62 protein-coding genes and 1 other RNA gene (1 of these 63 running past the window's edge) are annotated in these 56291 nt (G+C 49.8%); 45 read left to right on the top strand and 18 right to left on the bottom strand.

All coding sequences use genetic code 11. The features are described 5' to 3' along the window. Positions 1-247, bottom strand: the 5' end (the start) of a protein-coding gene (locus CWI84_RS10660; RefSeq protein ID WP_126842575.1) for a PilZ domain-containing protein. Its footprint begins 2225 nt before the window's first position; 247 of the gene's 2472 nt are visible here — the first part of the coding sequence; it begins with the start codon at positions 245-247; its stop codon lies off the left edge, out of view. An 81-nt stretch (positions 248-328) separates the two neighbouring features. On the opposite strand from CWI84_RS10660, the gene radA reads away from it, so the two are divergent. The 4 genes from radA to CWI84_RS10640 are packed head-to-tail and all read left to right on the top strand — an operon-like array spanning position 329 to position 4216. Continuing rightward, complete coding sequence (gene radA / locus CWI84_RS10655; protein WP_126842574.1) at positions 329-1693, top strand: DNA repair protein RadA; 1365 nt, start codon at positions 329-331, stop codon at positions 1691-1693. Continuing rightward, positions 1683-2456, top strand: coding sequence for an ABC transporter substrate-binding protein (locus CWI84_RS10650; protein WP_126842573.1), 774 nt, complete (start codon positions 1683-1685; stop codon positions 2454-2456). Before radA ends, CWI84_RS10650 begins: the two co-directional genes overlap by 11 nt. A 16-nt stretch (positions 2457-2472) precedes the next feature. Next, a complete protein-coding gene (locus tag CWI84_RS10645; protein WP_126842572.1) occupies positions 2473-3462 on the top strand; it encodes a FecCD family ABC transporter permease in 990 nt (329 codons plus the stop codon). Next, positions 3455-4216: an ABC transporter ATP-binding protein gene (locus CWI84_RS10640; protein WP_126842571.1), complete on the top strand. Its 762-nt coding sequence runs from the start codon at positions 3455-3457 to the stop codon at positions 4214-4216. The genes CWI84_RS10645 and CWI84_RS10640 overlap by 8 nt, the downstream gene beginning before the upstream one ends. Here the strand turns inward: CWI84_RS10640 and ettA are convergent. Then, positions 4213-5877 (bottom strand): energy-dependent translational throttle protein EttA, encoded by a 1665-nt coding sequence (gene ettA, locus CWI84_RS10635; protein ID WP_126842570.1) that lies wholly within the window; start codon positions 5875-5877, stop codon positions 4213-4215. The two genes, CWI84_RS10640 and ettA, sit on opposite strands and share 4 nt — an antisense overlap. 191 nt (positions 5878-6068) lie before the next feature. Between ettA and glyA the strand changes: the two genes are divergently transcribed. The 4 genes from glyA to ribBA are packed head-to-tail and all read left to right on the top strand — an operon-like array spanning position 6069 to position 10054. Continuing rightward, positions 6069-7325, top strand: a complete 1257-nt coding sequence (gene glyA / locus CWI84_RS10630; RefSeq protein ID WP_126842569.1) for a serine hydroxymethyltransferase — start codon at positions 6069-6071, stop codon at positions 7323-7325. A gap of 21 nt (positions 7326-7346) precedes the next feature. Beyond that, positions 7347-7796 (top strand): transcriptional regulator NrdR, encoded by a 450-nt coding sequence (gene nrdR, locus CWI84_RS10625; RefSeq protein ID WP_126842568.1) that lies wholly within the window; start codon positions 7347-7349, stop codon positions 7794-7796. Beyond that, positions 7789-8928 carry a bifunctional diaminohydroxyphosphoribosylaminopyrimidine deaminase/5-amino-6-(5-phosphoribosylamino)uracil reductase RibD gene (gene ribD / locus CWI84_RS10620; protein ID WP_126842567.1) on the top strand — a complete coding sequence of 380 codons (1140 nt, stop codon included), beginning with the start codon at positions 7789-7791 and terminating at the stop codon, positions 8926-8928. Before nrdR ends, ribD begins: the two co-directional genes overlap by 8 nt. Before the next feature lie 10 nt (positions 8929-8938). Further along, on the top strand, positions 8939-10054 hold the full coding sequence (gene ribBA, locus CWI84_RS10615) for a bifunctional 3,4-dihydroxy-2-butanone-4-phosphate synthase/GTP cyclohydrolase II (protein ID WP_126842566.1): 1116 nt from the start codon (positions 8939-8941) through the stop codon (positions 10052-10054). On the opposite strand, the gene CWI84_RS10610 is transcribed toward ribBA, so the two are convergent. Genes CWI84_RS10610 through CWI84_RS10595 form a run of 4 tightly spaced genes read right to left on the bottom strand, consistent with a single transcriptional unit; the run spans position 10007 to position 13387 of the window. Continuing rightward, on the bottom strand, positions 10007-10909 hold the full coding sequence (locus tag CWI84_RS10610; protein ID WP_126842565.1) for a ketopantoate reductase family protein: 903 nt from the start codon (positions 10907-10909) through the stop codon (positions 10007-10009). The two genes, ribBA and CWI84_RS10610, sit on opposite strands and share 48 nt — an antisense overlap. Beyond that, the gene (locus CWI84_RS10605) at positions 10906-12258 is read right to left on the bottom strand and encodes an AmpG family muropeptide MFS transporter (protein ID WP_126842564.1); all 1353 of its coding nucleotides are present in this window, start codon (positions 12256-12258) and stop codon (positions 10906-10908) included. Before CWI84_RS10605 ends, CWI84_RS10610 begins: the two co-directional genes overlap by 4 nt. Continuing rightward, positions 12258-12848 carry a peptidylprolyl isomerase gene (locus CWI84_RS10600; RefSeq protein ID WP_126842563.1) on the bottom strand — a complete coding sequence of 197 codons (591 nt, stop codon included), beginning with the start codon at positions 12846-12848 and terminating at the stop codon, positions 12258-12260. The genes CWI84_RS10605 and CWI84_RS10600 overlap by 1 nt, the downstream gene beginning before the upstream one ends. Further along, complete coding sequence (locus CWI84_RS10595; RefSeq protein WP_126842562.1) at positions 12848-13387, bottom strand: YajG family lipoprotein; 540 nt, start codon at positions 13385-13387, stop codon at positions 12848-12850. Before CWI84_RS10595 ends, CWI84_RS10600 begins: the two co-directional genes overlap by 1 nt. 170 nt (positions 13388-13557) lie before the next feature. On the opposite strand from CWI84_RS10595, the gene CWI84_RS10590 reads away from it, so the two are divergent. The 3 genes from CWI84_RS10590 (at position 13558) to ffs (ending at position 15631) form a co-directional block, all read left to right on the top strand. Next, positions 13558-14649 carry a ketoacyl-ACP synthase III gene (locus tag CWI84_RS10590; protein WP_126842561.1) on the top strand — a complete coding sequence of 364 codons (1092 nt, stop codon included), beginning with the start codon at positions 13558-13560 and terminating at the stop codon, positions 14647-14649. A gap of 59 nt (positions 14650-14708) precedes the next feature. Further along, positions 14709-15455, top strand: a complete 747-nt coding sequence (locus tag CWI84_RS10585) for an enoyl-CoA hydratase-related protein (RefSeq protein ID WP_126842560.1) — start codon at positions 14709-14711, stop codon at positions 15453-15455. Between the two features lie 79 nt (positions 15456-15534). After that, positions 15535-15631: signal recognition particle sRNA small type (gene ffs / locus CWI84_RS10580), an RNA gene on the top strand. A gap of 8 nt (positions 15632-15639) precedes the next feature. Here the strand turns inward: ffs and CWI84_RS10575 are convergent. Continuing rightward, complete coding sequence (locus CWI84_RS10575) at positions 15640-15918, bottom strand: late competence development ComFB family protein (protein ID WP_126842559.1); 279 nt, start codon at positions 15916-15918, stop codon at positions 15640-15642. 102 nt (positions 15919-16020) lie between these two features. Between CWI84_RS10575 and CWI84_RS10570 the strand changes: the two genes are divergently transcribed. After that, positions 16021-17115, top strand: coding sequence for a tryptophan 2,3-dioxygenase family protein (locus tag CWI84_RS10570; RefSeq protein WP_126842558.1), 1095 nt, complete (start codon positions 16021-16023; stop codon positions 17113-17115). Here CWI84_RS10570 and CWI84_RS10565 read toward each other — a convergent pair. Both CWI84_RS10565 and priC read right to left on the bottom strand, forming a co-directional pair. Then, a complete protein-coding gene (locus CWI84_RS10565) occupies positions 17101-18018 on the bottom strand; it encodes a histone deacetylase family protein (RefSeq protein WP_126842557.1) in 918 nt (305 codons plus the stop codon). The genes CWI84_RS10570 and CWI84_RS10565 overlap by 15 nt on opposite strands. After that, complete coding sequence (gene priC, locus CWI84_RS10560; protein ID WP_157981020.1) at positions 18005-18514, bottom strand: primosomal replication protein PriC; 510 nt, start codon at positions 18512-18514, stop codon at positions 18005-18007. The genes CWI84_RS10565 and priC overlap by 14 nt, the downstream gene beginning before the upstream one ends. 649 nt (positions 18515-19163) lie before the next feature. On the opposite strand from priC, the gene CWI84_RS10555 reads away from it, so the two are divergent. From CWI84_RS10555 to CWI84_RS10460, 20 genes are all read left to right on the top strand, one after another. Continuing rightward, positions 19164-19952: a DUF3450 domain-containing protein gene (locus CWI84_RS10555; RefSeq protein WP_126842555.1), complete on the top strand. Its 789-nt coding sequence runs from the start codon at positions 19164-19166 to the stop codon at positions 19950-19952. Beyond that, positions 19949-21325, top strand: coding sequence for a MotA/TolQ/ExbB proton channel family protein (locus CWI84_RS10550; RefSeq protein ID WP_126842554.1), 1377 nt, complete (start codon positions 19949-19951; stop codon positions 21323-21325). Before CWI84_RS10555 ends, CWI84_RS10550 begins: the two co-directional genes overlap by 4 nt. A 4-nt stretch (positions 21326-21329) precedes the next feature. After that, positions 21330-21854, top strand: coding sequence for a MotA/TolQ/ExbB proton channel family protein (locus tag CWI84_RS10545; RefSeq protein WP_126842553.1), 525 nt, complete (start codon positions 21330-21332; stop codon positions 21852-21854). A gap of 12 nt (positions 21855-21866) precedes the next feature. Further along, positions 21867-22268, top strand: a complete 402-nt coding sequence (locus tag CWI84_RS10540; RefSeq protein ID WP_126842552.1) for an ExbD/TolR family protein — start codon at positions 21867-21869, stop codon at positions 22266-22268. A gap of 1 nt (position 22269) precedes the next feature. After that, complete coding sequence (locus CWI84_RS10535; protein ID WP_126842551.1) at positions 22270-22884, top strand: energy transducer TonB; 615 nt, start codon at positions 22270-22272, stop codon at positions 22882-22884. 3 nt (positions 22885-22887) lie between these two features. Next, the gene (locus tag CWI84_RS10530; RefSeq protein ID WP_126842550.1) at positions 22888-24183 is read left to right on the top strand and encodes a tetratricopeptide repeat protein; all 1296 of its coding nucleotides are present in this window, start codon (positions 22888-22890) and stop codon (positions 24181-24183) included. 150 nt (positions 24184-24333) lie between these two features. Next, positions 24334-24738, top strand: coding sequence for an HvfA family oxazolone/thioamide-modified RiPP metallophore (locus CWI84_RS10525; RefSeq protein ID WP_126842549.1), 405 nt, complete (start codon positions 24334-24336; stop codon positions 24736-24738). Continuing rightward, entirely contained in the window at positions 24728-25561 is an 834-nt protein-coding gene (locus CWI84_RS10520; protein ID WP_126842589.1) for an HvfB family MNIO-type RiPP peptide maturase, read from the top strand. Before CWI84_RS10525 ends, CWI84_RS10520 begins: the two co-directional genes overlap by 11 nt. Continuing rightward, a complete protein-coding gene (locus CWI84_RS10515) occupies positions 25554-26288 on the top strand; it encodes an HvfC family RiPP maturation protein (protein ID WP_157981019.1) in 735 nt (244 codons plus the stop codon). Before CWI84_RS10520 ends, CWI84_RS10515 begins: the two co-directional genes overlap by 8 nt. Positions 26289-26438: 150 nt before the next feature. Next, the gene (locus CWI84_RS10510) at positions 26439-26816 is read left to right on the top strand and encodes a response regulator (RefSeq protein ID WP_126842547.1); all 378 of its coding nucleotides are present in this window, start codon (positions 26439-26441) and stop codon (positions 26814-26816) included. A 12-nt stretch (positions 26817-26828) separates the two neighbouring features. Next, the gene (locus CWI84_RS10505; RefSeq protein WP_126842546.1) at positions 26829-27365 is read left to right on the top strand and encodes an adenine phosphoribosyltransferase; all 537 of its coding nucleotides are present in this window, start codon (positions 26829-26831) and stop codon (positions 27363-27365) included. Between the two features lie 37 nt (positions 27366-27402). Then, entirely contained in the window at positions 27403-29334 is a 1932-nt protein-coding gene (gene dnaX / locus CWI84_RS10500) for a DNA polymerase III subunit gamma/tau (RefSeq protein WP_126842545.1), read from the top strand. Between the two features lie 33 nt (positions 29335-29367). After that, positions 29368-29697, top strand: a complete 330-nt coding sequence (locus tag CWI84_RS10495; protein WP_126842544.1) for a YbaB/EbfC family nucleoid-associated protein — start codon at positions 29368-29370, stop codon at positions 29695-29697. Between the two features lie 18 nt (positions 29698-29715). Beyond that, positions 29716-30309, top strand: a complete 594-nt coding sequence (gene recR / locus CWI84_RS10490) for a recombination mediator RecR (protein WP_126842543.1) — start codon at positions 29716-29718, stop codon at positions 30307-30309. Between the two features lie 72 nt (positions 30310-30381). Next, entirely contained in the window at positions 30382-32295 is a 1914-nt protein-coding gene (htpG, locus tag CWI84_RS10485) for a molecular chaperone HtpG (RefSeq protein ID WP_126842542.1), read from the top strand. A 136-nt stretch (positions 32296-32431) separates the two neighbouring features. Further along, positions 32432-33079 (top strand): adenylate kinase, encoded by a 648-nt coding sequence (adk, locus tag CWI84_RS10480; RefSeq protein WP_126842541.1) that lies wholly within the window; start codon positions 32432-32434, stop codon positions 33077-33079. A 2-nt stretch (positions 33080-33081) separates the two neighbouring features. After that, a complete protein-coding gene (locus CWI84_RS10475; protein WP_126842540.1) occupies positions 33082-33489 on the top strand; it encodes an MAPEG family protein in 408 nt (135 codons plus the stop codon). Between the two features lie 9 nt (positions 33490-33498). Further along, positions 33499-34290, top strand: a complete 792-nt coding sequence (locus CWI84_RS10470; protein ID WP_126842539.1) for an alpha/beta fold hydrolase — start codon at positions 33499-33501, stop codon at positions 34288-34290. Between the two features lie 55 nt (positions 34291-34345). After that, complete coding sequence (locus tag CWI84_RS10465; protein ID WP_126842538.1) at positions 34346-35521, top strand: aminotransferase class V-fold PLP-dependent enzyme; 1176 nt, start codon at positions 34346-34348, stop codon at positions 35519-35521. 3 nt (positions 35522-35524) lie between these two features. Beyond that, positions 35525-36916, top strand: a complete 1392-nt coding sequence (locus CWI84_RS10460; protein ID WP_241968779.1) for an MATE family efflux transporter — start codon at positions 35525-35527, stop codon at positions 36914-36916. A gap of 9 nt (positions 36917-36925) precedes the next feature. Here the strand turns inward: CWI84_RS10460 and hisIE are convergent, their stop codons facing one another. The 8 genes from hisIE to hisG are packed head-to-tail and all read right to left on the bottom strand — an operon-like array spanning position 36926 to position 44047. Next, complete coding sequence (gene hisIE, locus CWI84_RS10455) at positions 36926-37534, bottom strand: bifunctional phosphoribosyl-AMP cyclohydrolase/phosphoribosyl-ATP diphosphatase HisIE (RefSeq protein WP_126842537.1); 609 nt, start codon at positions 37532-37534, stop codon at positions 36926-36928. A 9-nt stretch (positions 37535-37543) separates the two neighbouring features. Next, entirely contained in the window at positions 37544-38317 is a 774-nt protein-coding gene (hisF, locus tag CWI84_RS10450; protein WP_126842536.1) for an imidazole glycerol phosphate synthase subunit HisF, read from the bottom strand. Then, a complete protein-coding gene (hisA, locus tag CWI84_RS10445; protein WP_126842535.1) occupies positions 38299-39030 on the bottom strand; it encodes a 1-(5-phosphoribosyl)-5-[(5-phosphoribosylamino)methylideneamino]imidazole-4-carboxamide isomerase in 732 nt (243 codons plus the stop codon). The genes hisF and hisA overlap by 19 nt, the downstream gene beginning before the upstream one ends. Continuing rightward, a complete protein-coding gene (gene hisH, locus CWI84_RS10440) occupies positions 39027-39623 on the bottom strand; it encodes an imidazole glycerol phosphate synthase subunit HisH (RefSeq protein WP_126842587.1) in 597 nt (198 codons plus the stop codon). The genes hisA and hisH overlap by 4 nt, the downstream gene beginning before the upstream one ends. Then, positions 39623-40699 carry a bifunctional histidinol-phosphatase/imidazoleglycerol-phosphate dehydratase HisB gene (gene hisB, locus CWI84_RS10435; protein WP_126842534.1) on the bottom strand — a complete coding sequence of 359 codons (1077 nt, stop codon included), beginning with the start codon at positions 40697-40699 and terminating at the stop codon, positions 39623-39625. Before hisB ends, hisH begins: the two co-directional genes overlap by 1 nt. Beyond that, positions 40696-41787: a histidinol-phosphate transaminase gene (hisC, locus tag CWI84_RS10430; protein WP_126842533.1), complete on the bottom strand. Its 1092-nt coding sequence runs from the start codon at positions 41785-41787 to the stop codon at positions 40696-40698. The genes hisB and hisC overlap by 4 nt, the downstream gene beginning before the upstream one ends. After that, positions 41784-43100 (bottom strand): histidinol dehydrogenase, encoded by a 1317-nt coding sequence (hisD, locus tag CWI84_RS10425; RefSeq protein WP_126842586.1) that lies wholly within the window; start codon positions 43098-43100, stop codon positions 41784-41786. The genes hisC and hisD overlap by 4 nt, the downstream gene beginning before the upstream one ends. A gap of 53 nt (positions 43101-43153) precedes the next feature. Further along, on the bottom strand, positions 43154-44047 hold the full coding sequence (hisG, locus tag CWI84_RS10420) for an ATP phosphoribosyltransferase (protein WP_126842532.1): 894 nt from the start codon (positions 44045-44047) through the stop codon (positions 43154-43156). 323 nt (positions 44048-44370) lie between these two features. On the opposite strand from hisG, the gene CWI84_RS10415 reads away from it, so the two are divergent. The 12 genes from CWI84_RS10415 (at position 44371) to CWI84_RS10360 (ending at position 54598) form a co-directional block, all read left to right on the top strand. After that, on the top strand, positions 44371-44670 hold the full coding sequence (locus CWI84_RS10415; RefSeq protein ID WP_126842531.1) for a hypothetical protein: 300 nt from the start codon (positions 44371-44373) through the stop codon (positions 44668-44670). A gap of 77 nt (positions 44671-44747) precedes the next feature. Next, a complete protein-coding gene (locus CWI84_RS10410) occupies positions 44748-46670 on the top strand; it encodes a DNA repair helicase YoaA (RefSeq protein ID WP_126842530.1) in 1923 nt (640 codons plus the stop codon). A gap of 4 nt (positions 46671-46674) precedes the next feature. Then, positions 46675-47370, top strand: a complete 696-nt coding sequence (gene tsaB / locus CWI84_RS10405; protein WP_126842529.1) for a tRNA (adenosine(37)-N6)-threonylcarbamoyltransferase complex dimerization subunit type 1 TsaB — start codon at positions 46675-46677, stop codon at positions 47368-47370. 68 nt (positions 47371-47438) lie between these two features. Further along, positions 47439-47726, top strand: a complete 288-nt coding sequence (locus tag CWI84_RS10400) for a hypothetical protein (protein ID WP_126842528.1) — start codon at positions 47439-47441, stop codon at positions 47724-47726. A gap of 20 nt (positions 47727-47746) precedes the next feature. Next, positions 47747-48322, top strand: coding sequence for a Slp family lipoprotein (locus CWI84_RS10395; RefSeq protein ID WP_126842527.1), 576 nt, complete (start codon positions 47747-47749; stop codon positions 48320-48322). 17 nt (positions 48323-48339) lie between these two features. After that, positions 48340-49221 carry an alpha/beta fold hydrolase gene (locus tag CWI84_RS10390; RefSeq protein ID WP_126842526.1) on the top strand — a complete coding sequence of 294 codons (882 nt, stop codon included), beginning with the start codon at positions 48340-48342 and terminating at the stop codon, positions 49219-49221. Positions 49222-49283: 62 nt separating this feature from the next. Beyond that, complete coding sequence (gene fadD, locus CWI84_RS10385; RefSeq protein WP_126842525.1) at positions 49284-50951, top strand: long-chain-fatty-acid--CoA ligase FadD; 1668 nt, start codon at positions 49284-49286, stop codon at positions 50949-50951. Beyond that, a complete protein-coding gene (gene rnd / locus CWI84_RS10380) occupies positions 50948-52111 on the top strand; it encodes a ribonuclease D (protein ID WP_198674516.1) in 1164 nt (387 codons plus the stop codon). Before fadD ends, rnd begins: the two co-directional genes overlap by 4 nt. 38 nt (positions 52112-52149) lie before the next feature. Beyond that, positions 52150-52434, top strand: a complete 285-nt coding sequence (locus tag CWI84_RS10375; protein ID WP_126842584.1) for a YcgL domain-containing protein — start codon at positions 52150-52152, stop codon at positions 52432-52434. Then, entirely contained in the window at positions 52431-53435 is a 1005-nt protein-coding gene (locus tag CWI84_RS10370; RefSeq protein ID WP_126842524.1) for a lytic murein transglycosylase, read from the top strand. The genes CWI84_RS10375 and CWI84_RS10370 overlap by 4 nt, the downstream gene beginning before the upstream one ends. Then, the gene (locus CWI84_RS10365) at positions 53432-54118 is read left to right on the top strand and encodes a fumarylacetoacetate hydrolase family protein (RefSeq protein ID WP_126842523.1); all 687 of its coding nucleotides are present in this window, start codon (positions 53432-53434) and stop codon (positions 54116-54118) included. The genes CWI84_RS10370 and CWI84_RS10365 overlap by 4 nt, the downstream gene beginning before the upstream one ends. A 21-nt stretch (positions 54119-54139) precedes the next feature. Beyond that, the gene (locus tag CWI84_RS10360; protein WP_126842522.1) at positions 54140-54598 is read left to right on the top strand and encodes a YcgN family cysteine cluster protein; all 459 of its coding nucleotides are present in this window, start codon (positions 54140-54142) and stop codon (positions 54596-54598) included. Here CWI84_RS10360 and dsbB read toward each other — a convergent pair. Continuing rightward, complete coding sequence (dsbB, locus tag CWI84_RS10355; protein WP_126842521.1) at positions 54595-55113, bottom strand: disulfide bond formation protein DsbB; 519 nt, start codon at positions 55111-55113, stop codon at positions 54595-54597. The genes CWI84_RS10360 and dsbB overlap by 4 nt on opposite strands. Before the next feature lie 158 nt (positions 55114-55271). On the opposite strand from dsbB, the gene fadR reads away from it, so the two are divergent. Further along, complete coding sequence (fadR, locus tag CWI84_RS10350) at positions 55272-55982, top strand: fatty acid metabolism transcriptional regulator FadR (RefSeq protein ID WP_126842520.1); 711 nt, start codon at positions 55272-55274, stop codon at positions 55980-55982. Positions 55983-56291 lie beyond the last annotated feature (309 nt).

The following is a 56291-nucleotide window of genomic DNA, read 5'->3' as shown; positions in this document are numbered from 1 at the left end:
TTGACACCGGATCGAGGTAATGCGTCCGACCATTATGCTCCACCGCTTTGCACTCGTTGGTTGTTTTGCTGCGCATATCGACCGTGCGATTACAAGGCGCCGCCAAACGTTGTAATTCGAGCTTGAGTTGCAGCCGCACAGCGCCCTCTTCACCGGTGGTTAGCTGGTTGAAGATAGCGTCAAAGTCTGGATCGTTTACAATGGGTTTTAATTGTTCGACCAGTTGTTGATAATGTGTAGTAGACATACGTTCCGCTGTTTGTGCCGCAATGGCCCATCCATAGTGTGGCAAACTTAACCTAGCTAGTGTAAAACGAGAATTCCTTTCATGGCAAAAACAAAAACCGCTTTTGTCTGCAGTGACTGCGGCGCAGACTTTCCACGTTGGCTCGGTCAGTGCAGTGAATGCAAGGCATGGAACACCATTACCGAGGTCAGACTGGGTGCTCGAGAGTCTTCCCATCGCGCCGCGCGAGAAGGGTTTGCGGGGGCTACACGGGCACAAGTACAAACCTTAAATGACGTTGACTTAGCCGAAGTACCACGTTTTAGTTCAGGCTTTAAAGAGTTTGACCGTGTACTTGGTGGCGGCGTGGTCCCAGGGTCGGCAATTTTAATCGGTGGTTCACCCGGCGCGGGCAAAAGTACCTTGCTGCTCCAGACACTCTGCCAGCTCGCGCAGCATATGCCCGCTTTATACGTGACCGGTGAGGAGTCGCTACAGCAAGTAGCGATGCGCGCCCAGCGTTTGCAGTTACCGATGGATAAACTGCGGATGTTATCGGAAACCTCGGTCGAAACGATTTGTCGCTTGGCTGATGAAGAAAGGCCACGAATTATGGTAATTGACTCAATTCAAGTCATGCACCTAGATGATGTTCAGTCGGCACCGGGCAGTGTCTCGCAAGTGCGGGAGACTGCAGCGTATCTGACTCGTTACGCCAAGCAACGCGGGGTTGCCATCATTATGGTGGGACACGTAACCAAAGAGGGCAGCTTAGCAGGACCTAAAGTGCTTGAACACTGCATTGACTGCTCGGTGATGTTAGATGGCTCCACCGACTCCCGTTATCGCACCCTAAGGGGCACAAAGAACCGTTTCGGTGCCGTTAATGAACTGGGCGTTTTTGCGATGACGGGGAGCGGTTTAAAAGAGGTGTCTAATCCCTCCGCAATCTTTTTGCAGCGTGGCGAGGAGCAAGGTAACGGCTCGGTGGTGATGGTGGTGTGGGAAGGCACGCGTCCTTTGCTAGTAGAAATTCAAGCCTTGGTGGATTATTCCGCGTTGGCTAATCCGCGACGTGTGGCAGTGGGTTTAGAAGCCACTCGGCTAGCATTGTTGCTGGCTGTGTTGCATCGTCACGGTGGCCTGCAAATCTCCGATCAAGATGTGTTTGTTAACGTGGTGGGCGGCGTTAAAGTCGCTGAAACGTCTGCCGATTTGGCATTACTATTGGCAATTGTCTCGAGCTTTAAAAATGCGCCATTGCCGCGCGAGTTAATCGTGTTCGGCGAAGTCGGGCTGGCGGGAGAAATTCGGCCGGTGCCAAATGGCTTAGAACGTTTAAATGAGGCCGCGAAACACGGTTTTACGCGCGCCATTGTTCCGCACGCCAATCGTCCGAAGAAAGCGCCTGAAGGAATGACCGTGATCGCGGTGAAGAATTTACAAGAGGCGCTTGATGCGCTCTAGCAGCCTGTTACTGGGCTTGCTGGTCATTTTGTATAGCGTTAACAGCGCTGCTGCAGAACGCATTGTGTCGCTAAATGCCTGTTATGACCAACTATTATACCAATGGGTACCCGACAAATTGGTCGGTGTGACGCGCTGGAGTGATACCTCGGTTGCGCCTCAGGTCAGTCGTCATCGCGGTGATGTGGAGAGTATTGTCGCGCTGAATCCCGACAAAGTCATTGCCAATCAGTTTACCCAACCGCAACTGCTGCAGGCGTTGCAACCTTTCACCGAGGTTGTGGTGGTGGAGCAACCGCAGCGTTGGCGCGATTATGCCGACTTCTTACAGGCTCTAGGCCAAGCTAGTGGTGCAGAGCGGCAAGCCAGCAAACAACTGCAGCAAAGTCAACGCTTACTCGAGCGTCTGCGCCAATTGCCAGCAAAATCGGTACTCAGTGTCATGGCGAACCAATACAGCTGGGGCAGAGAGACGTGGTTTGACAGCGTGATGACGGCGCTGGGTTGGAAAAATTTGGCGGCGGAAAAAGGCACCGGGCTGGTAAGTTTAAGGTTAGAGCAAGTGCTGCAGCTAGCGCCGGATATTGTACTTTGGGAAGGGACTACATCGCCCGCTTTTGCGTTAGCGAACCAATGGCTTTACCATCCTGTGATGCAGCGTTGGCGCGAGCAACAACATTGGCGAGCCGTGTCGAGCGAAATTGCCTCATGTCCAGCGGTGCGCTGGCCTGAGTATATTCGCGCAATCACCCAAAGCGACTGACTAGCGTGGGAAAACCATGATAACGATGAAGAAATTACTGGCGTTACTGATGTTGCTGGTGGTTGTAACGAGCTTGTTACACTTAAGTATAGGCGGCAGTTCATTGTCGCTGTGGCAGCTCATTTGGCAACCAAATCAGGTAAATGATACGGGATGGATGATATTTACCGAGATTCGCTTGCCGCGACTGATGTTAGCGCTGACTAACGGTTGCGCACTAGGGCTGGCTGGCGCAGCGATTCAGCTTCTGTTGCGTAATCCATTGGCGGAACCGGGATTGTTGGGCGTTTCTGGTGGAGCCGCGGTAGTAACGATAGCCGCGTTATATTTTGGCTGGTTGCCCGCCTGGCATCTGGGCTTGCCGGGGTTGGCATTTATTGGTGCCGCGACAACAATTAGCGGGGTACTATTGTTAGCCGGAAAAAGTATCCAACCATTACGCATCATTTTAGCCGGTATCGCGGTATCAACCTTCAGTGGCGCACTGATGGCGCTGTTACTTTATTTGGCACCGAATCCATTCGCCTTCCAGGAATGGTCGCAATGGTTATTGGGAAGTTTGAGTAACCGAGGTTGGCCACAATGGTATTTGGTATTGCCATGCGTTGTTATCGGCACGATTATTTTGCTGTTTTGTCAGCAATTTTTACAAGCGCTTACGCTCTCTGAGCGTACTGTCTCGGTGTTAGGTTTTTCGGTGCCTAAGTATCGTGCGTCGGTATTGATCGCGGTGGCATTGTTAACTGCTGGCAGTGTTGTCAGCGTCGGTATTATTAGCTTTATTGGCTTATTTGCTCCTCATGTGGCGCGCTTACTAGGCTTTCAACAGCCGCGCCAGATTCTGTGGTTGAGCGCTCCCATTGCGGCATTAATGTTGGTGCTGATGGATTGTCTAGTGCGCACATTAAGTACCGCTCGCGAACTCCCTATCGGCGTGGCCGTTGCCCTCATAGGAGGACCGTTACTGGTGGTCTTGCTATACCGGCGAGGACGGGTTGATGCTTAAACTACAGCATTTACACCTTCGTAGCGGCGCAATACAGCGTCTCGATAAGATTGCGCTTAATCTCGCTGGCGCTCAGTTGGTGGGAATCATTGGCCCCAATGGCGCGGGTAAAAGCTCGTTGCTTGATGTGATTGCCGGAGTGCAAGTTCCAGATGGCGGTGAGGTCAGTTGGGACGGCAAGGTTATATCCCAATTCTCGGCAAAACAACGCGCGGATTATCTCAGCTATTTACCGCAACAGGATTATCCAGCCTGGGATATCAGCGTAACCGAGCTTATTGCGATTGGTCTAGGTCGCATGCAAGGGCAACGCTCACAACGCCAGCAGTGGATAGCAGCTATCGCAAAGCGCTTACAGATCAGTGAGTTATTAAACCGCCAAGTGTCGACGCTTTCTGGCGGTGAATTGCGCCGGGTGATGTTGGCGCGCACGTTCGTGAAGCGCAGTCCACTGGTACTCTGTGATGAACCGACAGCAGCGCTGGATATTTCCCATCAATTGCAAGTGTGCGAGGACTTGCGTGGACAAGCGCGTGCCGGGGCACTGGTATTGGTGGCATTGCATGATTTGAGTTTGGCCGCGCGATATTGCGATAGCTTGGTGGTGATGGAGCAGGGCAAGGTTGTGGCGCAGGGGGAGCCAAATCAGGTGCTTTCAGCGCCGTTGTTGCAACGCGTCTTCGCGATTGAGGCGGAATGGTTCTGTAATGCAAAAGGGGTGGGCTGGTTGCCCACCCTTGCCAATACTGATTAGCCGATGGGCTTATAACGAATGCGATGAGGTTCCATGGCGTTCTCGCCATACTGACTCTTCATATAGCTTTCGTATTCGGTGTAGTTACCTTCAAAGAACTCTACCTGCCCCTCATCACGGTAATCGAGGATATGCGTCGCGATACGATCCAAGAACCAACGGTCGTGCGAGATAACCATCGCAGAGCCTGGGAATTCTAGAATAGCTTCTTCCAAAGCACGCAAGGTTTCAACGTCCAAATCGTTGGTCGGCTCATCCAGCAGCAAGAAGTTACCGCCAGCTTTCAGCAGTTTAGCTAGGTGGACGCGGTTACGCTCACCACCAGAAAGCTCGCCGATACGTTTTTGCTGGTCGGTTCCTTTAAAGTTAAAGCGACCCACATAGGCGCGGCCAGCGACTTCAAAGTTGCCGATCCGAAGGATATCGTTGCCGTCAGTGATTTCTTCAAATACCGTTTTGCTATCGTCCATGTTGCCACGGAACTGATCAACACTTGCCAGCTCTACTGTCTCACCAAGAGAAATTGTGCCGCTATCAGCTTGCTCTTGACCAGAAATCATTCGGAATAGGGTAGATTTACCTGCACCGTTTGGTCCAATGATACCGACAATCGCGCCTTTCGGAACTGAGAAGCTAAGGTCATCGATCAATACCCGGCCATCATAGGCTTTACTGATATGGTCGACTTCCAGCACTTTATCACCCAAACGCGGACCTGGCGGAATAAACAGCTCGTTGGTTTCGTTGCGTTTTTGGTAGTCACTGCTTTGCAATTCTTCAAACCGAGCCAAACGTGCCTTACTCTTCGCCTGACGACCTTTCGGATTAGTCCGTACCCATTCCAATTCTTGTTTGATAGAACGCTGACGCGCTTTCTCTTGTCGCTCTTCTTGCGCCAAGCGTTTCTCTTTTTGTTCCAACCAAGAAGAGTAATTGCCTTCCCATGGAATACCGTATCCACGGTCAAGCTCGAGGATCCAGCCGGCAACGTTATCGAGGAAGTAACGGTCGTGGGTAATGGCGACCACAGTACCGTTGTAATCGTGTAAGAACCGCTCTAACCAAGCAACCGATTCGGCATCCAAGTGGTTGGTGGGTTCGTCCAATAGCAACATGTCGGGTTTGGAGAGTAACAGCCGGCAAATCGCAACGCGGCGCCGCTCACCACCAGACAATTTATCAATTTTGGCATCCCACGCAGGCAAACGGAGGGCATCGGCGGCACGCTCAAGAATGTTGTCGATATTGTGTCCATCTTTCGCTTGCAGGAGGGCTTCGAGTTCTCCCTGCTCTTTTGATAAGGCATCAAAGTCGGCATTTTCATCGGCGTAAGCGGCATAAATTTCATCGAGCCGTTGCAATGCTTGTTTGACATCAGCAACCGCTTCTTCAACTGTTTCTTTCACGGTTTTTGCTTCGTCAAGTTGCGGTTCCTGTGGCAAGTAACCAATCTGGATGCCAGCTAGCGGCCGCGCTTCGCCTTCGTATTCTTTGTCAACGCCGGCCATGATGCGCAGCAACGTTGATTTACCCGCACCATTGAGGCCCAAGACACCAATTTTTGCGCCAGGGAAAAATGATAGGGAGATATCTTTCAAGATAGTCTTCTTTGGTGGCACAACTTTGCTCACCTGAGACATCGAGTAAATATATTGCGCCATAGCGACAATGATCCTTTCTTTCGATAGAGTGAATGCGCTCGTTTTTGTACGAGTCAACAACAATTGCCGATAGTGTAATAGGAAAGCGGCCTTGATGGTAGGCAGAAGCGCCATTTTCGGGTTAAAATAGTGGCGTTAAACTAACTGTTTTTAAGCACCCCGATGATGACGGGGCAGGACGAGGATAGCTGATGTTAAAGCGTGACATGACAATCGCCGATTTTGATAAAGACTTGTGGCAAGCGATGACGCAAGAAACCGAGCGTCAAGAGCAACACATTGAGTTGATTGCTTCGGAAAACTATACCAGCCCACGAGTCCTTGAGGCGCAGGGTTCGCAACTGACCAACAAGTATGCGGAAGGTTATCCTCATAAGCGTTATTACGGTGGCTGTGAATATGTCGACGTGGTTGAAGATTTAGCCATTGAACGAGCGAAGGAACTGTTTGGTGCGAAGTATGCGAATGTGCAACCGCACTCAGGTTCGCAAGCCAATGCTGCGGCATTTATGGCATTGCTCGAAGCGGGCGATACTGTCCTAGGAATGAGCTTGGCGCATGGCGGTCACCTGACTCACGGTTCGCATGTGAACTTCTCGGGTAAACTCTACAACGCCGTGCAATACGGTTTGGACGATGCGACGGGTGAAATTGACTACGCCGAGGTGGCTGAGTTAACAAAGGAACATAAACCCAAAGTCATTATCGCCGGATTTTCTGCCTACTCAGGCATTATTGATTGGCAACGTTTCCGCGACATCGCCGATGAAGTAGGCGCTTACTTATTAGTGGATATGGCGCACGTGGCAGGTCTTGTTGCTGCGGGAATCTACCCAAATCCAGTGCCTTTCGCTGACGTGGTAACAACCACCACACATAAAACCTTAGCAGGACCGCGCAGCGGACTGATTTTGTCGGGCAAAGACGACGAAGCATTGCATAAAAAATTAAACAGCGCGGTCTTCCCAGGTAACCAAGGTGGCCCGCTAATGCACGTGATCGCGGCAAAAGCAGTGGCCTTTAAAGAAGCCTTACAGCCAGAATTTAAAGCCTATCAGCAGCAAGTGCTAGACAATGCCAACGCTATGGTTAAGGTGATGCAGCAACGCGGTTACAAAATCGTCTCTAACGGCACCCAAAACCATTTATTCTTGGTTGACTTAATCGACAAGGATATCACTGGTAAAGACGCTGATGCGGCGCTTGGTGAAGCGTTTATCACGGTTAATAAGAACTCGGTGCCAAACGACCCACGTTCACCGTTCGTGACTTCTGGCCTGCGTTTGGGTACGCCAGCTATCACTCGGCGTGGTTTCAAACAAGCAGAAGCCGAACAAGTCGGTCATTGGATCTGCGATGTGTTAGATAACATCGAAGACAAAGCAGTGATCGAGAAAGTCCGTGAGCAAGTAAAAGCCTTGTGTAAACGCTTTCCGGTTTACGGCTAATCATTCACTAGGATAACAGCCATGCATTGCCCATTTTGTGGTGTACAAGATACTAAAGTGATCGATTCTCGGTTAGTAGCCGATGGTGCGTCAGTGCGCCGTCGGCGCGAGTGCAATCATTGCAAAGAACGCTTCACCACGTTTGAAACGGCCGAGTTAATGATGCCGCGTGTGATCAAGTCTGATGGTACGCGGGAACCATTCAACGAGGACAAATTACGAAGTGGGCTTTTGCGGGCGCTAGAAAAGCGACCAGTTAGTCTAGAAGTGATGGAACAAGCCATCAATAAAATCAAATCCAGCATCCGCGCGACGGGTGAACGGGAAGTCACCAGTCATGCGATTGGCCATTTTGTAATGGACAACTTGAAGCAAATCGACAAGGTCGCTTATGTGCGATTTGCTTCGGTCTATCGTTCGTTTGAAGATGTCCGTGAATTTGGCGAAGAAATCGCCCGCTTGAATGACTGAACTGAACCACGCCCAGCTGCAACGCGACACGCTATGGATGCATCAGGCTCTGGTGCTGGCGCGAAAAGGCTTACTAACCACCGCTCCCAATCCGGCAGTGGGTTGCCTATTGGTAAAAGACGAGCAGTGTATTGCTGAAGGCTGGCATCAACGCGCTGGGGAACCTCACGCAGAAGTGCATGCTTTGGCGGCGGCCGGTGACCGGGCTCGCGGCGCCACTGCTTACGTGACACTTGAACCATGTAGCCACCACGGGCGTACTCCTCCGTGCGCGGAAGCGCTAATTAGCGCGGGTATTGCGCGCGTGGTTGTGGCGATGGAGGATCCGAATCCACAAGTCGCTGGCTCTGGTATCACGCGGTTAAGGGAAGCAGGTATTGCGGTCACTGTAGGGGTTTTAAGCAGTGCAGCAGAACGCCTGAATCGTGGTTTTTGTGCGCGAATGCGCCGCAATCGTCCGTGGTTAACGGTTAAGCTAGCAGCCTCACTGGATGCCCGGGTAGCTCTTGAAAATGGCGAAAGCCAATGGATTACCGCCGCCGCTGCGCGCCGCGATGTGCAATATTTTCGAGCGCAAGCGGACGCCATTTTAACGGGCGCTGAAACAGTGCTCAGAGATAACCCAAGGCTCAATGTCAGAGCAGAGCAATGGCCACTTTCAAGGCCACAACCCGAGTTGCTCCGACAACCGATAAAAGTGGTCATCGATAGTCAGCGACGAGTGCCCAGTGACGCGCAAATATTTGCCGGTCAAAGCCCAGTATGGCTGGCGCAGACGGTTGCTGAGCGTAGCGACTTAGGCAAGCAGGCTGAAGTCATTGTTTGTCAAGCGCATGATGGTCGTGTGGATTTGCACGATTTGCTGGCACAGCTCGCAAAACGGGGCATTAACCAAATTTGGACGGAATGTGGGCCGCAACTCGCGGGCGCGTTACTTGCCGCTAAGCTTGTTGATGAGCTGATAATTTATCAGGCGGCCGCGGTCATCGGCGATCATGGTCAGCCACTGTTACGCTTGCCGAAACTCGGCGACCTTGCCAAACAACAACGTTTTGAGGTTGTCGACCAGCGCGCCGTCGGCGACGACTGGCGGACTATTTACCGTCCGCGTTATGACGCTGCAGATGTATAAGGATTACTTGATGTCATTGAATACCACTGAAGAGATTATTGAAGACATTCGCCAAGGTAAAATGGTCATTCTGATGGATGACGAAGACCGCGAAAACGAAGGCGATATAATCATCGCCGCCGACTGTATTACGCCTGAAGCGATCAATTTTATGGCGCGCTATGGTCGTGGTTTGATTTGTTTGACGTTGTCAGAAGAGCGCTGTCAGCAATTGCGCTTGCCGCTAATGGTGGACCAAAATAGTGCGCCCTACGCGACTAACTTTACCGTTTCTATCGAAGCGGCAGAGGGGGTCACAACTGGTATTTCCGCAGCGGATCGGGCAAAGACGGTCAAAGCCGCGGTGGCTAAAGAGGCAAAACCGTCAGACCTGGTCATGCCGGGACATATTTTTCCTTTAAAAGCAAAGTCCGGAGGGGTATTAAACCGTGCTGGACATACCGAAGCAGGTTGTGATTTGGCGCGCTTAGCTGGCTTTGAACCGGCTGCGGTTATCGTTGAAGTGTTGAATGAAGACGGAACCATGGCTCGTCGGCCCGATCTTGAAGCATTTGCTGCTGAGCATGATATTAAAATAGGCACTATAGCCGACTTGATCGAGTACCGTTCGTTACGGGAAAAAACCATTCGTCGCGTTGGGCAGTGCAAAATGCCGACCAGTGCGGGTGAGTTTGAGTTGATCACGTACCAAGATACCATCGATAAACAAGTGCATTTTGCCTTGGTCCACGGTGAAATTAACGAGCAAAAGCCGGTTAATGTGCGGGTTCATCTGCAAGATACTATCCACGATACCTTTCTCACCGAACGCGCGGCTAAGCGCAGTTGGCCCATTCAAAAGGCAATGAACTATATTGCAGAACATGACGGTGTCATGGTGATTATTGGTCGCCAGCAGTCACCCGACGATCTGATTGAACAAGTTCAAGCGTTTGAAGCCGAGGACCAAGGCCAACGCAAACCGACAGCATCGGCATCAAACGCTTCACGTAATGTCGGGTTAGGCTCACAAATCCTTGCTGACCTCGGCGTGCATCGGATGCACTTGTTGAGTTCGCCGAAACGCTATTCGGCTCTCTCAGGGTTTGGCCTGGAAGTGCTCGATTTTATTGAGGACAGTGACTAACTGTTGATGCGCGGGTAGCGCTATTTGGCGCTGTTCTGCTTGCTTGAGCAACCAGCCATTTAATGCGGCGATCTCGGTGGGGTTGCCGTTTTTTATGTCTTGTAGCATGGAAGAATAATTTGTTGCTGTGGCACGGGCTACCTGAACGACGGCTTGGTAAAGTTGAGCGGGATCTAGCGTAACCTGTTGCTGTAAGGCAACCATGACGAGTTCATCGAGTAGTTGTAGAATTTGCGATTGATAATGTGGCGCTAATAATTCGCCGTTGGGAATATCATGAATGGCGGTTAACGGATTGATAACGCAATTTACCGCAAACTTTTGCCAGCGCTTTTCGGTAATGTCCGTCACTATCTGACAGTTACCTAAGCTGTTCGCAAGGTTTTGTGCCGCAGTGTTGACCGGTGCCTCGCTCTGTATCGGCCCCAACCAGCTCTGGCCAATGCCGGCATGGCGGCTCGCTCGTCGTTGCCGAGTGACACCATCGGTTGTCACCAGCAACCAGGTTTGGCGTTGTTTGAGTGGTTGTTCAACGTCAGAAAAACCGTTAAAACTGAAAAACCAAGGCACATCTACAGCGCGCTCACGAAGCTCAGCATATTGTCGCAGCACGTCCGCTAACTGTGTGGTCTTAACACAGCATAGTACTGCATCGACCGCTTGCTTAGGTTGATACCTGGGATACTCCAAAGAGTGTTGCACACCGTTAATGTCGGTAAATTGCCAATCAAATGTTGGCGATTGTTGACTATCGCGTCCAGCAATCGATACCGGAAACCCACGCTGGCGCAGGCGAAAGGCGAATAAACTACCTAAAGCACCGTGACCTATCACTAGCCAACGTTGAGCTGTCATACAGAACCACCCTGAGAACGTTGTTCTAGTTCAAATAAATGGTGGCGAATGCGCCACAGTAATAGCAGGCTAGGAATAATCATTAATGCGGTAATCGCGAAAAATATTGCCCAGTTGCCACCAAGTGCGTCGACCAATACACCGCTATATGATGCTAAAATCGTTTTCCCAAGCGACCCCAAAGACGCCATCAAGGCATACTGGGTTGCGGTAAAGGTGCGATGGCAAAGTAAACTGATAAACGCGACGAAGGCTACCGTCGACCATGCGCTGGTAAAACCATCAATCAAAACTGCCGAGAGGAACAACGGCTCGCTCGGGCCGACCAATGCAATCCAAGAGAACATTAAATTGGAAGAGGCCATAGCGATACCGCCAATAATTAATCCCTTGATAATGCCAAGACGGAGATTCACCAAACTACCGAAAATGGCAAAAACAATGGTGACCCACCAAGTCACTAACTTAGAGTAAGTACCAATTTGGTCGTTGCTAAAACCGATCTCTTTATAAAATACAATCGACATTCGGCCTAAAAAGGCTTCCCCAAGCTTAAACAGAAAAATGAAGCACAGAATGCTGAGCGCCAGTTTGAATCCGCTGCGCTGAAAGAACTCGTTGATAGGGGATATCACCACCTCGTTAATTCTAGCGACAATTTGCTCGCTAACGGACTGTGGCGCCCCGTTGTCGTCGATTGGCGTTTGCTGGTATCTCGGCTCGCGAACAAACAGCACGACACTGCTTAACAGCAAAACCAGACAGCCCAATAAAATGTATGCGTCTTGCCAACTGAAACTAATGCCATCCACGAGGAAGAATGGAATAGCTCCGAGGCCGCTATAGCCCGTCCACCAGCCCGCGGTCGCCATTCCTGCACCGGCACTTTGCAAGCGATTTTCTTGCTCAGAAAACTGCTCAATACGAAATGCGTCGATGGCAATGTCTTGGGTCGCTGATGCTGTCGCAATTAATAGTGCCGTGACACCAATCGCGGTCAAGATTTGGCTGGTGTCTAAGCTTGCCATTGCAAAACAGCAGGCGGCAATGATTGCTTGGCAGAAAAGTATCCACGAACGACGGCGGCCAAAGCGGCGCCCAAAAAAGGGTAAATTGATGCGGTCAATCAGTGGCGACCAGAGAAAATTTACCGAATAGACGCCGATGACAGCACCAAAAAAACCGATGGTAGAGCGCGATAGGCCGGCATCTTGTAGCCATGCTGAGAGGACCGAACCGATCATGACCCAGGGGAAGCCACTGATCATACCTAATACAAAAATCAGCCAAATTCGTGGCTGTTTGAAAACTTGGCTATCGCTCCACCAGGTATGTTGCGCCTCAGCCATTACGGCGCGGGCTCCACAATGACTTGCTCCAGCAACGGTGGGTTCTTGGGTACGTCTTGCCAGCCGGTCACTTCATCAAACGGCATGGATTCTACCGCGGCTAATTTTTCTAGCACATCTTGGCCTTTGATAATGTGGCCAAAAACCGCGTAACCCCAGCGGCTATCACTCGGATCTAAACGCGGATTATCGTTAATATTGAAATAAAACTGACGCGTAGCGGTATGTGGTGCAGACTCGCGCGCCATGGCGATGGTGCCATACTCATTCTTTAAACCGTTGCCGGATTCATTGGGAATAGGGTCGAACTCAGCCCCAAGCTGAAAGTCTTTATCGTAGCCGCCACCCTGGACCACAAAACCCGGCACAATACGGTGGAAAATGGTTCCGGCATAAACGCCTTTGTCGACGTAACGAAGAAAATTAGCGACGGTGAGCGGTGCGCGGGTGCGATCGAGTTCCACCGTAATATTGCCCAGTGAGGTTACCAACGTCACTTTTGGATAGGGGTTATTTGGTTGAATGTCTGCATGAGCGCTAAAGCTCAGGACAACAACCAATGTGGCTAGCAAGCTATAGATACGAGACATTAATCATTTCCTTGTTGCATACGGAGTTTGGGGTCGTTTGCTAAGTCAGACAGTAAGCTGCCTAATAATTCACTGAATTCACGCTCTAACACTGCCTCATCGGCTTGAAATGCCCCTTCTGATTGCGCACTGCCGTGGAAATCTCGGGTAAAGAATTGGTGGCCGTTAGACGCCGTAACAGTCAGCGTGATTTCGTGATGTGCACGATATTTGACCGGGCCTTGTGAGACCGTAATCAATGCTTCATCAATAATCACTTTCCACGTTACCGGACTTTGCGAGCTAATGGGAATTACAGCTTCCAATGCTTGCTTGATGGTTTGTTCAAGAGGTTCACGGCTACTACTAAACTGCGCAGTATCTTGGCTTCGTTCAACCCGCAATAAATAGGAATGGGCTCTGGCATCGACTACCGCAATGCCATTCACGTCACCGGAACTGGACAGTTCTGACAACGGCGGATCGATGGTCAAGGGTTGCGGAGCAGACTGACAACCTGCCAGTATAAGAAGACTAAGTAGGGTTAACCAACGGCGCATGCGAAACTCCTCGGTTGTAGTTTTAAGTAATCCGATCTGTGGTACAACATTATGCACAGACGTTCACCCGATTAACAATCGTGATATGATAGCGGAAAGGCACCACTTTGCCGACTGCCAAGTAAGGTAGCAGAAGTGGATATGCGAATGGATTGAAAAAGGTTTTAGTTGTGACAACGTATGCTGAAATTACCGGCTGGGGTAAATGTTTACCACCAGCTGTATTAACGAATGATGACCTTGCAACATTTTTAGATACCTCTGATGAGTGGATTACGTCTCGAACCGGAATCTCGGAGCGTCGTATTAGTCACGTCGGAACCTCAGAAATGGCCACAGTTGCGGCAAAAAATGCGCTAGCAGCAGCGGGTTTGGAAGCCGACGATCTTGATTTAATTATCGTTGGCACCTGTACAGCGGATGAAATTATTCCCAACGTTGCCTCTGCGGTACAACAGAAGCTAGGGGCAAAAACCGCCGCTGCATTTGATCTTAATGCTGCCTGTAGTAGTTTCTTATATGCCATGCATATGGCAACCCAAGCCATCCGAACAGGTGCGCAAAAGCGGGTACTGATTATCGGTGCGGAACGATTGTCGCGGATTCTGGATTGGACCAAACGGGAAAGTGCAGTGTTGTTTGGCGACGGCGCCGGAGCAATGATTTTAGAAGCCTCAGACCAACCTGTAGGGCTGTTATCAAGCCACATTAGTTGCGATGCAGATGCTCGTGACGTGTTGAGTGTCGATTTCGGCTTGAGCTTTGACCGGTTTAACTTCGACGGTATCATGCAATTCGACTTCGTTGGCCAAGAAATTTTCAAACGCGCGGTGAAGGGCATGAATGCGGCGGTAGCCAAAGTGTTTGAAGAAACCGGAATGACCACCGATGACGTGGATGCACTCATTCCTCACCAAGCCAATAAGCGCCTCATCGATCACCTCGCTAAGCTGTGTAAGGTGCCGTCAGATAAAACCGTTATCAATATTCAGAACTATGGTAATACTTCGTCGGCAACACTGCCGATTGCCTTCGCCGAGGCTGTTGAGCAAGGCCTTGTAAAGCCAGGAGATAGTATTATCTCAGCAGTATTCGGTGGCGGTTTAACCTGTGGCGCCGGACTGATTCGTTGGGGGCAACGGGTAGAGCCAAAACAGCCGAATAATATGACCCTGGACGATCCAGGAATTTCCGCATTAGAGATGATTTTGCCAATGCATGAAAAAACCGCAGCGGCATGGAAAAAGCGTCAACAAGGATGACAGTCGTCAGTTGACGGTGCTAAGCTGTCTCAAGTGGTACAACCAGTTTGAGGCAGCGAATGGCACAATCTCACATCATTACTGCAGTTGAACAGGGCATCATGACCCTGACCTTCAACCGCGCAGAAAAGAAAAACGCGATCACCCAAGATATGTATCGGCAACTCACTGCTGCGTTGCAACAAGCAGAGCAGGACGGGGCGATTCATGCGATCGTCATAACCGGCTCGGGAGATAGTTTTACCGCCGGTAACGATCTTGCCGATTTTATTGGCATGGGCGAAATTGATGCGTCTGCACCAGTGTTCGAATTTTTACACTGTGTTGCGCGATTATCCGTTCCGATGATTGCTGCAGTGAATGGCTTGGCGATCGGTATAGGTACAACCTTGCTGCTGCATTGCGATATTGTGATTGCGGCACGTTCTGCTCAGTTTGCACTTCCGTTCGCCAAGTTAGGGTTGGTGCCAGAAGCGGGTTCGAGTCAATTACTACCGTTACTGACAGGGCATTTACGAGCGTCTGAATGGCTCTTGCTGGGTGATAATTTTGCTGCCGACGACGCTGAGCAAGCAGGTATTGTATCGAAAGTGGTCGACGATCAAGCGCTTGCGGAAACCATAGACGCCTACTGCCAGCGTTTCCGGCAGATACCGGTTTCCTCACTGCGTGCGTCTAAAGCGCTCATCAATGCGCCGTTAGAGCCCGTGCCAGATCGGATCAACCGTGAAGTGAAGAGCTTTGCCAAAGCGTTACAGCATGCCGATACCCAGGCGACTATTCAGGCTAAATTGCAGAAAAAGTAAACGAACGCGCGGGAATTGCCTCGACAGCGCTTGCTAGCGCTGCAGGTTTACGAGATAATCCGCGCCGTTATGGTGACTCTGCGGGTCCCCCCGCAACGTTAACCAGCGAACCCGGTCAGGCCCGGAAGGGAGCAGCCGTAGTTGGGGATACGTGTGCCGGGGTGTGGCTGGTAGAGTCGCCACCCTATTTTTTATTCTGGCTTTTATTTCTTTCCGTTAAAAATTCCAGTGCCTCATTGACCGCCTTGTGCACCTGCATTTCCATATCTAAGCGTTTGGATGGTGGCAGAAAAAATGCCATATCAACTTCATGCCGAATATAACGCGGCGGTAGTTGGTTCAGTACCAAGCAACAAAGGTCGGCGAGAAAATCTTGATCATAGCGTCGTTGTAATTCTAACTCTTCAATACGGTCGCCAACGAGACGCTCGTAGTAATTGTGAATATCGTCGCTGTAATTCATATCAGCCTCCTCAGGCGTGTGCGATACAAAATAGTTGTATAGTCCACTTTACTTGACCGATTGCAGTTGGTCTAATTTGATGTCCACTGACAAGGAGTGCTTATGCCAAAGAATATCGTCCCTGTGTACTATGGTGACTACCTAAAACTTGACCAACTGCTTTCAGCGCAAGAGCCTCATAGCCCTCGCTATGGCGATGAAGCGCACGATGAAACACTGTTTATCATTGTACACCAGGTATACGAATTGTGGTTTAAGCAGGTGTTGCACGAATTACGGTCGGTACATGACATTTTTAATGCCCAACACGTAGCGGACAACGCGTTAATTACCGTCGTGCATCGGCTACAGCGAATACTCACTATTCAGGAACTGATGAATCAACAGGTCGGGGTGATTGAAACCATGACGCCGCAAGAGTTTCTATCATTCCGCGACTACTTGGTGCCGGCATCAGGGTTCCAAAGCATCCAATTCAAAGAGTTAGAGATTCGGTTAGGGCTGACCCGAGCACGCCGCGTCGCCTTTGATCAGTCCTCGTTCTATAACCGTTTAAATGATGCAGACCGAGAATATTTAGAGATGCTTGAACAACAACCGAGTTTATTTGATCGGGTGGATGCTTGGTTGGCGCGGATGCCGTTCCTCGAGTTCGAAGATTTTAGCTTCTGGCAGATGTACCGTGACGCTGTTGAGCGGATGCTCGACCAAGAAGCGGAGATCGTGACAAGCAACAATACCCTAACCGATAAAGAGAAGACCACGGAATTAGAGGGGATTGCTGCCACTCGAGAGCGCTTTGAAGCACTGTTTGACGAACAACGCTATGAGGCACTGAGGGCTGCGGGTGAGGTTCGACTATCGCAAAAAGCCATGTTAAGCGCGCTGTTTATTTCACTGTATCGTGAAGAACCGGTATTCAATTTGCCATTCCAGGTGATCACGCAGTGCACCGAAATGGATGAGAAATTTACGATTTGGCGTTATAAGCATGCGATGATGGTGCAACGTATGCTGGGAAGTAAAATTGGTACGGGTGGTTCATCGGGACACGATTATTTGAAAAAAACCACTGAGTCGAATCGTATTTTTAATGACTTCTTCGCTATGGCGACCTATTTGCTGCCAAAATCTGAATTACCGGTGTTGCCGGAAAGGGTGAAAAAGGCCTTGGGCTTTTGGCTACGCACTGAATAAATGGTGGGCGGCGCGCAGTAATTGACCGTGCGCCGTAACTAGCCGATCTAATTGGCGCTGGTAACCACCACCAATAACTACCGCGGTAGCGATTTGACGCTGCTGCAGTAGTCCTAAAACCTGTAAATCGCGTTGGTAAATGCCAGCTAATGAAATACCTAACTTTCCGAGATCATCACGCTGATAAATATCGACCCCAGCATCGTAAAGCACTAATTGTGGCTGGAACCTATTAATAGCGCTTTCTAGTGTGTCAAAAACCGTCTGCAAATAATCCGCTTCGCTAATATCGTCTGCCACGCCAACGTCAATATCGGACTGCGCTTTATTGAAAGGAAAGTTTTTTTGCGAGTGAATAGAACAGGTGATGATGCGTGACTCGTTGCTAAAAAGCGTGGCTGTACCATCGCCTTGGTGAACGTCGGTGTCAAATATGAGCACACTTGATAGGCCGAGGTTATCAACAGCATGCCGAGCCGCTATTGCTAAATCATTGATTAAGCAAAAACCAGACCCCCAGTCATAGTGAGCGTGATGATAGCCGCCGGAGAAGTGAATCGCCAGTTGCTGTTGAAGTGCCACCTCTACTGTTTGCAACGTTCCGCCCGCCGACGTCAGGGTTCGTGTCAATAACTGCTGTGACCAGGGAAAGCCAATTCGACGCCATTCTGCTTTCGTAAAATCATTGTTCTGCAAGCGTCTGATGTAGTTGCGGCAATGCACCGTAGCAACCTTGTCCCAGTTCAGCGGTTGCGCTGTTAGCCACTGCTCAGGTTTGGCACCGTGACGCACTGCCCATTGCTGCAGCGCTCGATATTTTCCAATTGGGTAACGGTGCCGCGGAGGGAGTACTAGGTCACTATAAATGGGATGATAGATAAACGGTGTACTATTTCTCTTCATAGCGTCGAAGCTTTGCTTGAATATCGTTAATGGCTTGCTGGCAGCGGTTTAGCCGTTGTTCGGTTTGTTGTTTGGCGGAAATCGTAGTGGCAGTTGCCAACATGTTGTCGAGTCGCCGTTCATATTGGTGATACTGCTGGAGAGTGTCGCGCAACCTTTGCAGTGTTTGTTCCCGCGTCATGGACTGCTGAGCCGGCTTTCTCGGTTTCGGCGCTAAGCGCCAGGCCAACGTGCGGCTAAGTGCCTCTAACTGCTGGGTTAGCCTTTGCTCTAGGAGTGCGGTTCGCTGTGGGCTAGGGTCTTGTATCCACTGTTGCTTGGTTTGCTCGAGTTCTTCTACATAAGGGCTCGCAAATTGCGCTCGGGTGCGAAAAATGTGTGGGTCAAACCATTGTTCACTGGTTTCTTGGCGCTGATCAAGCAATTGTTTATCCAGTGCGGCTGCTTGTTCACGAAGCCGAGAGATTTGTTGGTTAAGTTTATTAATTAACGACACACGTCTTAGCCTGAGTGACAAATCAAAGAGTAGAATAACGGGATAATTGCTAAAAATCACCCCATTGTTGTCCTAATCTTGTTAGGAACGTGTGATCGTGGGAATATGTAATGTCATGACAACACTGTTATGTAACTCACGGATTTTACTAAATTAATTTTACATTTTAATGCTCAGAGATAAAACCGACTTTGAATAGTTCGTTGATCATTGATATATACAGTGAAAAAAGTTGTTTGAAAAACGTTGAAATATGTAACTGGCTGTTGTTTGCGGATCGAAAAGTGATACTATGCGAGTAGGCGTTAATTTTGTGAGGTGTCGATTTTTTTCGGCTAACAGCACTCAATTTGCGCTGTGAGAGTAAAAAGATGTTACGCGACGATTTTTTTGCAATAGTTTAGGTTGTTGCAAAAACACCGTCGTTTGATGTACTTGCAGTTTGTCGCAGTGCATTAGAAGTTAGCGGGGCTACGCTCTATGGCCGATTGCACTCGGTTGACAGGGTTGTGGTGTCGTGGGAGTATTGTTGGTTATTGCCCTTGTTGGCAATTGCAGCATGGTTAATAAATCTTTTCGTCACTCAATAACTGGTGTTTCTCGCGTTTTTCGCGATGAAGCGGAAGTTAAGTCAAATTGGTTGGGAACTATGACCAAAGTAATCAATAGAACCAAAATCGCAACAGCCCTAGTGGGCATAATGGCGATGGCCGGTAGCGGTATTGCTGCTGCCCAGCAAGTAAACGTCGCTAAACTTCAAAGCGAAGATGCTAAAACGATCGCTGCGTCTGAACAGTCGCAGAAGAAAATCGACTCACTGTTCGAGCAAAGTCAAGATCTTTTGATCGATTACCGCTCGACTATCGCTGAGTACGAGAACCTTAAAATATACAATGATCACGTTGCACGCTTGGTAGCAGACCAAGAGGCATCTTTGGCGTCATTGCAAAAACAAATCAATGGTATCGAAGACACTAAGAAAGGTGTGATTCCACTGATGTATGAAATGATCGATGCATTAGAGAACTTCATCAAGTTGGACATGCCGATAAGTCGTGAAAAGCGGTTAGCGCGCGTTGCGACCTTACGCGAAATCATGGAAGACTCAGACGTTTCTACGTCAGAGCGTTTCCGTCAGGTGATTGAAGCGTACCAAGCAGAACTTGAATATGGTTCTGGTTTGATGTCTTATGAAGGCACTTTAGACATCAATGGCGAACAAGTTGCAGTTGACTTTTTCCATATGGGTCGCGTGACTTTCTTAGCACAATCGTTGGACCTGAAAAACGCGTGGATCTACAACAACGAAACTGACGAATGGTCAGCTTTGGAAGATGAATTTATTCGTCCTTTGACAACGGCTATTCGTATGTCTCGTAAGCAAACAGCTTATGATCTGGTTAAACTTCCAGTGTTCGCAGCGGAGAGTGCAGAATGAAACAGCTATTGAAAAATGTGCTGGTCGCAGCAACCGTTACCTTAACTGCTGGTACGACAATCGCTGCAAACGCCCAGCAACAAACGCAGCCAGAAGCAAAATCACTTGATCAACTGCTTCAATTGGTCAAAGAAAATCGAGTATCCTCACGTAAGCTTGATCAGCAACGCGAGCAAGCCTTCTTGGCGGAAAAAGCCGACAAGCAGGCAATGTTAAATAAAGCCAAGCAACAGCTAAAAGACGAGGAAGCTCGCAGTCAGCGTTTGCAGAAAGCCTTCTCTGAAAACGAGATCAAGCTGGCAAACAAAGAAACTGAATTGGAAAACGCGAAAGGTACATTAGGTGAAATGTTCGGTGTCGTTCGTGGCGCTGCGACAGATACCATTGGCCGTATCGCTACTTCAATTATTAGCGCGCAGTATCCAGGTCGTGAAGACGTGTTGGAAAGTCTTTCTGAAGCGAAAGAACTTCCTACGTTGAAAGAGCTGGAAGAGCTTTGGTTAGCGTTGCTTACTGAGATGACTGAGTCAGGTAAAGTTGTGACGTTCCCTACCACCGTAACCTTGTTGGACGGCGGAACTGAGCAAATGGACGTTACCCGTGTCGGCGTATTCAACTTGATCGCGCCAAATGGTGATTACCTAATCTATAGCGATGCAACTGAGCAAGTTCAGCCTCTTGGTCGTCAACCAGATGGTTATGTCACTGATGAAGCGGATGAGTTTACTGATACAACAAGCGGTTATGCCGGTGTTTATCTGGATCCGTCAAAAGGTCAAATCCTGAGCTTGTTAACGCAGAAAGCGACACTTGAAGAGCGTTATCACCAAGGTGGCACAGTCGGTTATGTTATTACCGCAGTACTGATTCTTGGCTTATTAATCTCTATTTACAAGCTGGTTACCTTGGCAAGTGTTAATGCAAAAATTCGCTCACAGCTGAAAAACATCTCTAACCCTTCAGAGAAGAACCCTTTGGGTCGCATTTTGAAGGTTTATCACGAGAACAAATCAGCTGACGCTGAAAACCTAGAGTTGAAACTGGACGAAGCTATCATGCGTGAGACGCCAAGCATCGATGCCGGGGTTAACGTTATTAAGATTTTTGCTGCTATCGCTCCATTATTGGGTCTATTGGGTACGGTTGTTGGTATGATTGGTACGTTCCAATCAATCACCTTGTTTGGTACTGGTGATCCGAAGATCATGGCAGGTGATATTTCAATGGCATTGGTAACCACCGCTGAAGGTTTGATTGCCGCGATTCCATTGATTCTAGCGCACAGTGTTGTGGCTGCTCGCAGCAAGCATATCGTTCACGTGTTGGACGAGCAGGCTGCAGGCATCATCGCAGCGCATTCGGAGAAGGAGTAATCCTATGCTTTACCTGATAGAACTTTGGGAATCTGTCAGGGATTTTATTGCGACCGGTGGCAACGTTTTATACGTTGTCATGGGGGTGCTCTTTCTAATGTGGGTACTGATGATCGAGCGCTACTGGTATCTAGTGAATTCGTTTCCAAAACTACGTGATACGATCATCGCACGCTGGAACGAACGGAAAGATACGACCTCGTGGTACGCCCATAGAATCCGTGAAGCATGGATTTCCGAAGCGAATGATAAACTGAATGCACGAATTCTGTTGATCAAAACCTGTGTAGCATTATGTCCGCTGGTTGGACTGCTAGGCACGGTAACTGGGATGATTGCAGTGTTTGAAATTATGGCGGTACAAGGAACGGGTAACCCTCGTTTGATGGCGTCTGGTATTTCAATGGCGACTATCCCAACAATGGCAGGTATGGTTGCGGCCCTATCTGGCATGTTCTTCGCCACTCGCCTTGAAAGTAAGGTGAAACGTGCGAAAGAGAATTTGGTCGACAGTTTGCCACATCACTAAGAGAGTATAATTATGGCACGTAAACGTATTCGAGAAGAGGAAGACGCGTCGATTGATATGACGCCGATGCTCGATATCGTATTTATCATGTTGATCTTCTTCATTGTTACGACCTCGTTCGTAAAAGAAGCAGGTATCGATGTGAATAAACCGGAAGCCAGCCAGGCACAGAAAAAGCCGTCGGCGAATATCTTTATTGCTATTCGTGCAAATGGTGAAGTCTGGATGGATAAACGCATGGTCGATGTCGAACGTGTTGCCGCAAACGTCGAGCGTATGGTCGCCGAACAGCCTACTGATTTGGTGGTCATTCAAGCTGATAAAAAAGCTGAGCACGGTGTTGTGGTTCAAGTCATGGATCAAGTGAAGGAAGCGGGTATCGATAAGATATCCATAGCCGCGGAGACTAACTAATATGGTGCGCTTTTTAGTATCTTTACTATTAGGTGCCGCCGTTACGTTTGGTTTGTTTGTCTTTATGGCTTACTTGATTGGAGGTGGCGCTAAGCGTAATGAAGCGCCACCACCAACACCAGTGATTGATATCGTAACGTCGCCACCTGAATCGGATGTGCAGCAACGTCGGCGGACACCGCCGCCACCACCGCCGCCACCTAGTCGACCACCTCAGACACCAGACTCTACGCCTGATACGTCTGATGCTGGTGGTCTGAATATGGACCTAGGCTTTGATGTTAACGTTGGCGGTGCTGATACAGGTCTTGCAGGGCCAGGTTCATTTATGAACCAAGATGGTGACGCAACCCCAATCGTTCGTATCGAGCCACGGTATCCTCAGGAAGCAGCTCGCGGGGGCATCGAAGGGTGGGTACAGCTCAGCTTTACGATTGATGAAGCGGGTAATGTAACCGACGTCGAAATTCTTGATTCGCAGCCTCGTCGGGTGTTTGACAGGGAAGCACGCCGTGCTTTGCTTCGCTGGAAATATAAACCCAAAGTGATCGATGGTAAGCCTGTTCGTCAAGAAGGGATGACCGTTCAGCTAGACTTTAACCTACAGGAGAATTAAGACATGAAGAATATTCGTAATATTACTTCGATCAGTCTACTTCTTGTGGGTTTACTAGTTTCTCCTTTGACGAATGCGCAAGAACAAGACTTAGGTTTTAAGCTACCAAGTAAAGAAGACGTTCAAACCATGAAAGATAGCCGTAAAAATAAAGCGGCGTCACAGAGCGTTGGTCGCTCGATCATGGAAGCGTTCAAACTCTATGAAGAAGATGACCTTCAGGGTGCGATCGCAATGCTTGAACAGGTTGAAACGAATTCAGAATACGATAAAGCGTATTTGGAACGTTTCCTTGGTAACTTATATGCGGCAAATGAGAAATCTGCTATAGCACTTTCGATGTTGAAAGAAGCTGCTGATGCAAATGTTCTCGGTTGGAACGATCAAGCTGCAGTGCTCAAGTTAGTTGGCCAATTAAGCCTGCAAGAAGAGAAGTACGAGCAGTCGATTGACTATTTGAAAAAATGGTTGATGTTTACCGGCGAAAAAGATCCGAGCGTACTGAACTATCTTGCTAATGCTTATTATCAAACTAAACAGTACGCAAAGATTATTCCACCTGCGCGCATGGCGTTAGCAGCGTCGGACAAGCCCAATAAAGATCTCTATACGTTGATGATGGCGTCTTACTATGAACGCAAGATGTATGATGAGGCCATTGACGTGTTGATCGAAGGCTTAAACAAAATGCCAGAAGTCACTAAGTGGTGGCCTCAGTTGGCGCAGATGTATCTGTCTAATGAACAGTATGAGAAAGCATTGGAAACAATGGAAATTGCAGACATTGCTGGCTATCTAACATCTGAATCGCATTACCGTATTTTGTCGCAGTTGTACGATAACAACGGCGTTCCTTATAAAGCGGCCAAAGTTTTAGAGGAACATGTGGCGAAGGGCGATGTGAAAGCTACTGAGAACGTGCTAAGCAGTATCGCATCAAGTTATCACCGAGCGAAAGAGTGGAAAGAGGCTGCGCATTGGTACGGTAAAGCTGCAGATAAAGCCGAAGAGGCTGAAGATAAGGCGGAGTACCTACGTAAGCAAGGTTCAGTGTTAGTGTTGAATGAGCAATACGTTGCTGCAACAACACCTTATTTGAAAGCACTGGACTATGCTGAAGGCAAAGATAAAGGAAAAGTCCTAATGTCTTTAGCAGAAGCCTATTTCTACGGTGGCGATTATCGCAAAGCATTGAGCTATGTTAACCAAGCGAAAGACTACAGCAACCAGAGCAGAAATGCGCGTAGCTGGGAAGGTTACATTCGTTCAACCGCTAAGCGTAAAGGCGTAGACCTTTAGTAAAGTAAAACTGAAGAAAAAAGCTCGCTACTTAGCGGGCTTTTTTTATGTCTGTTGCACAATGTAATTTTTTTGTAAGTTATTTGCCTTTCTCGGGTCTTGTCCTATGTTATTCATAGACAATTTCTCACAACAATGAAGGGTACGACGATGAACAAATCAATGTCTATTTCTGCTGCTGCGCTGCTGTCGTTAGCTGCAGGGGCTGCAATGGAAGCACAAGCAACAACGGTTCACGCGATGGATTTAGGTAGTGGTTACGAGCGTGCAAACCTTAACGGTGCTTGCGGTGGTAAAAAAGACGAGATGAAACAAGACGGTCAAGAGAAAGGCAAAGAAATGAAAGAACAAGCGCATGACAAGGCTGATATGATGAAAGAGAAGGCCATGGAAAAGCGCGATATGATGAAAGAAAAGAGCATGGAAAAGCGTGAGATGATGCAGAAAGAGCACATGGACAAACGCGAAATGATGAAGGACAAAATGGAAGAGGGTAAGTGCGGCGAAGGTAAATGTGGTTCTGAGGATTCATCAGACGATTCAGATGACGAATAACACGTTACCACGTCAAGCTGTAGGAATTGGTCTACGGCGACCCCTTATTGAAGCGGCGCAACAGCGCCGCTTAGTATGTGATTTTTTGGAATTGGCGCCAGAAAACTGGATGACCCAACCACGCAAGCTGGAGCTATTGGACCAAATTGCTGCGAACTATCCGCTCCGGTGCCATGGCTTGTCGTTATCTATCGGCGGACCCGAACCGTTAGACAAGACCTTCCTGCTCGAAATTAAAACGTTTTTGCAACGCTATCAAATCCCTTGGTATAGCGAGCACCTCAGTTTTAGTAGCTTTCAAGGCCATTTGTACGACTTGATGCCGATGCCGTTTACCGCCGACGCAGCGAGTTATGTTGCTGAAAGGGTGCGGCAAGTGCAGGACATTATAGAGCGGCCGTTAGTGCTGGAAAATATTTCCTATTACACGCCGTTAGCACGAGATATCCGTGAAATAGATTTTATCCTACAAGTATTAACCGAGTCCGCTTGCGAACTGCTACTCGATGTCAATAACGTATACGTTAATAGTTTTAATCACGGTTATGATGCACGCGAGTTTATCCGCGCCATTCCAAGCCATGCGATTCGCTATTACCACATCGCTGGACATAGCGAAGAATCTGCTGAGCTTTTAGTTGATACTCATGCGAGCGCAATCAAGCAGGAGGTTTATGAATTATTAGCTTATAGCTATCGACACCATGGCCAACGGCCAACATTACTCGAACGCGACAGCAACGTTCCCAGTCTCACCGCACTCACGGGTGAATTGGAAACCATCAAACAGTTGCAGTACGAGGCGGCTTCCGTATATGCATGACTTTCAGCGCATTCAACAACGTTTCGTTGAAGCGGTGACGGCGCCAGAACAAAAGGACTTAGTGGATGTTGAGCCACAGCGGCTCGCGGTTTATCGGCGTTTGCTGAAAAACAACATCGTCCAATTTGTCGAGCGGGCATTCCCAGTGTTGTTGTCACTGCTATCCAAGCCACGTAAAGCGGCATTGCTACAGCAGTTCTATAGTCAATTTCGCGGGCATTCACCGTACTTTCACCACATAGCCCAGAGCTTTGCTGAATTTTGTCAAAAGCAACCAGAGCTACCGGCTTTTGCCGCTGACTTGGCGTATTATGAGTGGCTTGAGGTTGCTGTGGCAAACGCGCCAGAACAGGTTGCAGAGCGCGCAACGCTATGGCGTTGGAATTCGACCCTGCAATCGATTGTGAGTTTTTATCCGCTGGATAAAATATCTCCAGCATTTCAGCCTCAACAACCGCTGCCACAAGCGCAGTGCTTTGTGGTGTATCGACAACCCCATGGAGCGATTCGGTTTAGTAAGTTATCGCCGCTTACGGCACTATGGTTACACCAATCTGGTTGGCCTGAGGAGGGCTTTTCGCAACGTCAAATCATCCAATTCTCGCAATCGGTACTGAGTCAGCAGCCTCCTTCCGAGGTGGCTGAAACGGTCCAACAGGCGTTAATGAATTTAGCGGAAGTGAAAGTACTGATTCCTCCTTTTAACCGGTCCAAGGATCCAGTATGATCAGCGACCGGTAAAAAGAGAGGTAAGCCGCATGTCTGATGTAGCATTTCGTGAAAGCACAAAAAAACGTTTTATCCCACTGGCTGTCGTTGTATTTTTCTGCACAGTGAGTTTGCCCGCAGTACTCGGATTGATTAAATTTTTGTCGTCATGAGCTTTCGTATTCTGCTGGTAGAGGACAACCCTCGTACCCGCGCTCAACTCGTTCAAGCGCTACGTACTGTCAATGCCGAAATAACTGAAGCAGTCGATGGTCTAGACGGCTTAAGCCAGGCTAAACAAGGGCAATTTGACTTGGTGTTATTAGACCACAAGATGCCAGTCATGGACGGCCTTAGCTTGTTGCGTAATTTACGCGAGTTGGTGGACTATGAGGATACGCCACTGTTGCTGATGACCACGCAGGAAATCAATCAGATAGAACCACAGGCGCTGAAATCTGGGGCGAACGATTGCCTCGCAAAACCGATCGCGGATGACGCACTGGCGGAAGCAGTGAAAGGGTTCATGATGCGTGATGTCGCGTAATAGGAAATAAGCATGACGGAACAGTCGCTGGCAATCATTAAACAAGCGATCGGAACTATCGAAAACTACCCTAAAGCTGGGGTGACTTTCCGTGATATTACGCCGCTACTCGCTAATGCAGAAGCGCTGCATGTCACCATCGATCTGTTCAAACAGCGCTATCAACAGCAAGGTATAACCCAAATTGTTGGGATTGAAGCGCGCGGATTCATCTTCGGCTCAGCACTGGCTTATGCCTTGGGCGTAGGCTTCACGTTGTTGCGTAAGCCCGGGAAATTACCTCGTGAGGTGTATTCGCAACGCTACGCCTTGGAGTACGGCGAAGATGAGCTACAGATTCATCAAGATGGTTTAAGCGCCGACGATAAGGTGGTGTTGATTGATGATTTGTTAGCGACTGGTGGTACCGTTCTTGCCGCGGCAGAGCTACTCAAGCAAACGGGCGCAACGTTGCACGAAGCCGCATTTGTGATCGGATTGCAGGACCTAGCGGGAATCGACCGTCTCGACGATAAGGCGATTCCTTACTATACCCTCTGTACTTTTTAGGTTAAGTTAGTCTCTCAAAGTCGGAGGCAATAAAGCAATGAGTTACCAAGTTCTAGCGCGTAAATGGCGACCCAAGCAGTTTGACCAAGTTGTGGGCCAGCGACATGTCTTGCAGCCACTTCACAACGCGTTGGAACAACAGCGTTTACACCATGCGTACTTATTTACCGGAACCCGTGGGGTCGGTAAAACCACGATTGCGCGCATTCTTGCCAAGGCGCTGAACTGTGAGCAAGGGGTTAGTGCGCAGCCCTGCGGACAATGCCAAGCATGTTTAGCTATCGATAATGGTCGGTTTGTCGACCTGCTCGAAATTGACGCGGCGTCACGCACCAAAGTCGAGGACACTCGTGAGCTCCTAGATAACGTTCAATACCGGCCAACGCAAGGGCGTTATAAAGTTTATCTGATCGATGAAGTGCACATGTTGTCGCGCCACAGTTTTAATGCGCTGCTGAAAACCTTAGAAGAACCGCCTGAGCACGTTAAGTTCCTGCTTGCTACCACTGACCCGCAAAAACTTCCCGTTACTATTCTTTCGCGTTGTTTGCAGTTTAACTTGCGAGCGATGGAACCGGCGATCATTCAAGGGCATCTGCAACAGGTCTTGCAACAAGAACAGGTGCCATTTGCGGAGGCGGCACTGATGTCATTGGCACGCGCCGCAAGAGGCAGTATTCGGGACGCGCTAAGCCTAACGGATCAAGCCATCGCGCAAGGAGAGGGATCAGTATCAGAGGCGGCCGTTGAGCAGATGTTAGGCAGCATCCCTGTGGCTAGATTGGTGCCATTGCTGCAAGCTGTTGAACAGCAAGATAGTGCAGCAGTTTTTGCGCAACTGGATGATATGGTGGCATTGTTGCCCGATGTTGGGGCGTTACTGGATCAACTGCAAAGTTTGCTCCATCGCTTAGCCATTTTTCAGGCGGTGCCGAGCAGTGCCAGCGTGAGCGAGCTGGACGCCGCTGCGCAACAGTTGTCGCAACGGTTACCCGCGGAATTGCTACAAGTATTTTACCGGATTGTGATCGAGGGCAAACGCGAACTGCCTTACGCCAATTCTGCGCGTGATGCGGTGGAGATGACGTTGTTGCGGTTGTTAAGTTTGGTCCCTCACTATGATGTCGTAGAACCTTCCCAAGCGCCGTCAACTGCGATAGATGACAGCGAGGAACAGACGGTAGAAGATGATTTAACGGCACAGCAGCAAAAGCTGATGGCCGATGCCGAGCAATTGCGTCAGGCACAACCCAACGAAGCGGAAAAGCCGCCAGCAGAGCCTGTGTTGCAACCTCAACCAGCGCCGCCAGAAGCACCAGAACCAGAATCAGAACCAGAACCAGATGCCAGTGGCGATGACGCATTATCAGCGCTGTTAGCCACCCGGTCTTCGTTGACCGAAAAAAAAAATGAAAAAGTCGTAGAGGTCAGTGAGCCTCTATCAACACCACAGTTTCAACCGCCAGAGCCCGACCCGCAAGCGAATGAACTCGAGTCTGCAACGCTTGAGGATGAACCGGTAGCAACGTTGGCGCCATCGCGTTCGTCCCAAGCATTGCCTGAAATCACTCCTGCTCACAAGGCGGCAAGTGATATTGACCGCTGGAGTGCCATCGTTGAATCGCTTGAAGTGAGTGGCTTGGCGCGGCAAGTGCTATTACACACCGAATTTGTTAAACACGCCGATAATCAATTTCAAATAAATCTTGCTCCACAGCAACAAGCATTGCTCAACGATGCCATCGCCGAGCAGATTACTCAGGCGCTGCAACAGGTATTTGGTGACGCTGCTCAGTTTCAGTGGCAGATTATTGAGCCGCAGCAGCCCACACCCTTTGTGTTGCAGCAGGAAATCGATCAAACCCGTCTGCAACATGCTGCGCATGTGTTAGAATCCGACCCAATTGTGCAGGCACTATCACAACAATTTGGCGCGCAACTGGATCAAAAGTCCGTTAAAGCGCGTTAACTGAATATGATGTAGAGAATTGGAGAAGCCAATATGTTTAAAGGTGGAATGGGTAACATGATGAAGCAGGCGCAACAAATGCAAGAGCGCATGCAAAAAGCCCAACAAGAAATTGCAGAAATGGAAGTGACTGGAGAAGCCGGAGCGGGCTTGGTCAAGGTCACAATGCTGGGCAATCACAACGTCCGCCGTGTAGCCATCGACCCGAGTTTGCTGGAAGATGATGACCAAGAGATGGTAGAAGATTTGGTGGCAGCAGCCGTTAATGATGCGGTGCGTCGAGTTGAACAAACCAGCAAAGAGAAGATGTCTGAATTGACCGGTGGTATGGGATTACCGCCAGGCTTTAAGATGCCATTCTAATTTTGCTGCAGGGCAGTTATGTCAGCTATTGATGATCTAATAAAGGCACTCTGTTGCTTACCTGGCGTCGGCCAGAAATCGGCGCAACGGATGACCTTTCAATTACTGGAACGGCGTCGAGAGGAAGCCAAAGTGCTGGCTCAGGCGCTGTTGACTGCCGCCGATAATGTAGGCCATTGTCAACGCTGCCGGACGCTGACCGAAAATACCCTCTGTAGTATCTGTGAGAGCCCTAAACGGCAAAGCTCAGGTCTGATTTGTGTAGTCGAGACACCGGCCGATGTGATGGCCATTGAGCAGACTTCGCAGTATCAAGGTCGCTATTTTGTTTTAATGGGACATCTATCACCGTTAGATGGCATTGGTCCGGATGATATTGGCCTGGATGTGTTAGAGCAGCAGTTACAGCAGGGCGGTATTGAAGAAGTGATTTTAGCAACCAACCCTACGGTAGAGGGAGAAGCCACCGCCCACTTCATCGCTGACTTAGCGCGACAACATCGCATCACCACTTCGCGCATTGCACATGGGGTACCGGTCGGTGGCGAACTAGGCTATGTCGACCAAACAACGCTAGGGCACGCTTTCAGCGGTCGTAAAAGGCTCGACTGATTGGCTTGAAATTTGTAAAACCATCCCCACTTCTACTGAAGGTGTATTAACAACTCAGTAGGAGAACCCGTTATGGCGGAAGCCCGTCACATTGAAAAGCATGGATTTCAGACTGAAGTGAAGCAACTGCTGCACTTGATGATCCACTCGCTCTATTCCAACAAAGAAATTTTTCTTCGTGAACTGGTTTCTAACGCATCCGATGCGGCTGATAAGCTGCGCTTTAAAGCGCTAAGCGATAACACGCTGTATGGCGATGACGCAGAGTTGCGTGTCCGTTTGCTGATCGATAAAGATGCCAACACCCTGACCATCAGTGATAATGGCATCGGTATGAGCTACGATGAGGTGATGAATAACCTCGGTACAATCGCTAAGTCTGGTACCGCCGAGTTCTTCAGTCAGCTCTCTGGTGATCAAGCGAAAGATAGCCAGTTAATCGGCCAGTTTGGGGTTGGCTTCTATTCCGCCTTTATTGTCGCTGATCAGGTGACTGTGCGCACCCGTGCAGCCGGAGCAGCAACCGATGAGGCGGTTGAATGGCAGTCTGCAGGTGATGGTGAATTCACCATTAAATCGTGTGAAAAAGCGCAACGTGGTACTGATATCATCGTCAAATTGCGCGATGACTCGCTTGAGTTTCTTGATGATTTCCGTTTGCGCGGAATTATCAACAAATATTCTGAACACATCAGTATTCCGGTTCAGCTATGGAAAGATCCAGAACCTGAAAGCAGCGAAGAAGATGGTAAGAAAACGGAAGCCAAACCGGGTGAGTGGGAAACCGTTAACTCGGGTAAGGCTTTGTGGACGCGCGATAAGTCTGATATTAGCGATGAAGAATACAAAGATTTCTACCAATCAATAGCGCATGATTTTGATGAGCCGTTGCTGTGGAGCCACAACAAAGTAGAAGGAACAACGGAATATACCAGCTTACTATACATTCCTAAGCGCGCGCCTTGGGATTTATGGAACCGCGATCAACAGCATGGCGTGAAGCTTTATGTGAAGCGGGTGTTCATTATGGACGACGCCGAGCAACTAATGCCAACTTACTTGCGCTTCGTGAAAGGCTTGATCGACTCCAATGACCTGCCGCTGAACGTTTCTCGCGAGATTCTGCAAGACAATAAAATCACTCGGGCGATGCGTAACGGTAGCACCAAAAAAGTGCTGCAAATGCTGACGAAGTTGGCAAAAGACGATGCTGAACAGTATCAACAATTCTGGGATACCTTTGGGGCAGTATTAAAAGAAGGGCCGGCTGAGGATAACGCAAACCGTGAACGGATTGCCGAACTGCTTCGCTTTGCCTCAACCCATAACGACGATAGCAAACAGTCGGTTAGCTTGGATGACTACAAGGAACGGATGAAAGATGGCCAAAAAGCGATCTACTATATCGTTGCTGACAGTTATGAAGCGGCTAAACACAATCCCGCGTTAGAAATCTTCCGCAAGAAAGGCGTTGAAGTGTTGTTGCTATCAGACCGCATCGATGAGTGGTTAATGAGCCATTTGCCGGAGTTCAAAGAGCTACCTATCCAATCAGTGACGCGCGGTGATTTGGACTTGGGTGAACTGGACGATGCCGAAGAGAAGCAGGCGCAAGAGAAAGCTGAAGCCGATTTCGCTGACCAGTTGAAGCGTTTTAAAGACGCGTTAGGGGATAAAGTTAAGAAAGTGCGGGTCACCCACCGTTTAACCGAGTCACCCGCGTGTATCATTACCGACGAACACGATATGTCGACGCAAATGGTCAAGCTAATGGAGGCAGCAGGGCAGAAAGTTCCAGATACGAAGTATATTTTGGAAGTCAACCCGGAGCACGCGCTGGTGAAGCAAATGGTTGCGGTAGAAGACGCCGAGCAATTTGGCGAATGGGCTGAGTTGTTACTCGACCAAGCAACCCTCGCTGAACGAGGCAGTTTAAAAGATCCTGCCGGCTTCGTGAGTCGTTTGAATAAGCTCATTTTGCGCTAGCCTTAATAGCGCTGTAAAAAAGCCCTGAGAGCGGCATGATACGCGCTCTCAAGGCTTTTCTGTCTTGTAATAAATCAGCTCACCATGTAAAGTTCCCCTCAGACATTTACTTTTGCAGAAAACAACGAGGTTGTTCATGCGCATTATTTTGCTCGGCGCACCAGGAGCGGGTAAAGGCACCCAAGCGCAATTTTTAATGAAGACGTTTGGGATCCCTCAAATTTCTACTGGCGATATGCTGCGCGCAGCCATTCAGTCAGGTTCTGAATTAGGCCAAAAGGCGAAGAAAGTGATGGATGCAGGACAGCTTGTCTCTGACGACATCATTATCGCGTTGGTGAAAGAACGTATTGCCGAACCCGACTGTCAAAACGGCTTTCTTTTAGACGGTTTCCCTCGCACCATTCCACAAGCTGATGCGATGCATGAAGCAGGCATTGATGTGGATCATGTGATTGAATTCAATGTGCCGGATGAAGTGATTGTAAAACGTATGAGTGGTCGTCGTGTTCATCCAGGTTCAGGTCGGGTTTATCATGTTGAACATAATCCGCCGCAACAAGACGGTAAAGACGATGTGACTGGCGAGGAGCTGGTTATTCGTCCCGATGATCAAGAGCAAACGGTACGTAAGCGTTTGGCGGTTTATCATGAACAAACTGAACCTTTGTTAGCGTATTATCGTGACAAAGCGGAAACGACAGCGACTGAGTACCACCAAATTGATGGTACCCAAAATGTTGAGGCGATCAGCCGTGAACTGGGCGAGCGCTTAGGAGCCTAATTATGCCATTACCGCTTACCACTGTCGGCCTATACGCCAGCTTACTGGTTGTTATTTATCTTATTTTGGCTGCCCGCATTATTCGTTTGCGATGGCGCTACCGGGTTGGCATTGGTGAAGGTGATGCGTTGCCGCTGAAAGTTGCGATCAGAGTGCATGGCAACTTTGCTGAATATGTTCCTTTAGCGCTACTGCTGCTGGGTTTTATGGAAATTCAGATGGCCAGCACGGCGTTACTGCATGTGCTCGGTGCGGCGCTAGTGATTGCGCGTATCAGCCATGCTATGGGGTTGACTCGAAGCATCGGAAGTTCGTGGATGCGAATGTTAGGCATGATCCTAACTTTCTCAGTGCTGCTGGTGTCTGCGGGATTTTTACTCGGCCAATACATTTCGTTTCATTGGATGTAATTGCGCACCATGACTGCTGCAACGCAACCAGGTATTTATCGCTGGGGTCCTGAACAGCCGGCGCCAACGGTGGTGTTATTACACAGTTCACAAAGCGCAAGCAGTCAGTGGCGAGCACTGGTTCAGCAATTGGCAAATGACTACCAAGTGATTGCCGTGGATTTATTGGGTTATGGCCAAGCGCCGCAACCTCAATCGCGAGTGCGTTTTCGCTTAGCCGACGAAATACCCAGAGTCGCGGAGGCAGTTGCACAATTTGCGGGTGAACAACCGGTGATCTTGGTGGGCCATTCGTATGGTGGTGCGTTAGCCTTGAAGATTGCCAAGGAACAACCTTTTGCTGTGGCTAAAGTTGCGGTGTATGAGCCAGTTGCTTTCCATGTGCTACCAACAGATTCACCGGGGCTTGAGGAAATTTTAGCCATCAGCGAGGCGATGCGTGGACGCAGCGCTGAAGATTGCACCCGAACCTTCGTCGATTATTGGAATGCATCAGGTTACTTTGATGCCTTACCCAGTAAAATTCAGCAGTTGATGATTGCGCAGGCAGAAAAGGTCTCGCTAGATTTTGATGCCTTGTTAAATGAACCTGCTGCTTTAGAAGATTATGCGGCGGTTCAACAGCCGCTATTATTGTTGCGTGGCGCAGCTACGCGGCGCAGTGCAAAGGCGGTAGCGGCGGCGTTAGAAACGGTGTTACCCAACTACACTGAGAAAATGGTTGAAGCGGGGCACATGGGACCATTGACCCATCCTGCTGAAGTGAATCATTGGCTAAGCGAATTTATTGCCGCAGCGTAATCTCTAGCTGCAGGTCGAAGTACTGCTTTGGCAGGCACAATGCCTGAGGGTTAGCATGAGTTTTCCATTCCAAACCAATCACCCCACAATTAAGTACTTTGATACCGCGGCGACGTGTCAATTACCGGAATCTGTGATCGCTGCTCAGCACGCCTATTGGGAGCATGCACATGCGAATGCTCACCGCGGTTCTCACCAGTTAGCGAGCGCTGCCACCGATGTATGGGAAGGCTGTCGACAACAGGTTGCAACACACCTGCAGGTCGAAATGGAGAATATCAGCCTACAAACCTCGTCAACGCAAGCACTTAATCTTCTGGCGTTAGGTTTGGAAGGTACTGTCAGTGCCGGCCAGAATGTTGTGGTTAGCGCTGCAGAGCATCACGCTAACTGGTTGCCGTGGCAGCGCTTATGTCAGCGTCGTGGCGCTGAGTTTCGTGTTATTCCAGTTGCTGCAGATACGGGCGAATTGCGCAATCCTACAGCCTATATTGATAGCAATACCGCGCTCGTGGCGGTATCGGCTGCATCGAATGTGAGTGGCGTGGTGTTTGACCTAGCGCCATTGTTATCCAGAGCTAGTGCAGCGGGTGCTGTGACTATTGTTGATGGTGCGCAATTGGCCGCCCACCTTGATAACGGTATAGCGACCGAGAATGTCGATGCCTGGGTGTTTTCTGGGCATAAATGTTATGGCCCGACAGGAATTGCGGGACTCTATCTTTCGGCGCGAATGCAGCGACGGTTAGTGCCAGTGATTCTAGGTGGGGGGATGGTAGAAAGCGTTACCACAGATAGCTTCCAGGCCGTTTCTGATATTCGTCGGTTTGAAGCGGGAACGCCTAATGTTGTGGCTGCTGCGGGATTGACGGCAGCGCTTCAGTGGTTGGCAAAACAACCTAAACAACAGCAACGGTTGCACGGCTTTCGGCAGCAGCTCTATGACGCCATTAATAATATTGCGGGAAGCCACATTTTAGCGCCAACGGCACAACATACGCTGCCGTTATTGAGTGCAACCTTCGCCGGGGTGCACCCTCAGGAACTCGCTTGGGCACTGGATCAACAGGGCTTTGCGGTTCGCGCGGGTAGCCATTGTGCACAACCACTAATGCAGCATTGGCAGCTATCGGGGTGCATCCGCATTGCGCCGGGGTTGCATAACAGCGCCGATGAAGTCAGTGCTTTGGCGGCTGCACTCAGCGTTGTAGTCGATATATTACGAGGATAATGAATGAGTAGTTGGTGGCGCCGCAGTACGCCGGAAATGAAAAAGTTGGCCCGGTTGACCGGACCCATCCTAATCGCGCAGTTAACCCAGACCTTAATGAGCGTGGTTGATACGGTGATGGCCGGACAAAAAGGCGCAATAGACCTCGCTGCAGTGTCGGTTGGTTCGAGCATTTGGATTCCGGTGACACTGTTGGTATTTGGTTTAGCGATGGGATTGGCGCCGGTGGTCTCTAATCTGCATGGTGCGAAAAAGTATCACCAACTCGCCAATATGTTGCAGCAAGGCTTTTATACCTGTGTCCTTGGCGGCGTGGTGAGTTTAGCGGGACTGATGTTGTCGCCATGGTTATTGGATGTGATGCAGGTAGAGCCGGAGTTCCGGCAAGTGACTTTGGCCTATATAGGGTACGTGGCTTGGGGGGTGCCCGGGTTTGTGCTGTACGTGGTACTAAGAAACTTTTGTGAGGGGTTATCGCACACCATGCCATCGCTAGTGATTGGCTTTGTCGGTTTGTTGATCAACATTCCTGCAAACTATGCGTTTATTTATGGTCATTGGGGTATGCCCGCATTGGGCGGTGCCGGTTGTGGCCTAGCGACAGCCCTGGTGTTCTGGGGAATGGCATTGTCGCTGTTGGGTTATGTGGTAGTGGCTCGGCGCTTTCAGTCGCTGCAATTATTTGCGACATTTTACTGGCCTAGCTGGGACGACGTGGTGTACCTCATTCGAATTGGTTTTCCGATAGCGATGTCGCTATTTTTTGAGGTGAGTTTGTTTGCTGCCGCCGCCCTAGTTATTGCCCCGTTAGGACCTACGGTGGTTTCCAGCCATCAAATTGCGTTAAATATCTCGTCTTTGGTGTATATGGTGCCGCTAAGCCTGTCCATGGCGGTTACTTTGCGGGTCGGCTTCGCGTTAGGCGCGGGCAATCCCGATAATGCTAAAGTCAGCCATCAGGTCGCATTATTGTTTGGCATGACTTTCGCGACGGTTAACGGCTTAGCCATGTGGTTACTGGGAAGTTGGTTAGCGGGCTTCTATACTGACGACATGGCAATCATTCATTTGGCGGCACAATTGATGGGACTCGCCGCAATTTTCACTATTTCTGACACCTTCCAAGCCATCTCTATGGGGACGTTGCGCGGTTATAAAGACACCAAAGCGGCGATGCTGATTACCTTTGTATCCTATTGGCCGTTTGGTTTGGTGGTTGGCATTATACTGGCACGCAGTGATTGGCTCGTATCGGCGTTGGGAGCCGCCGGCATGTGGATTGGCTTTATCGCCGGACTCAGTTGTGCAGCAGTATTGCTAAGCTGGCGTCTGAAACGGGTGATACGCGACTACCAAACCGCCGCATTTCGACACCAGCTTAATGAAGAAGGCTAGTAGAACAGGTCAACGACGGCGTTCGGCAAGAACCGCCAACACGTCCTTTAACTCGCAGTCGCGGGCTCGCAAAGCCAGTAGCAAGTGAAACAATAGATCGGCACTTTCATTGAGCAAGGCGTCGCGATCTTCCGCTACCGCAGCTAATGCGACTTCGACGCCTTCTTCGCCGACCTTTTGCGCCACCTTGTTAATGCCTTGCTGCAACAGCTTGGCGGTATAGCTCGCGCTGCTGGCTTGTTGCTGGCGCTGGACGATGGTTTGTTCTAACTGTTGCAGCAGCGGCGCACTAGCCTCGGCAAAGCAACTGTTAGTGCCTAAATGGCAGGTAGGTCCTAAGGGCTCGACTAAGGCCAGTAAACTGTCGTTATCACAGTCACTGTGCAGTGACACCAGTTGCAGTCGGTTGCCCGATTGCTCTCCTTTGGTCCATAACCGTTGTTTGCTACGACTGAAAAATGTTACCCAGCCGCTCTGTAGGGTCTCAGCGACCGCTTCGGGGGTCACATACCCCTGCATTAGCACAGTCCCAGTTAAGCTATCCTGAACAATGCAGGGCAGTTGTTGTTGCATCTTTTGCCAAGCCAACTCGGCGTAATTATCTAGCGTTACTTGCATCGTTTGTCCTTACCAGCGCACTGGGATACTGTGGGTTTGCATCGCTTGCTTGACCTCAGCTACGGTGCATTGTTGGCGGTGAAAAATGGACGCGGCTAGCGCACCATCGACATTGCACTGCTTAAACACCTCAACAATATCGTTAGCGCTACCTGCACCGCCAGACGCTATCAATGGGACTGCACAACGCTGCCGAATATCTGCTAATTGTTGAATATCGTAGCCGCGCCGTACACCGTCTTGATTCATGCAATTTAACACGATTTCACCGGCTCCTCGGTCGACCACTTCAGCCACCCAGTCTGCGGTTGCCCACGTGGTCGCTTGCGTGCGTTTCTCATCGCCAGTAAATTGGTACACCACGTAGCGTTGTTGCTCAGCATCGTAATAGCTATCAATGCCGACAACCACGCACTGTTGGCCAAACTCATCGACGAGTTGATTGACCAATTCAGGATTGCTGAGTGCTGGCGAATTAATGGATATTTTATCGGCGCCCATGGCTAGCAATTGTTGGGCCTGAGCAAGGCTGCGAATACCGCCGGCGACGGTAAAAGGAATGTTAATTTCACGGGCAACCCGTTCGACCCAGCTTTTATCAACAACGCGGCCATCGGCAGACGCCGTAATATCGTAAAATACCAGTTCATCGGCACCTTGGTCGCGGTAGCGCTGAGCCAATTCAACGATACCCCCAACATCTTGGTGATCACGAAATTGCACACCTTTAACGACTCTCCCCGCACGAACATCCAAACACGGGATTACGCGTTTTGCCAACATGAAACTGCCTCCTTCACTGTGAATGCACCCGTTAACAGTGATTTACCCAAAATCGCACCGCTGCAGCCAATCCCTTTAAGTTGCGCAAGGTCAGCCAAGGAATGCACACCACCAGAGGCTTGCCAGTTTAGTTTTGGGTAGCGTGCCACTAAGTCGCTATAGAGTTCAGAATTGGCGCCGCTGAGCATGCCATCGCGGCTGATGTCGGTGCATAATACGGTTGTGCCGCCATTGTCGATAAATGCCGGCAAAACTTCCTCGATACTAACTGACGAGGTACTTTGCCAACCATCGGTGGCGACCATGGGGTGACCGTCTATCACGTTGACATCAAGTGCAAGAACAATGCGTTCACCACCAAAATGCTGCAGCCATTGGAGAAACGTTTGCGGCTGCTTAACCGCGGCGGAACCAACCACAACCCGCTCGAATCCTAACGCTAATAATTCAGTGATGTCCTCTTGTCGTCGCACACCACCGCCAACTTGGCAAGGCACTGAACAGGCTTTGGCAATCTGTGCCAACAGCTGACGCTGACGGTTATTCGGATTCTTAGCCCCATCGAGATCAACAAAGTGCAGATAGCTTGCGCCTTGCGCAATATAGTCCTGAACGATGGCTAAAGGCGTCTCGCTGTAAGTTGTTTGTTGGCTAAAGTCCCCTTGCTGGAGCCTTACAACGCGACCGTTTATAAGATCTAACGCGGGAATCATGCGGCCTCCATTGCTAAAAAGTCGGCGAGTAAACGCTCTCCAACAGCACTTGAGCGTTCAGGGTGAAATTGCATACCGTAAAAATTATTAGCGCCAATCATTGCCGAAAACGGTTGCGGATAACTGCTGGTGGCCAAGGTGTAATCGCCCACGGGTACGGCATAACTGTGCACAAAATAGCAATAGCTTGGTGCGGTTAACGATTTCGTTAATGGGTGTTCGCGGGTGGCGAGTAGTTGGTTCCAGCCCATGTGTGGCGATGGCAAATTGGCGCACGCTAGGCGTTCGGTTATGCACGGAATCACGCCTAAGCAGTCAACATCTCCCTCAGCCGAACGCAGCCCCAGTAGTTGCATCCCCAAGCAAATACCAAGCACGGGTTGGGTTAACTGCTGGAGTGGCTCCACCAGTTGCTTTTGCTGCAGGTTACGCATGGCCGCACGGGCACTGCCGACACCCGGTAAAATGACCTTATCTGCCTGCTTGATCCGCGCACTATCGTCGCTAATTGTCGGCGTAATGCCGAGCCGTTCAAGTGCGTATTTCACCGAGGCTAAATTAGCGCAATCGGTATTGACGATGACAACGTCCATCATAACACTCCTTTCGTCGATGGCATGGCATCAGAGCCATTGCTCTTGATCGCTTGGCCGAGAGCCCGACCAAACACTTTAAAGAGACTTTCGACTTGGTGATGGGTATTACCCGCGGTCGTTGAAAGGTGTAAAGTGAGTTGCGCAGCATCAGCCAAGGAGCGGAAAAAGTGCTCCACCATTTCTGTTGCCAAACCCCCTACGGTGACACGGCTGAACTCAGCTTGCCATTGCAAGTACGGACGTCCGGAAAGATCTAACACGCATTCCGCACGGCACTCGTCCATTGGCAGAACGAACCCAAACCGCTGGATACCGCGCTTATTCCCCAATGCCTGGCGCAATGCCAAACCGAGGGTAATGGCGGTGTCTTCAATGCTGTGGTGATCATCAATGTGTAGATCGCCTTGCACCTGCAGTTGTAACTGAATACCTGAGTGAGCGGCTATTTGCTCTAACATGTGGTCAAAGAAACCAATCCCAGTGCTAATCTCGCTGCCTGAATTACGGTCAAGGTTCAGTTTTACCCGAATCTGGGTTTCCTTGGTATTGCGTTGTTGCTCAGCGACGCGAGGGCGAAGCAATAATTGTTCACAAATCTGTTCCCAGTTGCATTGCTCGCGGTCGTATTGCAGAGCGGGTAAGCCCATATTTTGCGCGAATTGGATGTCAGTTTCGCGGTCGCCAATCACCCATGAGTCGCGAAAATCAATTAAGCCCTGTTGCAACTCATCGCTGACTAAACCGAGCCGAGGTTTGCGACATGAGCAGTCTTGTTCGGCAAAATGCGGGCAAATATAGATAGCGGAAAACTGGATGCCCTGCGAGGCTAAAATATCCAACAGCAGTTGTTGCGGCGGATCGAAATCTGCTTGCGGAAATGATGCCGTGCCCAGACCGTCTTGGTTAGACACCATGACTAAGCGGTAACCACTGGCTTGTAATTTCAGTAGCGCTGGGATCACGCCTGGCTCCAATGCAAATTTTTCCAGACTGTCGAGTTGTTTGTCGATTGGCGGTTCTTTTACCAAGGTGCCATCGCGGTCAATGAACAGCGTTCTTTGAGCCTGTGTCATTGTACTTCTCCCATACATTGGTCGCTATTTTGGTAGGCAGCCAAGGCCGCTAACAGTTGCGTATTTTCGTCTGCTGAACCGACCGTAAAGCGCAGGCAAGCCGGCAGTCCAGGTTGTTTCGATTGATTGCGCACAACAATGCCTCGCTCGGCTAAGTACTGTTGAATCGTCGCGCTTTGTCGGTGAGCGACTAACAAAAAGTTGGTTTCTGAGGCACTCAGCAGGGCAAATCCTGGTTGCTGGCTGAACCATTGCTGTAACCGTTGCCGTTGTTGCAATAGCAGGCTAACGCGTTGCTGCATGGCTGTGATTGCTGCTGGTGCGGTAACCTGCTGTGCTTGCCTAAGGCTGCTAACGGGTAGCGGGTATGGAGCTAGGATCTTGCTCAGTAAGCCAATCAATTCGGCACTACCAACAACAAAGCCACAGCGTGCTCCCGCAAGCGCAAATGCCTTGGACAACGTGCGTAACACAACTAAGTTAGGGTATTTCTGCAGCCAGTTTGTAGCACTCTGCTGGTCGCTAAACTCAAAGTAGGCTTCATCAACCACCACCATAGTGTTGTCGCATTCGCGAATGAGGTGCTCTAACACCTCGGCTTCAATCGCGGCGCCGAGCGGATTAGAGGGTTGGCAAAGGAATACCAATTTAGCACTTTTCGCCGCCGCGATAACAGCGTCGCAATCAGGCTGCCACTGTGGGCCTTGCAACGGCACATCAACCACCTCAACCGCGTAACTTTGCGCAGCAATTTGGTACATGCCATAGGTTGGCGAGGTAATCACAATGCGGTCTATTCCCGGTTCACAAAAGGCCCGAAGCAATAGATCAATGCCTTCGTCGGCACCGCGGCAGCTCAGCAATTGTTGTGGCTGCACACCACAGTAGTCGGCGAACTGTTGGTTTAGCGTTAGCGACTGAAAGTCTGGGTAGCGGTTCAATTGCGTCTCAGCACCCTCTACGCTTGGTGCAAAGGGTGACTCGTTAGCATTTAGCCAGCAACTTCCTCGTTGTGCTTCGCGCCTTGCTGAAGCATAGGGTGTAAGGGCTTTTAAGTGTTGGCGTTGCAATCGGTCGATGATACTCATGAGCGTTCCTCCACGCGAATACTCACCGCACGAGCATGCGCATCGAGGCCCTCTAAGTTTGCCAAGGTCGTAATCGTCGGGGCTAGTTGACGTAGCCCATCTGCGGTAACGGTTTGTACGGTATAACGACGGTAGAAGTCGGTTAAGCCAAGACTACTAAAGCTTTTCGCATAACCATTGGTGGGCAGAACGTGATTAGTACCAGTGGCATAATCCCCCCCCGACTCTGGGGTATAGTCGCCGACAAAAATTGAACCCGCACGGGTGAGTTGCGGCAACCACTGTTCGGCATCCTCCAGTTGCAACGATAAGTGCTCGGGGGCATAGCGTTGACTAATTTCTATCGCTTGTTGGATTGCATTGACCAAGATAATACGGCTATTTGCTAACGCTTGTGCGGCAATGTCGGCACGCGACAGCGAGCCCACTTGCTGCCGTAGTTCGCTCACAACCGCATCGGCTAGCGCTAAACTGGGGGTGAGCAACAGCACCTGCGAGTCAGCGCCGTGCTCCGCTTGCGAGAGCAGGTCTGCAGCGATATAACGCGGGTTCGCGCGGCTATCAGCAATCACCATCAGCTCTGACGGTCCGGCTGGCATATCGATGCTGCAACCGGCAACGGAATTAGCAATATATTGCTTGGCTTGGGTAACGTAACGATTGCCTGGGCCGAAGATTTTATCAACTGACGCAATGCTTTCAGTGCCATAGGCGAGGGCTGCGATCGCTTGCGCGCCACCGCAACGATAAATCTCGCTAATGCCGCAGCGTTTGGCCGCATACAGCAGAGCTGCTGGCAGTTCACCGGAGGCAGAGGGAGGCGATACCAAAACTACGCGACGACAACCGGCAAGCTGCGCCGGAATACCCAACATCAACGCAGTAGAGGGTAATACTGCTGAGCCGCCGGGAACGTACAATCCTACCGCATCGAGTGCGGCGAAACGCTGTTCACAGGTAACGCCTTGTTGTGTTTCAACCACGATATCACGCGGCTGTTGGCGTTGATGAAACGCGTAAATGTTAGCGTACGCTGCGTCGATAGCAGCGCGCACATCTGCGCTCACAGCTTGCTCGGCACTAGCGATTTGTTCAGGGGCTACAGCAAGCTCCGTTAATGTTGCGCAGTCAAAGCTCTGGGTATAGCCGAGTAAGGCTTTATCGCCACCCGTTTTGACCGCTTCACAAATCGTTTGCACTTGTTGTTTTAAGGCCGAGTCTTGTTCGGCCAACGGACGCTGCAACAGTTGTTGTTGCGCTGATTGACCTAATCCCTGCCACTGCTGCACGGCAATGGATGGGATTGTTAGCATTTTAGCAGCGGCTGTCGGCGGATTGATTTCTGGCATATTCGTGTTCGACATAATTACCCCATCATTTTTTCAATCGGGAGCACTAAAATAGAGCTGCACCCCAGCGCCTTTAAATCTTCCATGGTTTCCCAAAACAGCGTTTCGGTACTCACCATGTGTACGGCAACTTGTTGATCAGTGTGGCTTAGCGGTAATAGGGTTGGCGTTTCAGCACCGGGCAAAAGGGCGATGACCTCATCGATCCGCGGTTTCGGTGCGTGCAACATGATGTACTTACTTTCTTTGGCTAATTGCACGCCATCAACGCGTGGTAATAATTGATTGATTAATGCCAGTTTGTTGGGATCGCTGAGTTCCGCCGTTTGAATTAACTGCGCTTGTGAGCGGAACACGACGTCGGTTTCCACTAAACCGTTCGCTTCTAACGTGGCCCCGGTGGAAACCAAATCACAGACCGCATCGGCAAGTCCCGCGCGCGGCGCGACTTCGACAGAACCGGTGAGGACGACGCTGCGCGCCGCAATTTGCTGTTGTTGCAAGTAGCGTTGCAATAAGCGCGGGTAGGTGGTCGCGATGCGCGCACCATTGAGTTGAGCAAGACCACGCTCTTGCGCCTCTTTTGGTACCGCGAGCGACAGTCGACAGTGACCAAACTCGAGGGAACGGAGAGCGACGAAGTTGGCATTCATTGCTGTTGCCTCGCGCTCAAGGCGCGCCTCTTCGAGAACATTCTCGCCAACCAGCCCTAAGTCAACGACGCCATCCATAACCAACCCGGGAATGTCGTCATCACGGACGCGAAGCAGGTCGATATTATGACTGGTACTGTGAGCGATTAAGCGTGCATCGTTGATGGAAAATTTCACACCACAAGCTTTCAGCAGTGCCAACGACTCTTTGCTGAGGCGTCCCGATTTTTGTATTGCAATCGTCAGTCGAGATGTCATGTTTGCTCCAAAAATTAAAAAACCTCTGAGAGTTGCCTCCCAGAGGTTGTATAGATAACCAGGAAGGCAAGCCGAAGGCCTCGGCTTGCCTAAAAAAAAGAATACAGGCTAGCCGCGGGCCATTAAAATATGGTGCAAATGATGATGTCGACGCATGGCTGTCTCCTGTTTTGAACTTTTAGCAAAGTATACAAGTCAAAGTTGTATAGTATATTATCGGTCTCGCAGAGAATTGCAACCCTAAATTTATTGGGATTTTTGCCGATAACTGGTTAGAATTTAATCAGTGCTTGTATAGCCAACCCTGATAGGTACCGACAGCAATGGCAAACTTTGATGCAATGATTCCATTGATGCCTCGTGACATCCGTAATCCGGTCGATCGCGATCGTGAGCTAATGCGGGTCAATCAAGTGGTTCGTGAGCAACGTCTTGACCAAGTGCGAGACGATGAACGCAGTACTGTACAAGAGGATCTTGAACACAACAGCAAACATCAACATCCGCAACAACAGCAGTCCGACCCGCAGGCATCTCCAGCGTCTGCAGAAGAGGGTATTGAAACTGAGCCAGATGGCGCCGCAGAACAGGATCGTGGACGCCATATCGATACCTACGTTTAGTTTGCTTGGCTCGCATTGCCATAGCGCTTGTGCGATACTGCCGGGGTGAGTGATTAACCAAGAGTAGTGACCTATTTATGGCTGTTGCGAGCGACGCGATTGCCGCGGTATTCCAGCCCGGTGGAACCCTAGCCAAAGCGTTACCACAGTTTCAACCTCGACAAGCTCAGCAACAGATGGCGGAGGCTATTGCCAAAACCATGACTGCGGCCAAGCCGCTGGTGGTCGAAGCAGAAACTGGAACCGGTAAAACGTTTGCTTATCTAGCGCCAGTTTTGCTGCAAACTGGCAAAGTGATTATTTCTACAGGCACCAAAAACCTGCAGGAACAACTATTCCACCGTGACTTACCCTTATTGCGCGACACCTTAGCGCCGAAAAAGACCGCCGCATTGCTAAAAGGGCGTGCCAACTATCTGTGCATCCATCGCATGCAACAAGCCGCGGAAAGCCCGGAGCATTATCGCCCAGAGGTCGCAAAGCAACTGATTGCTGTCCAGCGCTGGTCGCATAGTACTCGCTCCGGTGACCTGGGCGAACTCAATCAACTGCCAGAGAACGCTGAAGTATTGCCGCAAGTAACCAGTACAGTGGATAACTGTCTTGGTCGCGACTGCCCAAATTATGAAGACTGCTATGTGGTTAAGGCGCGAAAAGAAGCGCTTGAAGCCGATATTGTAGTGGTGAATCACCATTTGTTTTTTGCCGATATGGCATTGAAAGATGTGGGGTTCGGCGAATTAATTCCCGAGGCGCAAACGGTCGTTTTTGATGAAGCTCACCAGTTGCCGGATATTGCCAGTCAATATTTCGGTGAAGCGGTGTCCAGTCGACAGTTACAGGACATGTTGCTGGAATTGCAGCAACTTTGTGCCACCGAGTTAAAAGACCTCGGTCAAGCGAACCAATTAGCACAGGTCATCCAGCAACAATTGCGTGATTGGCGCCTGGCATTTCCCTTAGATCCGATGCGGGGGCAGTGGCGTGAGTGGAAAAGCAAAGACGATATTGCCACACTTGCTGCACGGCTGAGCGAGCGATTAGCGCAACTGGAATCGGTGATTGGCGCTGCACTTGGTCGTAGCCAAGATCTGGACAACTTGTATGAACGTTTTCAACTTTACCAGCAGCGTTGGCAACAGCTACAGGATACCGACCGCACTGGCTACAGTTTTTGGTTCGAGACAACGCCGCGGCATGTGGTTTTACATCAGACCCCACTGAGTGTTGCCGAGCGCTTTCGTCAATATATGGAAAAGCAAAAGATTCACTGGGTTTTTACCTCTGCGACGTTAGCCATGGGAGAGGATTTTAGCCATTTTACCTCACGGTTAGGCCTCGAAGATGCCCAAACACTGCGTTTAACCAGTCCATTCGATTATCCGAATCAGGCCTTATTGTGCTTGCCGCGCTACTTACCGCCACCAAGCTCTAAGCAAATGCTGGATAGTCTGTTACCTGTGGCAGAGCGGTTGATCGCTCACAATCATGGTGGCACATTTCTGCTATTCACTAGCCACAGAATGCTAAACTTGGTCGCCAATGGCTTGCGTGAACGTCTGTCTAGGCCGTTATTTGTGCAAGGAGAGTCCACCAAGCGGGAGTTGCTAGAGCAATTTGTCGCGAGCCAAAACGGTGTTTTGCTCGGTACTGCATCATTTTGGGAAGGGGTGGATGTACAAGGCGAAGCGCTGCGTTGTGTGGTTATTGATAAATTGCCCTTTGTATCGCCTGACGACCCTTTGCTAATGGCGCGAGTAGAGGATGCACGACGGCGCGGTGTTAATCCGTTCGCCACTATTCAGTTACCCGAAGCGGTGATAGCGCTGAAGCAGGGAGCTGGACGGCTGATTCGTGATAGCAACGATCGTGGGGTGCTGGTGGTTTGCGATCATCGGCTAGTGACTAAAGCATATGGTGAATTGTTTTTACGCAGTCTGCCGCCGATGCGGCGGACTCGAGATATCGAACAAGCGTACCAATTTTTAGAGGAAAAATGACGGCATGAGTTGTTATCTCGCAATTGATACTTCAACTGAGAATTGCTCAGTGGCCTTGCTTGCTAATGGCAATGTCTACAGTCGCACAAGTGAGAGCCCTCGTACCCATTCGCAAAAGGTTTTGGGCTATATTGATGAGCTCTTAGAGCAGGCGCAGATTAGTCGCAAAGCGATACAGGGAATTGCCGTTGCGGTGGGGCCGGGAAGCTTTACCGGTGTCCGGATCGGGTTAGCAATTGCGCAAGGTTTAGGGTTTAGTTTAGGGTTGAAACTGTTGCCAGTTTCCACCTTAACATTGTTAGCGCAGCAAGCCCTTAAAGACGGTTCAGCGAAAGCCATCGCGGCGGCAATCGATGCGCGCATGAGCGAGGTGTATTGTGCCAGTTACGTTGTCGAGCAGGGACGATTACGAGAATTTCAGGGCGCCCAAGTGATGGCCCCCAGTGACGCCTGTTTTGCCGAATTGTTAGCTAACGTGGATGCGGATATTGAAGCCGTGGGAACCGGTTGGGACAATTACGCTGCAGCACTGGATCCGCAACAAAAAATTCATCAATCGACAGCATATCGGTTGCCGTTGGCGGCTGACTTATTGGATTTTATTGAGCATGCGACAGCAGAGCAGTGGCAGGCGCCGGAGCATGTGGAGCCGTTTTATGTGCGAAATGAAGTGACCTGGCAGAAGTTACCGGGTCGATGAACTTGTGTCGTTTTCGGGAACTCGCCATAATAACCATTATCTAATGATTGAGAGCTGAGGAATCTGCTTTGCAAATTACGGGTTTAACCTCGGCGGTGAATCGCTCAGCGAAAGCACCGCAGCAAAAGTTGCAGCAAGATGCACCGCAATGCGATCGTCAGCCGCTAGCGGCAACGATTGTATTGCCCAATCAAGCGCAAAGTGAACAGCGTGCGCAGCAGTGGCAACAGCTAGGTATCGACGCAGATGAACCGTCTAAGCAAGCGCAAAAGGCGGTACAGAGCTATCAGCAAGTCGCGTTATTTGAACAGCGCGACGAGATTATTCATTTGCTTGGGGTCGATTTATACGCCTAAGTGAACATTAAGGTGGTGTTATGAAGTGGTTAATCATGAGTTTCACGTTGTTATCGTTATCAGCGTGTTCAATGTTTCCTGATGAGATTGCGACAGAAAACGAAGCGGCGTTGGTGGATTATGCGCAAGCCACCGCAAATCCGCAGCAAACCGTTGGCCAATCTGCACGTTGGGGTGGCGTGATTGCCGATGTGCGCAATGGCAAAGACTTTACCATTATCGAAATGGTCAACTTTCCACTTAAAAGCTGGGGACGGCCGATTGTTAAAGACCAAACCAATGGTCGCTATTTAGTGTTAATTGATGGCTTCGTTGATCCTGCCGTATATAAAAAAGGCCGCAGCTTGACCGTGTTAGGGACGTTAGAAGCGCCGCAAAAAGGGAAAATCGGTGAATACACCTATTTATACCCAGTGATTAAGGCGAGCGGTTATCACCTATGGGAAAAAGAAGTCGAACAGTTGGCTGAGATTGACTACGCGCCATTGTGGTTCCGGCACAATTTCTATTCCCCTTATTACCCCTATCCCTATCCCTATCGCGTAGTGCCGGTTCGAGTGCAGAAGCAACCTACTCAGAAAAGCACTAAAAACTAAGCGTCTGTTGCCCACGCATGGACGCTAAGTATGAATCTGCGCTGGCGCACGCAACGGCGCTAGAATGGCAATTACCCTGGGGTAAGCTTCGTGGCTTATCTTGGGGGAAGCCTAGTGACACGCCTATTGTCGCACTTCACGGTTGGCTCGATAATGCTAACAGTTTCCTACCATTAGCCAGTGAATGGCAAGCCGATGAGCAGCAACTGATTGCCATTGATTGGCCTGGACATGGACACTCGGACCATCGTCCTGCGGGTGCACACTATCATTTTGTTGACTATGTTTATGATCTTTGGTGGTTAATTAAACAGCAAGGCTGGCAGCCCTACTTATTGGGCCATTCTATGGGGGGCTTTATTGCGCAGGTGACCACCGCGTTATTGCCTAAGGCTGTGCAACGGTTATGGACCGTAGAGGCGTTTGGTTTGTTAATTGCCGAAGAACGCGATGCGCTGAAACAACTTAGTAACAGTTTTCGCCATCGGCAACAGTTTGAAGGCGCCAGTGCACGGCAACCCGCGTCATATGCCCAAGCTGTCGCGGCTCGAGCCAAAAAAGCCGATTTTGCCGAGTCGCTGGTTGAATTATTGGTGCAACGCGGATTACAGCAACAGGGCGACAAGATTCGTTGGCGGGCAGACCCGCGTGTTCGTGTCCACTCACCCTACCGCATGAAAGCAGAGGACGTAGAAACGATTTTACCCGGTATTCAGTGTCCGATGACGGTGATACTTGGCGATTCTGGGTTCACTGAATTACAGCAAGCGCTATCACGCTGGCGAGGCTTGGTGCCGCAGTTGCAGCAGTTAAGCTGGGGCGGTGGCCACCATGTGCACATGCAACAGCCGCAAAAACTTGCCGCGCAGTTGTTAGCAGACATCAATGCCGACGACTAGGATTCACTGGTCGGATATGCGATGATTGCGCAAAAATAAGAGAAAAGCGTAGGAGCTTTCACGTGGAAAAAATTTGGCTAAAACATTACCCACCTGGGGTACCTGAAACTATTGACCCAGACCATTACCCTTCGTTGGTCGATATTTTTGAGGAAAGTGTAAAACGCTACGGCGATAAAGTCGCTTATGTAAATATGGATTGTGAACTAACGTTCAACGAATTGGACGAGAAAAGTCGCGAATTTGCCGCGTACTTACAACAGTCTGGTTTACAGAAAGGCGATGCTGTGGCGTTGATGATGCCAAACTTATTGCAATATCCAGTCGCCTTGTATGGGGTATTACGAGCGGGCATGGTGGTGGTGAATGTTAATCCACTTTATACGCCTCGCGAGCTCAAGCATCAGTTGAACGACGCCCAAGCGAAAGCCATTGTTATTTTGGAAAACTTTGCCAACACCTTGGAGAAGATCTGTGCTGAGGTGAAGTTAGATAAAATTATTACCACCCAAATCGGCGATCTGTTGCCAGCACCGAAACGCTGGTTAGTCAATGTAGTGGTGAAATACGTCAAGCGTATGGTGCCGTCTTTCTCATTGCCTGGTACCGTCGACTTTAATCGCTGCTTGGCGATAGGTGACGGCAATCGCTACCAGCGACCAGCGTTGAATGGCGATGATATTGCCTTTTTACAATATACCGGTGGTACTACTGGGGTCGCTAAAGGCGCGATGCTCTCTCACCGCAACATGGTGGCCAATTTAGAACAAGTTTCGTCGGTTATAACGCCGATAATGAGTGACGGTGAAGAAATTATTATTACCGCTTTACCGCTCTACCATATCTTTGCGCTAACCGCGAACTGCTTGACTTTCCTCAAACACGGAGGAAAGAACGTCCTGATTACCAATCCGCGTGATATGCAGGGCTTTGTGAAAGAGCTTGGCAAGTATCGGTTCTCAATGATCTCCGGAGTGAATACCTTATTTAACGGCTTGTTGAATACCAAAGGCTTCAAAAATTTGGACTTCTCCAATTTGAAAGTTGCCCTAGGCGGCGGTATGGCGGTGCAACGTTCTGTGGCTGAGCATTGGGAGCGAGTGACTAAATCACGCTTGCTCGAGGGCTATGGTCTAACCGAATGCGCCCCAGTGGTAACGGTCAACCCTTACGATATTGAGCATTACACCGGTAGCATTGGATTACCTGTACCCAGCACTGACATTCGCATCGTTGATGCCGATAGCGGTGAGGAAGTGGAAATGGGGCAACCGGGCGAGATGCAAGTTAAAGGCCCGCAGGTGATGGTCGGTTATTTGAACCGTCCTGAAGATACCGCCGAAGCAATTAAAGACGGTTGGTTCGCTACGGGCGATATTGCAACCTATGACGAGAAAGGGTATTTCAAAATCGTCGATCGCAAAAAAGACATGATTCTGGTATCAGGTTTTAACGTCTATCCGAATGAAATTGAAGACGTGCTGGCGGCGCATCCAAAAATTCTCGAGGTGGCAGCTATTGGGGTGCCACACGAATCATCGGGAGAAGTGGTTAAAGTGTTCGTGGTACGTAAAGATAAATCCTTGACCGAGAAAGACGTGATTGATTACTCACGGGATAATCTGACCGGTTACAAAGTTCCGAAATTGGTCGAGTTCCGCAAAGAACTGCCAAAAAGCAATGTCGGAAAAATTTTGCGTAAGGAACTGCGTAAAGAGGAAGATGCGTGATTAAGGTTTCCGAGTCTTTATTGCAGTATCGGATAATAGATAACGACTCCGCGCTGGAGTCGTTTTTACATGCGCAGCAGCCCTGCCATTGGATTGCCATAGATACTGAATTTGTGCGTGAACGTACCTATTATGCTGAATTAGGGCTAGTGCAGTTGAGCGTTAATGGCGAAACCGTGGTGATTGATCCATTAACCATCAACGATTTAACGCCGCTGTGGAATACCGTCAATGCCCCTGAAGTCGCCACTGTGGTGCATGCTGGCGGTGAAGACATTGAACTGTTTTATCACTGTAGCGGCGGCAATAGCCCGCAGCGTATTTTTGACACCCAAATTGCCGCTACCGTTTTAGGTCTCGGCGATGCCATGGGCTATGCCCGTTTGGTGGAGCACTTTTGCGGTGTTGAATTGGATAAAAGCCAATCCCGAACAAACTGGTTAAAACGGCCGTTAGCACCGCAACAATTAGACTATGCCGCCGCGGACGCCAGTTATCTTGCCGCGATCTACCCAGAATTGCTGCGCCAAGCTCGACAAGCGGGGGTAGAGGAACTTATCTGGGAGGAATCGCAACGGCAAGTGAGTAAACGCACTCAGCAGATTCCTGACGATTTACGCTACTTGTTTATTGGCAATGCGTGGCAACTCAACATGGAACAGTTACAGCGGTTGCAACGGCTTACCGCTTGGCGCTTTCACAAAGCGCGTAAACGCAATCTACCTCTAGGCTTTCTGTTGAAAGATGGTGCCCTGTTGGATGTTGCACGAAAATGTCCAAAAAACCTAGCGCAGCTCAGTGCTATTAATGGCGTCAGCCCGGCAACGGTAAAGTACTCCGGCAAAGACATTCTGCAGGTACTGGATGGCGAGCGCTATAATCAGCTACCGGCGCCCCAACACACCTTATTACGATTGGACGACATGGCTGATTACAAACGCTGCTTCAAAGCCATAAAGCAATGGGTTGGACAAGTGGCTGAAAGCTTAAATGTGCCGCCGAGTTTCGTCGCATCGCGCAAGCAAATTAATGATGTGATGTTTTGGTGCTGGCAAATTTCGTCCGATCAACAGCAACGTTTACCTAAACCTGACTTGTTTGTTGGTTGGCGTGACGCTAGGCTAGGTGCTGATATACGTGAGCTTTTACGCCCACAATAATCGCCCTCACCATAAGCTGCCGTAGTATGGAGGTCACAATGCTGTGCGTGGTCTATCGTAGCCGTCGAAAGGCGGATACCTTCGTGTATTTGCCGCAAGGCAAAGATTTTTCTGAATTACCGGAAACCTTAACCCAAGCCTTTGGTCAACCTGAGCAGGTGATGACCATTAATTTAGCCAAACGTAAGCAACTTGCGAGGTTATCAGTTGACGAACTGCAACAGCATCTGGCTGATCCGGGGTATTACTTACAAATGCCGGAAAGCGTTGAAAATCTGCTAAACACTTTGCCAAAAACCGCGGCAAACAAGGAGTCGAAATGAAACAGCTAAGCAGCAAATTGCTTCAAGCCATGCTACTGACCTTAAGTTTGGTAGCGACCGCGGTATTTGCCGAGGACAGCCAGCAACAACCCCCTAGTGACTATCCTGATTATGTCGCTAAATTAAAGCAAGAAGCGTTGCAAAAAGGCTTTACCGAGGCCACTTTGGAACAAGCCTTTGCCGGAGTTAAGTATTATCATCGCGCGGTTCAGTTAGATAAGAACCAGCCAGAGTTCAAACTTACGCTGGATACCTATTTGCCGCGCGCTGTACCAGACTGGAAAGCGGCAAAAGCTCGTAAAAAGTACCTGGCGAACAAAGCGTTACTGGACGAAATTGGCGAGAAGTACGGCGTGCAACCACGTTTTATCGTGGCACTTTGGGGCATTGAAACCAATTTTGGTAACTTTACCGGTGGCTTTGATGTGGTATCGGCTTTAACGACATTAGCTTACGACGGCCGCCGCGAAGCCTTTTTTAAAAAGCAACTGTGGCACGCGCTGACCATTATTCAAGAAGGCCATATTGCGCCTGAACAAATGAAAGGTTCATGGGCTGGCGCGATGGGGCAAACGCAGTTCATGCCGAGCTCATTCATGCAATACGCAGTAGATTATGACGGCGATGGACGTAAGGATATTTGGAACAGTTTGCCCGATGTGTTCGCTTCTGCAGCCAACTATTTACACTCCGTGGGTTGGCGCGATGACGTGACTTGGGGGCGGCAAGTGAAAATTCCTGCCGATTTTGATACCTCGGTCGCGGGTCTCGAAACGAAAAAAAGTTTGCAGCAATGGCAAAAGCTTGGCGTGACCCGTTACGACGGTAGTGCGCTGCCGCAACGTGACGATATTAAAGCCAGTTTAGTGATTCCGGACGACAAAAATGGACGCATCTATTTGGCCTATTCCAATTATGATGCGTTGATGCATTGGAACCGCTCCACCTACTTTGTGACCGCGGTGGGTTATTTGTCGGACCGTATACGCTTTCCGCGATGAACGGCTATCAACATCAATGGCGCGATGGTGAAACGGTTTCACTGGCGCCGGGCAAAGTCATTTGTGTGGGCCGCAATTATGCGGCCCATGCTGTCGAGATGCAGCAGCCCATTCCGTCTCAACCATTGCTATTCATGAAGCCGAAAGCAAGTTTACGGCGCTTCGAACAATCGGTGCTGATTCCAGACCCAGAACGCTTTGGGGAGTGCCACCATGAGCTGGAAATAGCGCTCTTACTCGGTCAACCATTAACTGAGGCCACGCCAGCTCAGGCAGCGGCCGCGGTCATTGGTATCAGTTTGGGGTTAGATTTGACCTTGCGCGATATTCAGCAACAACTGAAACACAAAGGACAACCGTGGGAATGCGCGAAAGCCTTTGATCACGCTTGCCCGCTAGGCCGTTTTATTCATGTTGATGCTCTGCTGGATTGGCAACAGTTGGAATTTAGTCTGACCATTGATGGTGAGCAGCGTCAGCACGGAAGTACTGACGACATGCTTTGGTCGATGGCAGACTTGATCAGTGAAATGAGCCAGTGCTTTACTCTTGACCCAGGTGATGTGATCATGACGGGTACCCCGCAGGGCGTTGGACCGCTGGCTGCTGGGCAAAGTTTAACCATGCGTTTAGCAACAGCAGAAAAGCAATGGCACTGGCGCAGCTCAGTTGAACGTCGGTAGTCATAAGAAGGTAATAGAAACATGACAGCATTTTGGCAAACCACAGCATTAAAAGACATGACTCATGAACAATGGGAGTCGCTTTGTGACGGTTGTGGTCAATGTTGTTTGTTGAAACTGATTGACGAAGACGATAGCCGAGATCCACCAGAAATCTTTACTACCAACATTGCGTGCCATTTGTTGGATAAAGCAACCGCACGCTGCGGCGATTACCCGCATCGGAGTCAACGTGTACCCAGTTGTGTAACACTGACGCCGGAAAATTTAGAAGATGTTTACTTTATGCCAGAAACCTGTGCCTATCGTATGCTCGCAGAAGGTTTGGAATTACCCTATTGGCATCCGCTTCGGCATAACGGTAGCCAACAAGAAATGCGCGAAGCGGGAATAAGTGTGATAGGGCACTTTACCAGCGAAAAAGACTTTCACGGCGATCTTGAAGATCGCATCGTGACCTTCCCTCTAGGCAATGATTAAATCTGGTGTTTCTTCGCTAAGCGAATAACCAGCAGCACTGTGCCAACGGCAAATGCCAACGAGAATATGACAGTGGTCCATTGTGGCATGGTCATATCAACAAAAGACCAATGAACATCCCCACACAGCCCTTGCGGCTTGAAGATTGTTGGCAGCCATTGGTGCAGTGGCGCCCAGTCAGGAAAATTCGGAATGCTCTCACAAACCGCAAACAGCGGATTTTCTGTTTCTTGCAGTTGCCAATGTTGGTAGGCAATCACCGCCCCTTGATAACTACTGTACAGCCACAGGGCAAAAGCGATGAGGCGGCCTAAACCGTATTGGTAGGTAAAACTGCCAATCAGCCCTGCTGCAGCAACGCCGAGAATAGCGACACGCTGATAAACACACTTAACACACGGCTGCAGGTCCATTACAAACTGAAAATAGAGTGCTGACGCAAAAACTAAGGCACTGATAATAAACAACAAACGCCACGGACTGGCACGCTCAGCAAGGTTTGCTAAATACTGCATGGAATGATCCTGTTATAATTTTTTTGCCACCATAGCCGAACTGCTAGCCAATGTCGATAAGCGCCTATGGGTAAAGGCTTAGAAAAGCCCTCGACAAAACTTGTCCGACCTCACCCGAGGCGGTAAAATTGCCGCAACATTACATCACAGGCAGTCATATGATCATTAAAGCCAAAAGCCCAGCGGGTTTCGCAGAAGAATATATCGTAAAATCGATTTGGAGCGGACACTTTGCTCCGGGCTCTATTCTCCCTGCTGAGCGCGAACTGTCTGAATTAATCGGAGTTACTCGAACAACACTGCGTGAAGTTCTGCAACGCTTAGCCCGTGATGGCTGGTTGACCATTCAGCACGGCAAGCCCACAAGAGTGAACAATTTCTGGGAAACCTCCGGCTTAAATATCCTAGAAACCCTCGCCCGATTAGACGAAGACGGTATGCCTGAATTGGTCGACCAATTGCTATCGGCGCGAACCAATATCAGCACCATTTATATTCGAGCGGCCATTCGCAATGATGCCGCACGCGTGGTTGAACTGCTCAGTGCCGCAGAAGCACTAGAAGATGACGAACGAGCATTTGCTGAGTTTGACTACCAACTCAATCACGATATCGCCATGGCATCAGGCAACCCCATTTACGTGCTTGTACTAAACGGCTTCCGTGGCCTCTACTCGCGCATTGGCCAATTTTACTTCTCCTCATCCGCCGCCCGTGAACTCGCGCGTGATTACTACAAAGAGTTATTAGTGCTTGCCAAACAAGGCAACCACAACGACTCAGTCAACCTAGTTCGCCAATACGGCTACGACTCAGCAAAAGTCTGGAAAAGCCTTCGCGAAGACATCCCAGCCAACCTAGTAGACTGATCACCGTAACCACCGCCGCAAGCTTAGGCTCGTGGCATCGTGAAGGGGCAATTGTTTACTGCGGCTTATGGCTGCGGCTCGCGGCAGGCTTGGGATTGGTTGTTCTCTACCACGGCGATGAGCTTGGGTGGGTCGGCATCGTGAGGGGCTGGAGGGCGCTTGGTGTGTAGGTGCTCAGAGATTCATTGCACGGCACCCCGCCGGTTCACGAAGCTGGGGAAAAAGCCGCTCGAGCTCATCCATGAGGCGCTTAGTCTCCGGCCGTCCATGGCCGGAGATACTTTTTCCCCAGCTTCGCGCCCCAACGTT

Source organism: Idiomarina tyrosinivorans (assembly GCF_003987475.1).
GTDB classification, from domain to species: domain Bacteria; phylum Pseudomonadota; class Gammaproteobacteria; order Enterobacterales; family Alteromonadaceae; genus Idiomarina; species Idiomarina tyrosinivorans.
This window is presented reverse-complemented; position numbering and strand designations above follow the sequence as displayed.

Bases quoted from the DNA above. Each gene is read 5' to 3' on its own strand.
- radA (WP_126842574.1), top strand. From the start codon at position 329: ATGGCAAAAACAAAAACCGCTTTTGTCTGCAGTGACTGCGGCGCAGAC.
- CWI84_RS10650 (WP_126842573.1), top strand. From the start codon at position 1,683: ATGCGCTCTAGCAGCCTGTTACTGGGCTTGCTGGTCATTTTGTATAGC.
- CWI84_RS10645 (WP_126842572.1), top strand. From the start codon at position 2,473: ATGATAACGATGAAGAAATTACTGGCGTTACTGATGTTGCTGGTGGTT.
- CWI84_RS10640 (WP_126842571.1), top strand. From the start codon at position 3,455: ATGCTTAAACTACAGCATTTACACCTTCGTAGCGGCGCAATACAGCGT.
- ettA (WP_126842570.1), bottom strand. From the start codon at position 5,877: ATGGCGCAATATATTTACTCGATGTCTCAGGTGAGCAAAGTTGTGCCA.
- glyA (WP_126842569.1), top strand. From the start codon at position 6,069: ATGTTAAAGCGTGACATGACAATCGCCGATTTTGATAAAGACTTGTGG.
- nrdR (WP_126842568.1), top strand. From the start codon at position 7,347: ATGCATTGCCCATTTTGTGGTGTACAAGATACTAAAGTGATCGATTCT.
- ribD (WP_126842567.1), top strand. From the start codon at position 7,789: ATGACTGAACTGAACCACGCCCAGCTGCAACGCGACACGCTATGGATG.
- ribBA (WP_126842566.1), top strand. From the start codon at position 8,939: ATGTCATTGAATACCACTGAAGAGATTATTGAAGACATTCGCCAAGGT.
- CWI84_RS10610 (WP_126842565.1), bottom strand. From the start codon at position 10,909: ATGACAGCTCAACGTTGGCTAGTGATAGGTCACGGTGCTTTAGGTAGT.
- CWI84_RS10605 (WP_126842564.1), bottom strand. From the start codon at position 12,258: ATGGCTGAGGCGCAACATACCTGGTGGAGCGATAGCCAAGTTTTCAAA.
- CWI84_RS10600 (WP_126842563.1), bottom strand. From the start codon at position 12,848: ATGTCTCGTATCTATAGCTTGCTAGCCACATTGGTTGTTGTCCTGAGC.
- CWI84_RS10595 (WP_126842562.1), bottom strand. From the start codon at position 13,387: ATGCGCCGTTGGTTAACCCTACTTAGTCTTCTTATACTGGCAGGTTGT.
- CWI84_RS10585 (WP_126842560.1), top strand. From the start codon at position 14,709: ATGGCACAATCTCACATCATTACTGCAGTTGAACAGGGCATCATGACC.
- CWI84_RS10575 (WP_126842559.1), bottom strand. From the start codon at position 15,918: ATGAATTACAGCGACGATATTCACAATTACTACGAGCGTCTCGTTGGC.
- CWI84_RS10570 (WP_126842558.1), top strand. From the start codon at position 16,021: ATGCCAAAGAATATCGTCCCTGTGTACTATGGTGACTACCTAAAACTT.
- CWI84_RS10565 (WP_126842557.1), bottom strand. From the start codon at position 18,018: ATGAAGAGAAATAGTACACCGTTTATCTATCATCCCATTTATAGTGAC.
- CWI84_RS10555 (WP_126842555.1), top strand. From the start codon at position 19,164: ATGACCAAAGTAATCAATAGAACCAAAATCGCAACAGCCCTAGTGGGC.
- CWI84_RS10550 (WP_126842554.1), top strand. From the start codon at position 19,949: ATGAAACAGCTATTGAAAAATGTGCTGGTCGCAGCAACCGTTACCTTA.
- CWI84_RS10545 (WP_126842553.1), top strand. From the start codon at position 21,330: ATGCTTTACCTGATAGAACTTTGGGAATCTGTCAGGGATTTTATTGCG.
- CWI84_RS10540 (WP_126842552.1), top strand. From the start codon at position 21,867: ATGGCACGTAAACGTATTCGAGAAGAGGAAGACGCGTCGATTGATATG.
- CWI84_RS10535 (WP_126842551.1), top strand. From the start codon at position 22,270: ATGGTGCGCTTTTTAGTATCTTTACTATTAGGTGCCGCCGTTACGTTT.
- CWI84_RS10530 (WP_126842550.1), top strand. From the start codon at position 22,888: ATGAAGAATATTCGTAATATTACTTCGATCAGTCTACTTCTTGTGGGT.
- CWI84_RS10525 (WP_126842549.1), top strand. From the start codon at position 24,334: ATGAACAAATCAATGTCTATTTCTGCTGCTGCGCTGCTGTCGTTAGCT.
- CWI84_RS10520 (WP_126842589.1), top strand. From the start codon at position 24,728: ATGACGAATAACACGTTACCACGTCAAGCTGTAGGAATTGGTCTACGG.
- CWI84_RS10515 (WP_157981019.1), top strand. From the start codon at position 25,554: ATGCATGACTTTCAGCGCATTCAACAACGTTTCGTTGAAGCGGTGACG.
- CWI84_RS10510 (WP_126842547.1), top strand. From the start codon at position 26,439: ATGAGCTTTCGTATTCTGCTGGTAGAGGACAACCCTCGTACCCGCGCT.
- CWI84_RS10505 (WP_126842546.1), top strand. From the start codon at position 26,829: ATGACGGAACAGTCGCTGGCAATCATTAAACAAGCGATCGGAACTATC.
- dnaX (WP_126842545.1), top strand. From the start codon at position 27,403: ATGAGTTACCAAGTTCTAGCGCGTAAATGGCGACCCAAGCAGTTTGAC.
- CWI84_RS10495 (WP_126842544.1), top strand. From the start codon at position 29,368: ATGTTTAAAGGTGGAATGGGTAACATGATGAAGCAGGCGCAACAAATG.
- recR (WP_126842543.1), top strand. From the start codon at position 29,716: ATGTCAGCTATTGATGATCTAATAAAGGCACTCTGTTGCTTACCTGGC.
- htpG (WP_126842542.1), top strand. From the start codon at position 30,382: ATGGCGGAAGCCCGTCACATTGAAAAGCATGGATTTCAGACTGAAGTG.
- adk (WP_126842541.1), top strand. From the start codon at position 32,432: ATGCGCATTATTTTGCTCGGCGCACCAGGAGCGGGTAAAGGCACCCAA.
- CWI84_RS10475 (WP_126842540.1), top strand. From the start codon at position 33,082: ATGCCATTACCGCTTACCACTGTCGGCCTATACGCCAGCTTACTGGTT.
- CWI84_RS10470 (WP_126842539.1), top strand. From the start codon at position 33,499: ATGACTGCTGCAACGCAACCAGGTATTTATCGCTGGGGTCCTGAACAG.
- CWI84_RS10465 (WP_126842538.1), top strand. From the start codon at position 34,346: ATGAGTTTTCCATTCCAAACCAATCACCCCACAATTAAGTACTTTGAT.
- CWI84_RS10460 (WP_241968779.1), top strand. From the start codon at position 35,525: ATGAGTAGTTGGTGGCGCCGCAGTACGCCGGAAATGAAAAAGTTGGCC.
- hisIE (WP_126842537.1), bottom strand. From the start codon at position 37,534: ATGCAAGTAACGCTAGATAATTACGCCGAGTTGGCTTGGCAAAAGATG.
- hisF (WP_126842536.1), bottom strand. From the start codon at position 38,317: ATGTTGGCAAAACGCGTAATCCCGTGTTTGGATGTTCGTGCGGGGAGA.
- hisA (WP_126842535.1), bottom strand. From the start codon at position 39,030: ATGATTCCCGCGTTAGATCTTATAAACGGTCGCGTTGTAAGGCTCCAG.
- hisH (WP_126842587.1), bottom strand. From the start codon at position 39,623: ATGGACGTTGTCATCGTCAATACCGATTGCGCTAATTTAGCCTCGGTG.
- hisB (WP_126842534.1), bottom strand. From the start codon at position 40,699: ATGACACAGGCTCAAAGAACGCTGTTCATTGACCGCGATGGCACCTTG.
- hisC (WP_126842533.1), bottom strand. From the start codon at position 41,787: ATGAGTATCATCGACCGATTGCAACGCCAACACTTAAAAGCCCTTACA.
- hisD (WP_126842586.1), bottom strand. From the start codon at position 43,100: ATGCTAACAATCCCATCCATTGCCGTGCAGCAGTGGCAGGGATTAGGT.
- hisG (WP_126842532.1), bottom strand. From the start codon at position 44,047: ATGACATCTCGACTGACGATTGCAATACAAAAATCGGGACGCCTCAGC.
- CWI84_RS10415 (WP_126842531.1), top strand. From the start codon at position 44,371: ATGGCAAACTTTGATGCAATGATTCCATTGATGCCTCGTGACATCCGT.
- CWI84_RS10410 (WP_126842530.1), top strand. From the start codon at position 44,748: ATGGCTGTTGCGAGCGACGCGATTGCCGCGGTATTCCAGCCCGGTGGA.
- tsaB (WP_126842529.1), top strand. From the start codon at position 46,675: ATGAGTTGTTATCTCGCAATTGATACTTCAACTGAGAATTGCTCAGTG.
- CWI84_RS10395 (WP_126842527.1), top strand. From the start codon at position 47,747: ATGAAGTGGTTAATCATGAGTTTCACGTTGTTATCGTTATCAGCGTGT.
- CWI84_RS10390 (WP_126842526.1), top strand. From the start codon at position 48,340: ATGGACGCTAAGTATGAATCTGCGCTGGCGCACGCAACGGCGCTAGAA.
- CWI84_RS10375 (WP_126842584.1), top strand. From the start codon at position 52,150: ATGCTGTGCGTGGTCTATCGTAGCCGTCGAAAGGCGGATACCTTCGTG.
- CWI84_RS10370 (WP_126842524.1), top strand. From the start codon at position 52,431: ATGAAACAGCTAAGCAGCAAATTGCTTCAAGCCATGCTACTGACCTTA.
- CWI84_RS10365 (WP_126842523.1), top strand. From the start codon at position 53,432: ATGAACGGCTATCAACATCAATGGCGCGATGGTGAAACGGTTTCACTG.
- CWI84_RS10360 (WP_126842522.1), top strand. From the start codon at position 54,140: ATGACAGCATTTTGGCAAACCACAGCATTAAAAGACATGACTCATGAA.
- dsbB (WP_126842521.1), bottom strand. From the start codon at position 55,113: ATGCAGTATTTAGCAAACCTTGCTGAGCGTGCCAGTCCGTGGCGTTTG.
- fadR (WP_126842520.1), top strand. From the start codon at position 55,272: ATGATCATTAAAGCCAAAAGCCCAGCGGGTTTCGCAGAAGAATATATC.